The sequence below is a fragment of the Neomicrococcus lactis genome (genome assembly GCF_014200305.1).
Classification (GTDB): domain Bacteria; phylum Actinomycetota; class Actinomycetes; order Actinomycetales; family Micrococcaceae; genus Neomicrococcus; species Neomicrococcus lactis.
The window spans coordinates 1,955,736-2,012,593 of record NZ_JACHBL010000001.1; the positions used below are offsets into that span (position 1 = coordinate 1,955,736).

Sequence of the window (56,858 nt, forward strand, 5' to 3'; positions counted from 1 at the left end):
CTGCGACCGTTCGCGCAACCAACTCCGGCGGCGAACTCCAAACCCAAACGCCCGCGGATCCAGCACCGGACGGAGCGTCCGGCTGGCACCGACTGCAGTTCACCGTTGCGTGAGGGTGATCGCGTGACGCAAGCTGCGGCGTCGTCATCTATGCCGGACTCCAACGGTACTTTCGTTGCCCGCGGTTCAGCAGGAGAAGTTTCAGTTTTGCTCTTGTGACGGCTTCGCCGGTTCATCGCACGGCGATGACCGAAGCCATGCGAGCACTTCTTGCGAGTGTTGCCCGAGGGCCGGTGGCGCGGAGGCAGTGCGCGGCAAGGGCGGATCCCATGTGAGCGGATGGCGAAGCTGCCGGCCCACGGTCTCGCCATGTTCCCCCACCACTTCCACGGTGGGTTCGAGACCTAGCTTTTCCGCGAAGTCAATGCCACCAGCAATGTCCAGCACTTGCCCCACGGGGACTCCAGCTTCCGAGAGTCGTGTTTGCCATTCGTTGGCAGTGTCGGCTTTCAGGGCATCCTCCAAGAGGGACTCAAGCTCACTGCGATGCTTGACGCGCAAGGCATTGCTGGACAAGCGCGGATCCTCAGCGAGATGCGCCACGCCCAGAACCGCACACAGCTTGCCGAACTGCGCGTTGTTTCCGCAGGCCACCGCGATCGGCGCATCCTTGGTGGCCAGGAGCTGGTAGGGCGCAATGGAGGGGTGAACATTGCCCAACCTGCCCGGGACAACCCCGGCTCCCAAGAAGGCCTGACCCTGATTCGCGAGGGCCCCTTGGAGACTCGAGAGCAGGTTCGCCTTGATATGCGCCCCGCGGCCGTGCCGCGAGCGGGCCACCAGCGCCGCGAGAATTCCGGACGTCGCATCCTTGGAGGTGAGGACGTCCACGAGAGCAACCCCCACCTTGAGCGGACTTCCCTCAGCTTCGCCCGTGATGCTCATGAGGCCGCCGAGGGCCTGCACAATGAAGTCATATCCGGGCCGCTCAGCGCCCTGCTTGTCACCGAAACCGGAGATTGAGGCATAGACCAGCCTAGGGTTTTCGGCCTTGAGATCTTCATACCCCAAGCTGTACCTGGCCATGCCGCCCGGCTTGAGATTCTCCACCAGAACGTCCGCTCTCAGCGCTAGTTCCCGAGCAACCGCCTGATCCTCGGGATTGGTCAGGTCAAGAGTGATGGACTCCTTGTTGCGATTGACCGATTCAAAGTACGTGGCGCCCGTGGCCGAATAGGGCGGCCCCCAGGAACGGGTGTCATCGCCAGTATCCGGATGCTCCACCTTGATCACGCGCGCACCGAGGTCCGCAAGCGTCATGGTGGTCAGCGGCCCGGCGAGAACGCGCGAGAAGTCCGCAACCAACAGCCCAGCGAGCGGTCGCGAGAACTGCTCTTCGTCACGCGGTTCCTCGTGAGGCGACATTGCAACTCCTTGCGGAATGATGGGATTGAATTCCTGGTCTTACCCTAGCCACGATCCACCCCCAACACTTCGCGCAACGTCTCTTCCCACGGCGTCTCGCTCATCCCGAAGTACTCGCGCGCTTTGGAATCGTCCATGATGAATGGGTTTTCAAACTGGTGCTTGGTCTCTTCGAGCTCGCGCAAAATCGGCATAAAGAGGGACATCGCCTTGATCCCCGCTTGCGGCACTTCGCGCACACGCGGTGTGCGCTGACCAGCCAATTCCGCCACCTGATCTGCCACCTCGTGGAAGCTCAGTGCGGGCGCGCTCGGCGTATGCCAAGGGCGTCCCCACGCGGGGTCGCTATCCGGCAACTCCGCGATCCGAGCGATGAGACGGCCCGCATCCCGCACCGAGGTCCACGTGTGCGGCGCGTCCTTTCGGCCCACCGGCGGCCACGCGGTCTTGCCACGCGAGACCGGCCCGATCAGGAACTTGCCCAGGTAGCTTTGCTCGTCGATCCCCACGCCCACGTAGTCCGACGACCGCACCTCCGCCGCCCGCACATGCCCCGCGTGATGCGCCGAGAGTGCGTCCTGCCACATCTTCACGCGGACTTGGCCCTTGGTGCCGTTCGGGTTCAGCGGCGTGGATTCGGTCATTGGCTCGGTGACTTTGCCGTAGCCGTACAGGTTGCCCGTGATGACGAGCTTGAGCCCGTGCCGCGATGCCGCCTCAATCACCGACTTGTTGATCGGCGGCCATGTCTCCGCCCATTCGCCGTAGTTCTTGGGGTTCATCGCGTTGATGATGACGTCGAAACCAGTGCTGACATCGCTGAGGTAATTCGCGTCCGCCGCGTTCAGGACGTGCAGCTCGGCGTTCCGCAGGATCTCGTAGCGCGGGATGCTTGCGGCGCCCGGTATAGTCCTGTCCAGCTGCGCCACTTCTTGCGGAGAGTGCGCCGCGCCTTCTTGAGGTACGACGCCGCCCCGCCACCTTCCGGAGCGGGATCCTACGTGCACTTCGTGGTTGCGAGAGAGCAGTTCAACCGCGGTTTCGCGGGCAATTCCGCCCGCTCCGAGGATCAGAATTTTGGACATTTTGGGCTCCTAAGTTGTCCCGCTTTAAGTCTACTCTTGCCCGGAATTATGCGGATGTGAGCGGAAATGTGGCGAAGTTCGAGAATTATGTTTACTTTCGAGAACAGTGTTCTCTCTTTTGGTTTTTATGTCAACACGTGTCTCGCTTGTGAATACTGTTCCACTTTGAGAAGCTTGCCCACATGACTCCACGCCCGCGCGCCCCTAAAACTGCTCGAGGTCTTCGTGAGCGAAACCGCGCGGCTATTGAGTCGGAGATCCTGGCCATCGCCAAGCGTCAGCTCACCGAAGTGGGCGCACCAGCACTGTCCCTGAGGTCCATCGCTAAAGAACTCGAGATGACCCCCAGCGCGCTCTATCGCTACATCGAGAACCGGGACGAGCTGCTCACGCGATTGATCGTCGAGTCATTCACGTCCTTGTCCACGGCCGCCGCCGCTGCCGAAGCTCGCGTGGACCGCTCCAACTTCGAAGGCCGATTCCGAGCCCTCGCCACGGCCCTTCGCAAGTGGGCTATCGCGAAACCCCACGAGTACGGGCTGATCTACGGAACGCCGGTTCCGGGCTTCAAGGCATCCCCCACACGTACATCGGACGCGGGAACGCGCGTGTTCATGTTGCTCGCGAAACTGGGCGCTGACATGCAGACTCACGTGGACGACCACATGCACAAGACCGGCCGCTACATCGAAGCTGTTGACCTCTTAGACACCGCCGCCGTGGACGGTCTGTTCACCGACGACTTCGACTTCCTCCAAAACGTCTCCCCCGAGCTCATCATGAACGTTCTCGCCGCCTGGAACTTGATCATGGGCGGAGTCTCGGCGGAGATCTTCGGGCACTTGGGCCCAGATGTCTCGGGTGCCGACGCGATGTTCGACGCCTGGATGGACCGTGCTTGGCGAGTAGCGTCCGGTGTTGGCGGTGGTCTCGCCGGAGGCGAATCGTCATTCAGAGCGTAGGCACTTCGTCAGCCGCGCTTCGTCGTCGTAATTTAGAAGCCTGACCCGCACTCACCGCAAGGAGCCGCCGTGAAACGCCGCCTACCCCAAATCAGCGAACTGCGTCCACTCATGCAATTTGAGCGCTCCGCGTTTGACCGGGCTTCGCGGCTCGCGAAGGCGGCCGATGTGTGGGACCTGCGCGCGATGGCGAAACGACGCACGCCGCGGCCCGCGTTCGACTATGTGGACGGCGCGGCCCAGCGCGAACTCACCGTAGACCGCACGCGCGCGGCGTTTGATGCCGTGGAGCTACTGCCGCGAATCCTGCACGGCACGGAAAAGGTTGACCTGACGACGACGATCGCGGGCGGACACTCAGCCCTACCGTTTGGCATTGCGCCCACCGGGTTCACACGTTTCATGCATTCCGAGGGTGAGGACGGCGGTTCCGCGGCCGCGCGCGACGCCGGAATTCCGTTCACGCTGTCCACGATGGGCACGCGTTCGCCCGAGCAAGTGGCGGAGGCTTCGCCGGGTGGTCGGCACTGGTTCCAACTGTATTTGTGGAAGGACCGGGAGCGGTCGCGGGCGTTGCTGGACCGGGCGTGGGCGTCCGGGTTTGAGACGCTGCTGGTGACCGTGGATACGCCCGTGGCCGGGCAGCGACTGCGAGACACTCGCAACGGCATGACCATCCCGCCGCGGCTCACCTTGAAGACGGTGCTGGATGCGTCTTACCGGCCCGAGTGGTGGTTCAACTTCTTGACCACTGACCCACTGACGTTCGCGTCTTTGTCCGGGTCCAGCGCGGATTTGCCGTCCATTATCAACTCGATGTTTGACCCGACCCTGTCCATGGCGGACTTGGAATGGGTGCGTTCCGTATGGCCCGGGCAGTTGTTCGTGAAGGGCGTTCTGACGGCCGAAGATACGCGGCGTTCTTTGGATGTTGGCGCCGACGGACTGGTGGTGTCCAACCATGGCGGCCGTCAGTTGGACCGTGCGCCGGTGTCTTTGCGGGCGCTGCCTGAGGTACGTGCGGAAGCCGGGTCCTCGGTGGAGATTATCCTAGATTCTGGCATCATGTCCGGCGCGGATATTGTGGCTGCTTTGTGTTTGGGGGCCGACTTTGCACTCATTGGGCGGGCGTATTTGTACGGGCTCATGGCCGGTGGGCGCGAGGGCGTTTCACGGGTGATCGAGCTGCTAGCCAAGGAAATGGAAGTGACCATGCAGCTCATGGGAGCTGGGTCCGCGGCGGATCTCGGGCCGCATTTGGTGCGGGTCTAGGGGCTTTGCTCACCCGTCACTGAACGATTCGTTGCCATACTTGCGGAATCGTTGCTTGTTGACCAACGATTCCGCAAGTACACCGACGATCGCATTTCCATGGATGGCGTTCAGCTCATCGGCGACGACTTGAAAGAATGAGCCGACTCGAAACGAAGCGCCAGCGCGAGACCGTAGCGATTGTTGCGCAAACGTTGTCTCAGCGCCGACGATCGCGCAACATTACCTACGTTTGGTTCGGCGGACCAGGCCGGGCTTAGGATACGCGCTGATTGAAAACGTGCCGGCGGATCCACGCGTGCATCGCGATGGCCGCAGCTGACGCCGCATTAATGGAACGCGTAGAGCCGAACTGCTCAATAGACAGCGTGGCTTCCGCCGCCTCATGCACTTCTGCGCTGAGCCCCGGACCTTCTTGGCCAAAGACCAGCACGGACCTCTTCGGCAGGTCATAGGTCTCGAGAGGCACCGAGTCCGGGAAGATGTCGATGCCGATAATCGTGTAGCCCTCTGCCTGCGCCCACGCTACGAAGTCGTCCACTGTCGGATGGTGACGAATGTGTTGGTATTTGTCCGTGACCATGGCCCCGCGACGGTTCCAGCGTCGTCGTCCTATGATGTGAACTTCCTTCGCGAGGAACGCGTTCGCGGTGCGCACCACGGTCCCGATGTTGAGGTCGTGCTGCCAGTTTTCGATCGCGATGTGGAAGTCGTGGCGGCGCGAATCGAGTTCAGCAACGATCGCGTCGTGCTTCCAGTATCGGTACTGGTCCAAGACGTTTCGGCGGTCACCGTTCTGCAACAGCTCCGGATCCCAGTGCTCGCCTTCAGGCCACTCGCCTTCCCACGGGCCTACGCCCACTTCATGCAAAGGTTCCGGCGAGGGTTCAGCCGAAGGCTCGGACGTTTCCGTCACCGGGGAATCTGGAAGTTCTGAAGAAGCCACAATCTAGAATTCTCCCACGCAACGCCAGTACCCGCTAAAGCGTGCCAAAATTGCGCTATGCCCATTGTTGACCACGCGATCTATGTCCACGGAAAACGAATCCCGAGCCCCATTGATTTTCGGCAGACCCTGGAGACCATGCACGCCAACGGAGGCGTTGCGTGGCTAGGGCTGTACCGGCCTTCCGCAGAGGAGGTCAACGAGGTGGCCAACGAGTTTGGGCTTCACGAACTCGCGGTGGAAGACACCCTCGAAGAACACCAGCGCGCCAAGATGGATCAGTACGGCGAACACACGTTTGTGGTGCTTCGCCCAGCGCGTTACTTAGACGATGTGGAGAAAGTGGAGTTCGGGGAGCTCCACGTTTACGTAGGCCCGGACTTCCTAATCACGGTTCGCCGTTCTGAGGTGCCCGAGCTAGGGCCTGTTCGCCAGCGCATGGAAGAAGAATCTGACCTTTTGTCGATGGGTCCGCCCGCGATCTTGTACGCCATCATGGACCAGGTGGTCGATGAGTACGAGCCCGTGGCCGCAGGTCTCGAGAAGGACATCGAGGAAATTGAATCAGAGCTGTTCACGGGCAACCTGCAGGTTTCCCGCCGCATCTACGAGCTATTTCGCGAGGTAGTTGAGTTCCAACGTGCGACGGCGCCTCTCGAACGCGTGGTCGCGTCTTTGCGCCGTAGGCTCACCGGCGAGGCCAGCGACTCAAACCCGTTCTTGGAATTCCGCGAGGGTTACTTCACCGAAAAACCGAAGGACCTTACGGCGGATAGCGAAGAGGAAAAGATCGAGCGCGAACGGATCATCGAGCTGGACCGCCTCTACCGTGACGTCCATGACCACATCATGCGAATCAACGAACGCGTGATCTCCATGAAGTCGCTGCTGACCAATGCGCTGTCGCTTTCATCGACACTTTCCGCGCAGAACTCTGCCGAGGCCGGCGTGGAGCAGAACGAGCAAATGAAGCGCATCTCCTCATGGGCTGCCATCCTCTTCGCACCATCGCTGATTGGCAGCATCTACGGCATGAACTTTGAGAACATGCCGGAGCTCCAATGGGCCGCGGGCTACCCGCTTGCTCTGGGCCTCATGTTCGCCCTAAGTTTCGGCCTGTGGGTCATTTTCAAACGCAACAAGTGGCTCTAGCTGCCGGCTTTCCTTTAACTACGACGACGATGCTCTGATTTTCGGGGCCGATGTTCGTTGAATATGACGATTGTTCGAGACAAACGGAAACCCATCTTGAACTTTCGGGCTTTCCACATATGGTCAAATCATGCTCAAAGACGATGCACCTTTGCCCGATGATGTTCTTAGCCATCTATCAGGCTCGTCCGCTGTATTGAATCACGCGGTGATCGTGGATTCAGACCGTTGGAAGGAAGCTCTTGCTGAACGGGGCTTGCCGCCATTGCAAGGGATGCTGGCGGAAGGCGGACGAGTCTCCGTGAGCCGCAAAGACATTTTCGACTTGGGCGAAAAAACTCTGGACAGCGAAAACGCCTTACAGCTGCTGTATTACTCCCTCGCGTGGGGGCTTGGAACCCGCGCTTCGCGGCTCCACCAGCGGCTTGATGGACTGGCAAAGAACCCGCAAAAGGCGGAAAAACTTCTCGTGGATGCTTGGACATCAGTTAAGCGCGAAGCGCCTGTCAAAGAGGCCTACGGAACTTTGATATTCGACAGAGGCCGAGCCCGAATTTCGTGGCTTGGACCAGCCTTCGCCACCAAGTTCCTCTACTTCGCGCAAGGGAACGAAGCTGACGCCCGTCATTTGATCCTCGATCAGGTAGTAGCCAAGAACCTTCGCCCAGATGCGTGGCCGGGATCGCCTACGGCCGCTTGGTTTCCGGAGATTTACGAGCGGTACTGCAATCTGCTTTCGGCATGGGCCAAAGAGGCATCAGAGAAACTCTGCAATTCGCGGGAAGTTAGCGCTGATGAAATCGAAATGACACTCTTCAAACGTCACAAGTGGATGACTCAAGGCGAGCAGGTCTCGGCCGGCTAGCCCTACAGGCCGAATACACGTCTGAGGGCCGCGTTCCTGCCCTTCCGTTACAGGTTCGCGGCCCTCAATCTTGGGAAACTTTGACGCTAGTTAGCGCAGCGTCTTGGGTGCTCTGGTTTTCGAATACATCACGCTCCCGTGGTGGAAGAAGTGTCTGCCGAATTAGAGCCAAAGGAAGAATCCGTTGACGGGTTCGATGAGCCACTATCGTCCGAGTCAGTACCGTTTGAGTTGCTGTCGCTGGAATCGTCGTCGTCGTTCATGCCACCCATGCCGTGTCGCATGCGGTCGCCCTTCGCAGGGCGCTCGAGTTTTTCAACAGTGCCAAGATCAGAACTGACCTTAAACATCACTCGCTCGTCGTCCTTGGTTCCGGCAACCATGTAAGAACCGTCTTCATTCTTGAAGATCTTCTCTACGGTCACTGCAGAATCCTTGGCCTTCACAGCGTCGGAAACCTTCGTGGCATCGTCGCCGGTGACCTCTTCATGATTCATGCCGGGTCCACCACCCGGGCCGCCTCTGCCTGGGCCACCCTCACCCGGAACGTGCTCGTCCTTGGTGATGGTCTTCAGGTCAGAGCTGACCTCGTACTTCACGAAGGTATCGCCGCTCTTGCCGATGACATCGTAGGAGCCGTCTTCATCCTTGAGAACCTTCTCAGCGGTGAAGGAAGAGTCCTTGGCCTGCACCGCATCCGTGACCTTGGTGGCTTCGTCGCCGGTGACTTCGGTGTGGTTGTGCATCATTCCGCCTGCACCGCCAGGACCACCCAGTGCGTCCTTCTGCGAAGAATCGGTGGAGGAATCGGACGAAGAACCCGTGGAAGATTCCGCGGCAACGGCGTCAACAGACGTTCCGTTGAGCGAAGAAAATGCTGGATTCGAGGCCAAGCCTGTGGCTCCACCAGCAGCATTCGCCAGGCTGGAGCCAACTCCTCCAGCGACTGCCGCGGCAACCGTAGCCAGGCCTGCAGCGCCCAAAGCAATCTTTCTAGCATTCATGTTTGTACTCCGTCTCCGCCAACGCCTCTCGTTGGCCATGACTTAACACTGAGCGCCGAGCCTATGACTACGCTTTGAAACCCATTTCCCGCGCTTATGAGAATTCTGAGAAACGCTTTACTTCACACGGCCCCGCTACAACTAAACTCAGAGTCATGACTTTCGCCGAAGACCGCGCCCGCCTGCTTGAACTCATCAAAGAACTCGCCGTAGTCCACGGCAAGGTCATTCTTTCTTCCGGAAACGAAGCCGACTACTACGTAGACCTCCGCCGCATCACCCTGCACCACGAAGCCTCCATCTTGGTGGGCCGTGTGCTCTTGCACTTGCTGGACGAGAGGGGCATCGAGTTCGAAAGCGCCGGTGGCCTCACGATGGGTGCCGACCCAGTGGGCTCCGCCCTCATGAACGCTGGCCGCGAAGCTGGCCGCGCAATCGACGCCTTCGTCTGCCGCAAAGCTCAGAAGTCTTACGGCATGGGTCGCCAGGTTGAAGGCCCCAACGTGGATGGCCGCAGGGTGGTTGTTGTTGAAGACACCTCCACCACTGGCGGTTCCGCACTGACCGCCGTTGAAGGCGTCCGCAATGCGGGCGGTGACATCCAGGCCGTCGTGGTGATCGTGGATCGCAACACCGGCGCCAAGGAACGCATCGAAGAAGAAGCTGGCGTCCCATATATTTACGCCTACTCGAGCGACGAGCTCGGCCTGAGCTAACTCAAACGCTAAAACTCAATAAACGCACAAACAGGGCACTCTCAACCGGAGCGAAATCTCCGCGAGGGTGCCCTGCTAACGTAAGCTGCGGCGTCGTACTCCAAAGAATCCCAGCACCACCACAACCGCAGTCAGCAGCGTCAAAATCCAGACCCCCGCGGAGAGGCGACTGAATCTGCCAACGGGAGCCGACGCTAGGAGCTCGACGTGGCCATTGTCCTCGGGGCCTTTGACGTTTCTGGTCACGAGGTAAATGCACATGAACCCAGCGAAGATGCCGCCGCCGAGCAGATCGATGGTTTGGCCACCGGTCAGGCCCGGCCACAGGTTCACATCGCCTGGCACGTAAGCAAGGCGTCGATCAAGCCTGGCGGCGTCCGTCCACGGATCACCATCAAAGAGGCGAATGGTGCCGGCGTCCGCTGTGATGAGTTCCCGGATCACGCGAACCGTGGTGGATTTTCCGGCGCCGTTCGGCCCCAGAATGCCGTGCACCTCGCCCGGAAGAACGTCCAAGTCAAGCCCGTCTAATGCCCGGACCCACTAAAGCTATTGACCACTTCACGCAGCTCAATCGCTGGCTTCTTAAGAACAAATGTACGCCGGAACTACACACAAATAAGCCCCAGGTGACTAGGCTAACTACATGAGCGAACAACCGATTGGATATTGGGTCAAACTCGTCGATTCACTGATCACCGAGCGCTTCCAAGATGCCCTCGAAGAACACGGCGTCACGCGCCGTCAGTGGATGTTGTTGAATCATTTGCGCAGCGGCGCCGCGTCCGGCGGCGAACTCACCGAAGCACTCTCACCATTCTTTGGTGACCCGGTTCCGGAAGGTGAACCCCGTACGCCGTCGGAGCACCTCGCCGAACTCGTGGAGTCCGGCTGGGTTCTTGAAGACGGCCACATGTTCAGCCTGACTGAGCGCGGCAATTTGAGTCTAGAACGCCTCACGGAAATCGTGGACGGCATCCGCACCTCTGCCACGGAAAACATCGAACCGGTTGACTTCGCCACCACAGTCAACACGTTGCGCACCATGGCTGCCAACCTCGGCTACCGGGACGGCCAAGCCGCGCCTCCGCAGTAAGTGAGCTGCCCGCTTAAAGGGCGCGGCGTCGTCGTAATTTATTACTAGTACGACGACGCCGCTCGGGGACATTATTTTCTTGCTATCTCCCCACGGGAGCATTGCGCACAACCACCCACGTGGCCGCGCTCATGAGGATCATAATTGCCGCGACGATTGCGGCGGTTTTGAGGTAAGGATCCGCGCTCATCCAGCCGATAATGTCCAGCTTGGTGGTCACCGCGAGGGCGATGAAGCCTAGGAGGAGCACCACGGTGCCGATGATAGTGAACGTGACGCCAGCGGACTTCCAGCGCAGGTAGATGGCAGCGTAGAAATTGCCGGCCAGTAGCGAAATCCCGCTGATGACAAAGGACATGAGGAACGCGTTGAGGTAATCACCGTTGCCCAGAATATACGTGTCATACATCCGGGATCCGGTGAACCAACCGCGCGTGGCCTTTTCGGCGGCCAGTAGAACCGTGGAAAGGACCGCGAGTCCCAGGCTGGTGAGCATGAGGGTGAGCGTGGTACCAAGCCAATAGTCGCGCCGCGTGGAGCCGAGGGCCACCGCGAAGGGCAGCGATTTGGCGTACATGAGTGCGCCGAGCGAGACGAAGTAACCCGTCAGGATCCAGAGCGCCGCTTGGTTGTTACGCATGCCTTCGTAGACGGCTTCGGGTGGGGCGCCGGCGAGTTTGATGAGTTCGCCGATGATGATGGAAATGATGATGCCGGAGCCGATAATGAGCAACGGGACCAGGATCAGCTGTTTCTTGTCCAACAATTGGAGGCGGACCACTCGCATGATGCGTTCGCCGGCGCTAGGAGTTGTGGACTGGTTGGTGTGGGCAGGGCTGGTGGCGGTAGTGAGTGCTTGAGTGCTCATCGCGAATACTCCTTCACTGCGAGCGCTTCCGGTGATTGTTGTGATTGGGTGCTGAGCGGGTCAATGTCATCGTGATGGCCGAGTGCGGAGACGAGATCTTGCAGTGAGACGGGCGAGATCTCGAGGTTGCGCTGCGTCGCCGCTTGCGCGATTTCTTCGGTGACATGACCGGAAATCGTGGCCGACTTCAAGCCGCCGAGCGTGCGTACCTTGAGAACTTTGAGGTTCTTGGTGAGTTCATCGACGGCCAATGCGGGACCCGCGAGGTTGTACGCGGATTCGGTGGCTTCTTCGATGCTCTTATCAAGAACGATCTTGCCTTCATCCAGCACAATGACGCGTTCGAAGAGGTTGGCTGCCTCGTCGATGAGGTGGGTGGAGAAGACGATAGTGCGCGGGTATTCGCCGAAGTCTGAGATGAGGAGTTCGTAGAAGACGTCGCGAGCGGTGGGATCGAGGCCCAAGTAGGGTTCGTCCATAAAGGTGATGGGAGCTCTTGAGGCGAGGCCAACGACGATGGCCAGCGCGGAAAGCTGACCGCGTGAATACTTCTTGATTTGGGTCTTTTTAGGAAGCCGGAAACGCTTTTCAAGCTTGAGCGCGAAGTCTTGATCCCAGTTTGGGTAGAAATCCGCGGCGGCCTTGAGGACGTGAGCCAGCTTGGCTTCTTCCGGGTATTTCTGGTTTTCGCGAATGAAACAAATGCGGTTGGTGGCCTCTGGGTTTTCCCAAATGTTGTGGCCATAGACCTGCGCAGTGCCGCCGGTTGCTTGCTCTTGATTACTCAAGATGCTCATGAGCGTGGTTTTGCCAACGCCATTGCGGCCGAAGAGCCCGACGATCGTGTTCTCTTCAATTTCGACCGTGAGTCCCTTGAGGACGTGGGTGTCGCCGAAGTTCTTGGTGAGGTTCTTCAGTGAAATTGCGGGCTTGGAATTAGAGATGGTCATGACTGCGCTCCCTCCAGCGTGGTCTTTGACGTAGAAGTAGGTGCGGCGTTGATCATTTCGTGGAGCGAATCAACGTTGATGCCTAGGCGTTGAGCTTCGGCGACGAGTGGCTGAATGTAGGCCGCGGCGAAAGCATCGCGGCGTTCTTGGAGAAGCTGCTGGCGAGCGCCGGTGGCGACGAACATGCCGATACCTCGTTTCTTATACAGAATTCCTTGGTCTACAAGGCGATTAAGAGCTTTGCCGGCCGTCGCCGGGTTGATGCGCATGAAGCTTGCAAACTCATTTGTGGAGGGCACTTGTGATTCTTCTGGGTAGAGGCCGTCCAAAACGCCTTCTTCGATTGACTGGCTGAGCTGAATGAAGATCGGGGCAGATTCCGTCACGATGCACCACCCTCCTTCATTGGTTCATTACTCATGTAACTAACTAAAGCACCTTAAGAACCAGTCGTCAAGGTATTTGCTGAGCGGCGGCGTCGTAATGTCCTTGAAATGAGTGGGCGCTACGCTAGGGGCATGCGTGAACTGCAAGCGAAAATCATTGCTGAAATGGGCGTCAAGCCCTCCATCGACCCGGCTACCGAGGTAGCTCGGCGCGTCGAGTTCCTCGCGGACTACGCGCAAGCCACCCACACGAACGGCTTTGTGCTGGGCATTTCCGGCGGCATCGACTCCACGCTCGCGGGCCGCTTGGCCCAAATGGCCACGGAAGAACTCGCCACCCGCGGTGTAGACGCTGACTTCGTTGCCGTCCGCTTGCCGCACGGCGTGCAGTTCGACGAAGCAGACGCGCAAGCCGCGCTGGACTTCGTCGCAGCGAAGACAGAGTGGACGTTCAACATCCAGCCCGGCACGGACGGCATGATGAAAGAATTCCGTGCCACCACGGGCCGCGACATCTCAGACTTCAACAAGGGCAATATCAAGGCGCGCTTGCGCATGGTGGCCCAGTACGCACTGGCCGGCGAGCGGAACTTGTTGGTAATCGGCACGGATCACGGCGCCGAGTCCGTCACCGGATTCTTCACGAAGTTCGGCGACGGCGGTGCGGACATCCTGCCGCTCTTTGGACTCAACAAGCGCCAGAACCGCCAGCTGCTCGAATTCTTGGGCGCCCCGGAGCCGGTCTGGAAGAAGGTCCCTACCGCAGACTTGCTGGAAGGCAAGCCAGGACGCACGGATGAGGACGAACTCGGCATCTCTTACGATCACATCGATGATTATCTCGAAGGGCGCGAAGTTCCTACGGAGGTCGCCGAAGCGATTGAAACCAAGTACTTACGCACGCGCCACAAGCGCACCACCCCCGTCACTATCTTTGATGAGTGGTGGAAGGATCAGTCCTAAACACTGCTCGCGTTGCGCATATTGGTAAGTTAGACAGGTGAAGATTGCTACCTGGAATGTGAATTCGTTGCGCGCCCGCGCTGACCGCGTGGAGTCATGGCTTGAACGCTCTGACGTGGATGTCTTGGCTATCCAAGAAACCAAGTGTAAAGACGAAAACTTTCCGTGGGATCTCTTTGAGCGCATGGACTACGAGGTAGCGCACTTCGGCCTGAGCCAATGGAATGGCGTGGCCATTGCGTCCCGTGTGGGGCTCGACGACGTGCAGCGCACCTTTGTAGATCAGCCGGCGTTCGGTAAGGGCGGCGTGGATCCGATTCAGGAAGCGCGCGCCATCGGAGCTATGTGCGGCGGGGTGCAGATTTGGAGTCTCTACGTTCCTAACGGGCGCGCTCTGGAAGACGAGCACATGCCGTACAAGTTGCAGTGGCTGGATACGTTGAAGAACCACGCGAAGTCCTGGGTAGCTGAGGATCCTGCCGCGAAGATTGCGCTTATGGGCGACTTCAACATTGCCCCACAGGATGACGACGTGTGGGACATTGAGTACTTCCTTTCCGAAGGATTGACCCACGTCAGCAAGCCAGAGCGCGATGCGTTCTACGCTTTCATTGACGACGCCGGTTTCAAAGATGTGGTGCGACCGTTTACTCCTGGCCCAGGCGTTTACACGTACTGGGACTATAAGCAGCTGCGCTTCCCGAAGAAGGAAGGCATGCGCATCGACTTTGTGCTGGGCTCCCCCGCGCTGGCCGCGTCCGTGACGCACGCCGAGATTGACCGCGAAGAGCGAAAAGGCAAGGGCGCTTCTGACCACGCCCCGGTCATCGTGGAATTGAGCGAGTGATCGAATCCAGCCGTTCCTTCCAGCATGAATTCGCAGTCCCCGTAGCGAGCCTGCGTATTTACGAGCGCCTCGAAGCATTTCCCGCGGGCGAGCAAGCCAAAATTCTGGCGCGCCCGGATCTCACCAATCAGCAGATTGATGCGGCGGAGCGCGAAGAGGCCATGCAACGGTTGATTCAACCGGCCGTGGATCCGTTTCCGAAGAAACTGGACAGCCCGTACCGTGCCGTCAGTTACCCCACGGAAGAAGGCGGCTTCACGTCCTACTACTGTCCTTCGCAGTTGACGGAGCGCGTGGCTTTGGCGTGCGCGTATTTTGACGATGAGATGCGGCCATCCGTGCGCGAGGCCATCATTCCGGTGCCTGCACGCGAGAGTTTCTCGATGCGTGCGGCGGACTACTTTGGCCGAAGCTTGGACGATTTCTTGCGGGAACACTCGGCGTCCGCCCCAATCACGGATGAGACGTTGGGCGCGGAAACTCCGGCGGAAGAGGCTGAGCAAGATTCCGCCGCGTTCGGCGAAGGGTTGTACTCGCAGCAGTCCACGTGGGGCATACCCACCACATGGTTTTGGCTCATTGATCCAGTCGAAGACGTGACCGTGGTTGAAGCCACGCACGATCCCCAGCTCGGCCTCAACGGCGACATCACCGGCGCCCGCGTGTTGGTTCCGATGAGTCAGGCCCTCGCGCGGCTCACGTACACGGCCGCATCCATGGCGCTTCACGCACCGCAAGTGGACCTCTTTGACGACCTGACGGATTTGTCCCGGTGGCTTGGCCGGTTCTCCAGGGACTCCATTGTTGAAGTGGATTACGGCAAGCTCGCGCAGTACGTGTGGCCGGATGATTCGTCCCGCGACCTGCGCGATTGGCTAGAAGCCATCGAGGACAAGGATGTCACCACGGCCACGCTCGCGTACCGGCGGTATATGAGCCGGTGGCTCAGCGTACGCGGAATTGCGCGCAGTAACTAAGGGCTGAATGTAACTAAGCGTCCTTCACAATAATCACGCTCAATCGCCGCGGCCCGTGCACGCCTTCAACACGCTCCAGCTCAATATCGCTCGTGGCGCTCGGCCCGGAAATCCAGGTCTGCGGGTGGCTTGGTTCTAGGCGCGGCATGGCTTCCGGCAGGATTTCCACGATGGTGGATGCTGGCACCACGCACACGTGCTGATCGGGAACTAGGCTGATGGCGCGCCGGCCCTGGGTCGGCGTGCCGTCCAAAATGATGGTCCCAGATTCCGCCACGGAGACCGCACTCGAAGTCAGCACCGCATCCGTTGCATTCAGCTGGTCAACCGGAACGGGAGCCTCTGGCGAATCCGTCACGACGTCCGCGTCAGCAACCCCAGCAATCCACTCAGCGTCCAAACCATGCGGCACCACCACAGAACGGGCATTGGCCAAAAACTCCGCGATGGCCCCCTGAAGATCGGTTGCCAGAACAACTTTCACTTCTGCTTTGTAGTCCACCAAGCGATCCGTGAGATGGTCAATGAGTTGGTCCTGGTTCATGGTTCCGGACTGGCGGTACTCTCGCGGAATATCAGTAACTGGCGCATCGCCTTGCAAGGCCACCCGCACGCGACTCAAGATGTCTTCTTTTGCACCCACGATTGTCACTCCCCTTGCTTTCCGGTTGGCTTTTGAGACGCTTGAGACTGCTGAGATTGCTGAGACCCCTGCGACTTTTGGAACTTTTCGCGCTGCGCCCACTGATCCCGGAACGAGGATTGTGGCGGCGCTGGAATGTCGCGGCTACTCGTCCAGCCGCCCGCGATGCCCGGCAACCATGAAATCCTCTGGTCCTTGCCCGCCAGCAAACGTCCCGCCGGCAAACCCTTCTCCAAGAACTTGAGGCGCGTGCCGGAAGATAGCGCCCACGAGGCACCCTTCATCAACACATCCATCTCGGTAGGCGCCTTCCGTACCGAATGTTGCGCTTCAACATCTTGAGCGCGCAGATCAACCAGGATTTCCGGAATGTTGATCTTCACCGGGCAGGCATCAAAGCACGCACCACACAAGGACGAAGCGTACGGCAGTGAAGAATTCTCCTCCGCCGTGATGCCCGTGAGCAAAGGCGAGAGTATTGCACCGATCGGTCCCGGATACGTGGAACCGTACGCGTGACCACCCGTCCGCTCATACACCGGACACACGTTCATGCACGCGCTACAGCGAATGCAATGCAGCGCGGAGCGGCCGTTCTTATCCGCCAAAGCACGCGTTCGACCATTATCCAGCATCACCAAATGAATATTCTGCGGACCATCTGGGCCGTTCTTACCCGTCCACAAAGACGAGTACGGGTTCATTCGCTCGCCGGTCGAGGACCGTGGCAACAGCTGCATAAAGACGCCCAGGTCCTCCCAGCGAGGCAGAATCTTCTCGATTCCCATCACGGTAATCAGCGTTTCCGGTAGCGTCAGGCACATGCGCCCGTTGCCCTCAGATTCCACCACGCCCAAGGTCCCAGTCTCAGCAATTCCAAAGTTCGCTCCCGAAATCGCCACCTTTGCATTCAGGAACTTCTCGCGCAAGTAAGCACGCGCCGTCGCCGCGAGTTCTTTTGGATTATCCGTCAGGTCAGGGGAAGCGTTAGGAATTTCCGCACGGAAAATATCGCGAATCTGCGTGCGGTTCTTGTGAATCGCGGGCACAAGAATATGGCTGGGCCGATCATGCCCCAGTTGCACAATGAGCTCGGCAAGATCGGTTTCAATCGCGTTGATGCCCAGGCTTTCAAGGTGTTCGTTCAGCCCTATTTCCTGTGTAGCCATGGATTTCACCTTGACCACTTCCGTCTCACCGGTCGCACGAATCAACGAAGTCACAATCGCGTTCGCCTCGGTCGCATCATTCGCCCAGTGAATCACGCCGCCGCGCGCGGTAAACGCCGCCTCAAACTGCTCCAGCAGTTCCGGCAACCGCGCCATCACGTTTTCTTTGATCCGCGAACCCGATTCGCGCAGCTCTTCCCAATCCGGCAGCTCGGAAACCACGTTGAGGCGCTTGTCGCGAATCGTATGCGTGGCGTGCCGCAAATTCGCACGCAATTGCTCATTCTTCAGCTCGCGTTTGGCTGCCGACTGAAACTTCTCATGCGCAAACAAATTGCCTTCGCCGCTGCTTCGCACTGCTGGAATACCTAGGTTGACGCTCATCGGGTTCCTCCATTTAGTACGACGACGCCGCCTTGCGCTTCAGGAATGACCAGCGGCTTTTCGCGAGTGCTTGCGAGAATTTCCGCGAAGTGCACAGTGCGCGCCTGGCTGCCGCGGCGCGAGAGCCCGCCACCGATATGCATGAGGCACGAGGCATCGCCACCCGCGCACAGGCTGGCACCCGTTGCTTCGATCGCGTCCGCTTTGTCATTGAGCATCGCAGTGGAAACATCAGAATTCTTGATGGAGAACGTGCCGCCGAATCCGCAGCACTGGTCCGCTTCGGGAAGCGGTGCAAACTCCAGCCCGTCCACGGTTTGAAGCAAGTTTTGCTGCCGGTCCCCCAAGCGCAGGAGCCGCATGCCGTGACAAGACGGGTGATACGTCACCTTGTGCGGGAAGTAGGAACCAAGCTGTTCGGCGGCATTCGTCACGCCAAGTACATCGGTCAACAGCTGAGACAGCTCGTAAGTTTTGGCGCCCACCTCCTCAGCGTCCGCCGCGAGTCCATCGTCACCACAGCGATTAGCCAGCATCGGATGCTGATGTTTGACGGACGCAACACAAGAACCGGAAGGCGCCACGGCGGCGTCGTAATCCTCCTGCAAAAAAGCCGCAACATGATTACGCACTACCGGGAGCGCGTCTTTGAAGTAGCCGGAATTGACGTGCATCTGGCCACAGCAGGCCTGGCCCTTCGGGAAAATGACGGTGTGACCCAGGCGTTCAAGAATCTCGACAGTGGCGCGGGCGGTGGATGGATACATCGCATCCACGATGCACGTACTGAACAGTGCTATCCGCATAGTGACCCCTTCTGACGCTGCCCAGATCCCAGAGATCTCGGCGTTTCGATGTGGTCTGACCATACTATGGTGATCGCGCTCATACGTCTAGCTTTCCAAGTCAGCGGCTAATTTTGTGAAATGGCTCACACTTTTTCGGAAAAAGGGCTATATTTGTGGTCAGACCATAGTGGTCAGACCATTCCCCGTTCATCGCTAGAAAGTCCCCCACATGGAAACATTCACCCCCGCGACGAATCCCGTCGCTGGCAGCGTCTTCCTCTCGGCGCTCGTTGCAATCATCCCGCTTGTGACATTCTTCGTGTTGCTGGCTGTTGTCAAAACCCGCTCGCACGTGGCCGGCCTCATCTCGATGCTCGTCGCCATTGCCGTGGCCATCTTCGCTTTCCACATGCCCTGGCAGATGGCCGGCATGTCTGCCGTCATGGGCGGCGTTTTCGGTGCTTTCCCCGTGTTCTGGATTGTGGTGATGGCCGTGTGGCTCTATCAAGTCACCGTCCTGAGCGGTCGCTTTGAGGATCTGCGCCGCGTGTTCGACGTCATCGGCAAAGGCGACGTCCGCATTCAATCCATCTTGATCGCCTTTTGCTTCGGCGGCCTGCTGGAAGCTCTCGCCGGCTTCGGGGCCCCGGTTGCGATTACCGCCACCATGTTGTTGGCACTGGGTATTCCGCCGCTTCGCGCTGCAGTCGTTGTGCTGATTTCCAACACAGCCCCCGTTGCGTTTGGTGCCGTGGCAATTCCCATTACGACGGCGGGAGCCCTCACCGGCCTGCACGCCGATCACATTGGTGCCATTGTGGGCCGTCAATCACCTCTTTTGGCGTTCTTTGTGCCGTTGATCCTGCTATTCCTTCTCGACGGTAAGAAGGGCATTAAAGACTGCTGGCCAGCCGCTTTGGTCATTGGTGCATCCTTCGGCGTTGCGCAGTTCTTGTGCTCCAACTACTTCTCTTACGAACTCACGGACGTCGTGGCCGCCCTCGTTGGCATCGGTGCCGCCGTGGTGTTGCTGCGCTTCTGGACTCCCAAGAACCGCGACGAAGCGCGTGCGCGTATTTGCACCCACACCTCTTCTCTTGAATCCCAGAAGGTGGGCTCTGGTGTTTCCGGTTCTGCGGGTGCTTCTGATTCTTCCGCTTCCAGTTCTTCTTCCGGCACATCCACTTCGGCCGACGAGGACCGCCTCACCCCCATGCGCACCTGGCTCGCCTTGTTCCCGTACTTCTTGGTCATTGTGATCTTTGGCATCGCGAAGCTGTGGACGCTCGGCGTAAACGTTCCCAAGGCACTGGCCGCGACGGACATTGCAGTGCAGTGGCCGCTGCTTTATGGTCATGTGCTGGACGCGGCAGGAAAGCCCGTTTCCTCGACTATTTACAAGTTCCAGTGGCTGTCTAACCCAGGCACCTTGTTGCTGATCACCGGAATCATCGTGACTTTGGTGTACGCGAAGTACAACGGTGGCGGGCGCTACGCACTGAATGTAGGCAACGCATTCTCCGAAATTGGACAGACGTTCTACCGCATGCGCTGGGCTGGCCTGACCATCGTCTCCGTGCTGGCACTTGCATACGTCATGAACATTTCCGGTCAGACCGTCAGCATTGGTACGTGGCTTGCCGGCGCCGGCGCCTTCTTCGCGTTCCTCTCGCCGATTCTCGGCTGGTTGGGCACGGCCGTTACCGGTTCCGACACCTCCTCTAACGCCCTGTTTGCCAAACTTCAGCAGACCGCTGGCATGAATGCCCGCATCGATCCGAACTTGTTGGTTGCCGGTAACACATCAGGTGGCGTGGTGGGCAAGCTCATCAGCCCGCAAAACCTAGCTATCGCCGCAACCGCCGTACAGCTAGACGGCAAGGAAGCCGTGATTCTTCGCAAGGTGGTGGGCTGGAGCATCGCCATGTTGTTGGTCCTGTGCCTCTTGGTCTTCTTGCAGTCCACCCCGATCCTCGGGTGGATGATTCCGACTCCGTAAGCTCGTCCTCGGAGCAGTTTCTGCGTCGTAGAGTGCCGGACCGTGGCCTGCTTTGGCTTCGGTCCGGCACTCTCTGCGTGAAAGAATAATCAAATGGGAGAATCATCAAGCGAGAGTTCATCCTTTGCCTACGAAGTGGTTCTAGAGGCGATTGAGCAAAAGCTTCGGTCAGGCGAACTGAGCATTGGCGACCGTCTCCCGAGCGAACGCTCCATGGCGGCCGAGTTCAATTTGTCCCGAGCATCCGTGCGGGATGCCATCCGCATTCTTGGTGTCCTGGGACTGGTCCGTTCATCCACGGGTTCGGGCCCCAATTCTGGGACCATCATCATTTCCGAGCCCGTGGCGGGCCTGGCCGCCGCCCTCCGCCTGCATGTGGCTTCACGGGGACTATCCGTAAAGGAGATTGTCCGCACCCGCATCATTTTGGAAACCGGTGCCGCACTTGAAGCTGTCATCGATGACAGTCCAGAAACTCTCGCGAAGCTAGCTCAAGCTCATGAGCTGTTGGCGAGAATGGACGACCCCAAACTGGATAGAAACGTCTTCCACGAACTCGACACGCAATTCCACGTGCTGCTGACATCGCTCTCCAGGAATGCTGTGTTGGAAGCCATGATGGAATCCGTACGTCTGTCAGTTCGCGATTACGTGGCCAATTCCATCCCTACCGACGAAGCCTGGTTGCCCCTCGCCACCGAACTCCGCCATCAACACCACGGGATTCTCGACGCATTTGAGTCCAACCAATTGGACGACGCCGCGCGGCTACTTCGGTCTCACATTGAGTGGTTCTACGGCACCGCCACCGAGGACATGAAACAACGATAACGCTTCTCCAACGGTAGGACGTCCGTACGGGTGGAAACGTTTACACCTCATGGTTAGACTTGTCCGAAGGTTCATCTCTGCGGCGTTTCCCGCAGGAGATGGCCCCTCTTCTTACCGCCTCATCATCAGGGAGTTCTTGTGAGCCCAACGGAAAACAGCACGTCAACGCACACTTGGTGGAAAGATGCGGTCATTTATCAGGTGTATCCCCGCTCTTTCGCCGATTCCAACGGTGACGGCATGGGCGATCTCAATGGCGTGCGCTCCCGAATTCCGTACCTCAAGAACTTGGGCGTGGACGCCGTCTGGCTTTCTCCTTTTTATACGTCGCCACAGAATGATGCTGGCTACGATGTAGCCGATTACCGCAACGTGGATGAGCGCTTCGGTACTTTGGCCGACTTCGACACGATGCTTGCCACCGCTCACGAGACAGGCCTCAAGGTCATCGTTGATCTTGTACCCAACCACACCTCAGACCAGCACGTGTGGTTCCAGGAAGCGTTGGCCTCTGAGCCGGGATCGGCCGCCCGAGAGCGTTACATTTTCCGCGATGGCAAGGGCAAAAACGGTGACGAAGCACCAAATGACTGGCAGTCCGTTTTTGGCGGCGACGCATGGACTCGCGTCACCGAAGTTGCCGGACCCAATGCGGGTAAGCCGGGTCAGTGGTACTTGCACCTCTTCGACACCACGCAGCCTGACCTGAACTGGGACAACCCTGAGGTTCGCGCTGAGATGGAATCTGTGCTGGAATTCTGGCTGGATCGCGGCGTGGACGGCTTCCGCGTTGACGTGGCGCACGGCCTCATCAAGGACCCTGCCCTGCCGAATTTCCGCGACAAGGTAGCGATGGTTGCAGGCGAGGAGCACGACGCCGCAGCTTCTTCCGCGCAGGACGCCTCCGTTCCAGCTGACTCGGCTGTCGCTGAGAACCGCCACTTCAGCACAGTGAATGAGGACGTCTCTGACCTCGTCTCCGGCGACGCCGTGGATGACAGCGGAAACATGAAGACCGGCTCGCCGTACTTCGACCAAGAAGGCGTGCACCAGGTCTACCGCGAATGGCACAAGGTTCTCGACAAGTACGAAGGCGACCGCATGATGGTGGCCGAAGCTTGGGTAGAGCCGATGGAGCGCATCTTCCGCTACGTCCGCGAAGACGAAATGCAGCAGGCGTTCAACTTCGGCTTCTTGCTGGCCGGCTGGGATGCTCAGCGCATCTTCGACAACGTGGATGAGACCATCAAGGAAGCAGCCGTTGTTCAGGCGCCGGCCACTTGGGTACTTTCCAACCACGACACCGTGCGCCACTCCTCGCGATTCGGCTTGAGCGATCCCACCACGTACCCGAAGGGCATCGCAGCCGAGGACGAACAGCCAGATGAGAAGCTTGGTTGGGCTCGCGGCCGTGCCGCCGCCATGATCATGCTGGCGCTGCCCGGTTCTTCGTACGTGTACCAGGGCGACGAGCTGTCCTTGCCTGAGCACACCACGCTGGAACACGAGCTGCGCCAGGATCCTTCCTTCTTCCGCACCAAGGGTGAAGAGCGTGGCCGCGACGGCTGCCGCATCCCGATGCCATGGGATTCCACCCGTCCAGGCTTCGGCTTCGACGTGGTGGCTACGGCAAATGCCGATCTCGAAGCGGAAGGTGGGGCACCTGCTGAAGCTGCGGCGTCGTACTCGCCATGGCTACCTCAGCCGGAAAGCTACCGCCACTATGCAGCGGATCAGCAGGTCGGCGTGGAGGGTTCCACGTTTGAGCTGTACCGCGAGCTGATTGAGCTGCGTCGGGCCGAAGGTCTTGGCATGGGCACGCTCGAATGGGCGGAAATCAACGAACCTGAAAAGGGAATTCTCGCCTTCACAAATGGCCCCATCACGGTGCTCGCGAATACGTCTTCCGCTCCGGTGGATCTGCCCGAGGGCTATGCCGTGAAGTTCGCTTCGCAGGATGAGGCCGTGTACGAGGGACAGCTCGCGGCAGATTCTGCCGTGTGGCTCGAGCAAGCCTAGGAATTCGGGGCTTCTCCAATTAAAGACGAGTGTGCGCTCTCCGCATCGACATAGTTAGTCGCGGAGAGCGCACACTTATTTGACGGCTGGACTGCTACTTCATGCCAGCAAGCATCTGTTTCATGTGGTCAATTTCGGTTTGCTGGTCAGCTACTACAGACTTAGCCAAAGTGACCACTTCCTGATTCTGGCCGCCGGAAACTTCCGTAAGGGCCATATCGATGGCGCCCTGATGGTGCTGAATCATTTGCTCTAGGAAGAGCTTTGAGGCGTCGGTTGCGTTGGCGTCACGAAGTTTTTGCAAGTCAGCGTCGCTCATCATGCCGTCCATGCCCATGCCATTGCCATGGCCCACATGTCCAGAGTTGGACATCATTGCAGGTTGTCCCCACGCCTTGAGCCAGCCGTTCATTTTCTCAATTTCGGGGCCCTGAGCCTTCTTGATGTTGTTGAGCAGCGTGGTCATTTCTTGGCTCAGGCCGCTCTTGGCAAGCAGAATGTCACTCATTGCGACGGCTTGTTCGTGATGCGGGATCATCATCTGCGTGAACATGACGTCTTGCACGTTGTGAGCGCTGTTCTGCCCGAGCTGGCTGCTGGCGCTACTTGAGGCTGCTGTCGCAGGGCTGGAAGAAACCGAATAGCTTCCCGATCCGGAACTGCATGCCGCTAGGGCGAGCGAACCAGTTAGGGCAATTCCTGCGAGCGCTGTGAATCGCTTGGTGGTGGTTTTCATGTTGATCATTTCCAATCAAAAATCAGAGGTAAGTTTTGTGGGCTTTTTGCCGAATATATTTCGACGCAATGCAACTCACGTCCGACTGATACAGAGCTGATTTAAATCCGGTGGTGCTTGGGAAATTAGTGCACATCGCTGCTCAACGAATTGTTCAGACTGCCACAATGACCGGGTGGTCACGGGCGGCCGAACTTCTGCGGGAGTCCAGGGGAAAAGTTGCGGTGCATTCGATGCGGCCCTGAAATCTGCAACCGGCTTCATAGGGCAGTTGCTCGTCATGCACCCGTGGTCGCTATCGGTGCTATGAGGGGACGTTGCGATCGAAGAAAACTCTGCTGCCTGCACGGTGTGATGATGAGCGGAATGAGATGTAACGGTCACCGAAGAAAAGTCATGCGTGATAGCGCCCCACCCTACATAGTGGGCCATCAAGACGATGATGGTAAGAAGAGGCCTTAGCCAATTCACCACGTCGGGACACCGCAATTAGTCACAGTTAAAAGACTAGCACAATTACCCCCACGGGGTATATGTACCTCAGTGCCAAGCCAGCGAGTTTCCCGGTGGAAGCCCATAGTCATTGCGTAGATGGCTATATGTTTGCCCCATGACGCCCATATATCCACTATCGAGAGGCGAGGGTCCATAGTCGTCGCCGAAGAGGTACGGAATTTCATCGTCGCAGAGATACGCGAGCAAGCCGGCATACCAGCGCACGTAGTCCGGATCCGGAACAACGGCGCGCTTCCGTTGCTCTTCCGTCAGCGCCGTCCACAAACGGTTTGCTGCTTTCAAGTAGCTAATGGGTTGCGAAGTGGAACACCCGGGAAGCTCCCAGCCACCACCACTCGAATAATTCAGTTCTTTACTTGTTACCGAAAAAGGATCCACGCCGTCAATCACAATGGGGCAGCGCCAGTACATCCCCGAGGCGGCCATATGAGGAAAGATCTGAATGCGGTGAGCACCGCGCACATGCAAAGTTCGAACGGCGGCTAGCAACGTCCGCGCTGGCCCAAGTACCCCATCATCGTCTTCCCAGTTCATACTTAAAAAGTACCTAACCGCTATGACAGTTAGAGATGAGGGCTTCGAATGCCAGAGGGGTTATAGGTGCGGGGGACGGATTCCTGAAGAAGCATCAGGGAAGATTCTCAACCCGATCAGTTAAAAGTTGAACCCCCGCGATGTAGAAGCTACGCGGGGGTTCAGTGGCTCCGACCGGCGTCGATCCGGTGACCTTTCGATTTTCAGTCGAACGCTCTACCAACTGAGCTACAGAGCCAAATGGCCGGTTACCCGGCCATTTGTACTGTCTTCCGTCGCTCCGGAAGAAAGAGCGACCCTGACGGGACTTGAACCCGCGACCTCCGCCGTGACAGGGCGGCGCGCTAACCAACTGCGCTACAGGGCCATTTGAACGATTTTTCTTCGTTCACAAGACCAAAACTTTACCAGAGTTTTTACCTTTGGTGAAATCTGATCCTGCGTACCCCCAACGGGATTCGAACCCGTGCCGCCGCCGTGAAAGGGCGGTGTCCTAGGCCGCTAGACGATGGGGGCAAGGACACTCGTCAGAAGCAGATTTCTCGACTTCCTCTAAGTTGACCGTATCAACTATACGGGCATAAATGCCGATCCGCAAAACTGAAATCAAGCTCTTTCGTGCGATCTGCGCCACAATCCCCCTCGCGCCCCGCAGCTAGGCTCTTTTTATGGCCTTTCAGATGAGCGGTGACGAGTTCCAGCAGTGCGTCGAGCGAGCACTCGCGAGGATGCCGCAGTCAGTCATGACGAAATTGGAAAATGTTGCGGTCTTCATTGAGGATCGCTACGATCCCGCTATCCACGGAGTAGACGACGACGCCAGCTCGCCTTTCATGGTCGGCCATATTTTGGGGCTATACGAGGGAATCCCCATGACTGAGCGCACCTGGGGTTGGGATGCAGGGAAGTTGCCGGATCATATTTTTTTGTACCAAGAGTCGATCCTAGAAATCTGTGAATCTGCTCAACAGGTCGAGACCCAAATAGCTATCACGATTGTTCACGAAATTGCGCATCATTTCGGCATTGACGACGACCTTTTGCACGACCTGGGATGGGGCTAGAAACAGTCGTTTCACGTTTTTTCGGTTCCTGTGAGCCACGGAGGATCTTGCAAAGGCACCTGCCGTTGCCTAATCTTTATCAAACGGTGATCATTTCGTGATCTTCCCGAGGGACGTTCTCCTCGATGAAGAGCTAAATGATTCTCTGGCACACACCTTCCGTTGGTGATCGTGCCACCGAATTCAGAACCCGCATGGGCGAGTTGATTCACCGTGACCTTGTTCCCGAGAGTCAGGAAAGCCTATGCGGGCCCGTCAGACCTTCAGCACCCTTGCTAGCACACTTCTAGTGGGCAGCGCCGTCGTAGCCGGCTCGGCAGCACCAGCTGCTAACGCCGCCGAAACCACCACCCAGAGCGAAGCAACCGTCAGCGCCACCGTATCCGCTGCCGATATCAACGTTGCTTCTGTCAGCTCTCTTCCGTCCGAAGCGACGATCACTTCCGCTTCCGCCACGGACCGCGCAGCACTTGCCGCGAGGATCGATGCAGTCATCGACAGCAACAGCAAGGCACTTCAGCAGCTTGAAGCAGCCACCCTCGAGGGCTTGAACTCCGAGTCGAGCACTGCCGCTGCCGCCGAAAAGGCAAACAAGGACTACGAATCCAAGTCCGCTCAGGTCGAAAAGGTAAACAATGCCGCTTACGCCAAGCTCGCGCTGGCTAACGGCACCTCCGCCTCGGCGGAAAAGAAGCGCTCCGAGGCACGTCTCGCAGCAGCAGCTGATGCAGAGTTGGAAGCTGCCACTACGCAAGCACCTCTTGCCCTAGACAACTCCACGTCTCCGCTTGCCGATCCATTCGGCACGCAGACCACGCAGGCAGGCGCCCAGGGCGCATCAGTTGCCTCATTGGGATCCGCTGCAAACCTCGGAACCAGCGTTTCTACCGCTCTAGCCAAGACCTATGCAACCAGCTGGGCTACCAGGACGGCCAACAACAACTACTACCTCTACAAGTACGGTTACGTTGGCCCGCGCTACTTCGACTGCTCCGCCTTTACTAAGACCGCAATGGCGAAGTCCGCAATCACCATTCCACGTACTTCGTCTATGCAATACGCAGGCTCCCGCACCAAGGTGTCATTGAGCAACTTGCGCGTCGGCGATCTGATCTTCTGGACGTCTAACGGCGGCCGTAGTTTCTACCACGTGGCCATGTACATCGGTAACGGCAACATCGTTCACGCTCGTAACCCAACAGTTGGCATCTCCGTGACCAAGATGAACTACGCGGGTATGACCAACATCTACCGTTACGGCGTGCGCTACTAATAGCCGCATCACGGAGAGTCACACCAAGGGCGACCTCCAGTAGACACAACCTCTGAGATGCACCTCGATCGCGTGGAACCGGAATATTCCCGGTTCCAGGGTTATAGGACATAAATGTGTGTCTGGGTCGGGCGTGTCTTTTTAGGAGGCGCGGCCGGCCCATCCTTTTCGGTGCCAGAGTCCTTCGTTTGCGTTGAGTCCTGTTCCGAGTTCTGCGGGTCCGATGTGTTCCTCGATTTCTTGCGTGTAGGCGACGGGCTCGTAGTGTTCTTTTTTGATGAGTTGGTGGGCTGGTGCTGGGTTCTGGGAGTGCTTGTAGAGGAACCATTCCACGGCTCGTTTAGCGTGCTCAGGGGTCAGTCCGCGATGGTTGCGTAGAAGATTGCGTAGCTGCGCGTTGATGCCTCCTTCGATCCTGTTCGTTGTTGATGAGGCGTTCCGTGAGCGGTGCTCGTCTTTGAGATAGGTGAACAGGACTTCTTGTTGGCTGGCGCGCTCGAGGAGTTGGTAGGCCTTGCGTAGCCGGTCGTGTGTGAACCACCAGCGCTGGTGCGGCCTCACGCTTTGCGGCAGCGAACCACGGTGGTGCGAACGGTAGGTTTTCTCGTTCAGCATCTGGTGATGTTTTCCGTGCCACTGGTTGAGTGCAAGTAGCCATGCACGCGCTTGATCCTGGCTCGTGATCCGTGTCAGGGCAAGGGAAATAGCCCGTAGTTCGCGGCCCGCGGTCGTGCGGGGGCGCATCGTGATCAGCACGCGCACGTTGCGTTGAATATGCACCAGGCAGCGTTGAACAGGGGTCTCGGGCCAGCAATGTTTCAGCGCGGATGCCAGCCCGGAACCACCATCAATCACGACCAAATCTGGTGCGGGGAAACGAGTTAGGAGCTGTTCCCACGCCACGCGTTTTTCCGTGTCACACCATTGATAACCGATGACGTGTTCGCCAGCGATCGCGATCAAGCAACACCAGGAACCGAGATAGATGCCGTCGAGCTGGACTTCCGGATAGATCTCTCCGGTGACCTCGATCGCGGGAGTAATGTTCCAGCACCAGTGTGTGGAGCGACGAAACGAGCGTGGATCCACGCCCTGAGCGACTTGGGATTGAGTCTTGTTTCCCAGCAGCCATTCCAGGAATCGGGAGAGCTCGTGGCGTCGACGCACGTCGACGCGTTGTATCCGTTCAGAACTACTCGCGCCACACGATTTACAGCGATACCTGGTAGCTCCAGCACTCGTGGAACCGTTCCTTTTCAGCCCGCCACCACACAGGACGCATAAACGCTCGTTGTCAACCACGCTTCCCGAATAAACAACGAAAAGTATGCCAACACCCGTTTAGCCGCGCCGATAAAGGCAACCAAGCCCCATCAGACACACTTTAATGTCCTATAACCCCGGTTCCACGCGATCGTCTTTTAAGCGTGCTTCACGGCGTGTTGCATGTGAAAATGACATTCTTGTTATTTAAACTTGCGGTGGGAAATCCCTAACCTTGGGGTTGAACCTTGTCCTTTTAGCGCTTACATTGAAGACTGTAGTTATCAAGCTGTGACGTATAAGTGACCTCCCCGTTACTTGAAGTCCGTAACATCTGAACACTCGCACCGTTCATTGTTGAGGGTCATACCAACGGTCCTTTCGCTTGGAACTGCTGCCCCGTTCCTTGGCGTCAGGATGACCGTGATTCAACCTCAAGTGACTCGTATGCTCGCCCGTTCAGCGCATACTGCCACGCAAGTCAGCAGCACTTTGCTCTGCGGAGCCCTGTTGTGCGGAATGTTGATCTTCGCACCGGCCGCTTCTGCGGAAACCGCCAACCTGTCCTGGCAGCAGTCCCTCGTCGCGCTCCCTGCGCAGCCTCAGTCCCCCGCGCAACCAGCGGTTGAGCTCCCGAGCGCCACCGAAATCGCTCGCGCCAAGGCACTTGCAGCTGATCCTCAGAGCCGCAACACGTCGGCTCTCAAGGCGCTTGTATCCCGACTCGATCAGGCCCTTCTCCATTCCGAAACCCAGCTGGCCAAAGCCGAGGCCGACGCCCTTTCCACGCTGGATGCCCAAACGGCCGCTAATGAGGCCGCTTCCACGCGCACCAAGACCGCCCAAGAAGCGCGTCTTCACGCAGCCGAGGCGCAAGCGTCTTACGAAGCCCTCCAGAAATCCGTGGGCAAACTTGCCGGCGACCTCTACCGTCAGGGCGGAGTGAACCCAGCGCTTTCTGCGCTGTTCAACTCCTCGAACAACAATGACGTGATCTATAAGGCCTCGACGCTTGACGCTCTGACGGCCAACCGCGCGCAGACTTTGACAGCGTCCAAGGCAGCCGCCGACCTCGCCGCTTCCTGGCAGAACTACGCGAGCGGGCTTGAGTCCGTGGCCACGAAGGCGTCTGACATCCAGCATCGCATCACCACGGCCGCCCGCGAGAGCGCGGACCGTTACGAAGCTCAGCGTCGCGCTCAGGAAGAAACCCGCGCACAGATTCTTGCGTTGCTTGCGGAGGCCCGCGGCACCTCGGTGTCGGACGAGTCCAAGCGCGCGGATGAGCTCATTGCGGCGCACAACGAAGAAGCGCTGCAGGCGGCACTCGCGTCCACGCCTCATGGCGCCGCCCAGGACGGCGCTCTCTCCCCCGGCTCGGATGTCGCGAGCCAAACGCTGCGGGATTTGGCGGCGCTCGATTCAGAATCCAATACGACGACGCCGCTCACCCGCCCGGCCGAGGTTCCGGACGTTTCCCCCGTGGCTAACTCCTTGCGTCCTGTAGTTCGTTCTACTCCGGCGGCTCCAGCATTGAACGCCACACAGACAGCCACCCCGGTACGTCCTTCCACGCCTGCGCAGCCTTCGAACCCGACACAGCCGAGCGTTCCTGCTCAGCCAACCGTTCCTGCTCAGCCAAGTGTTCCGGCAATTCCGTCCGACCCGGCTGAGCCTACGCGCCCGACTCAAGCTGCGTCGTCGTCCTCGGCGCAAACTCCGCCAGCGCCAACTCAAGCTCCGGAGCCAACCCGGGCACCAGCGCCTACCGTCACGCCTCAACCGACTCGTGCGGCTACGCCGACCCCAACTCCAACCCGAACGGCTAGCCCAACGCCGACGCGCACTGCGACGCCGACTCCAACACCTACGCGGACCGCTACGCCAACTCCGTCTCCAACCCGAACAGCAATTCCAAAGCCGGCACCTGCACCAGCGCCGACGACCGGCTCCAAGGAAGCGGCGATTGCCTGGGCGATCGCGACGGCGAATAACAATTCAATTGGTTACAGCTACGGCGCCAACGGGCCTAACTACTACGACTGCTCGTCCTTCGCGAAGACGGCGTTCGCGCTATCCGGCGTGACGCTGCCGCGCACTTCGTCGAGCCAGTACTTCAATGCACCTACCAAAGTGCCACTTACCCAGCTGCGCCGCGGTGACTTGGTGTTCTGGAGCTCCAACGGTGGCGCGTCCATGTATCACGTTGCCATCTACCTAGGCGACGGCATGATTGTGCACGCGCGGAACCCGCAAATGGGTATATCCGTCACGCCGCTGAATTACGGCGGCATGTACAACGTGTACCCGTACGCGGGGCGCTACTAATTCGCTATTGAAGCCCTTTGCCTAGCTGAAGTTCTTTCGTTCTTCTAGGCGTGGATCTTCTCCGTCTGGAATGACCATGACGGGACCTTGTGCGTGGAAGAGCACGCCTTGGCTCGTGGAGCCGAGGAGCATGCCCGTGAATCCGCCGCGGCCGCGGGAGCCGGTAACCAGCAACTTGGCGGTGCGGGATTCATCGATGAGCACCTCAACTGGCGCGCCCTCAATGACATCGGACTCGAACTTGAGGTCCGGGTAGTAGCTCTTGAGCCAGCGTTCGCCGGCGCTCAGCTGCTCGCGCACTTCGCGGAAGACAGCTTCTTGATCCACCGTGGCTGGCACCCAAGCGAGGGAACCGCCGAGTGGAGGAATCGCGCAGACCACGCGCAGGGTCGCGTTTTCTGCGAGCGCACGTTCGGCGGCCTTCAAGACGGCAAGGCGTGCACGGTCGGAACCGTCGACGCCCACCACAATGACGTCCTTCGTGTTGGTGCGATCCTTCGCGGTCAGTGGCACAATGATGGTCGGGCACTTGGCGTGGGCCGGGATGGCGGTGGAAACGGAGCCGAGGAGACGGCCCATGAAGCCACCGCGACCGCGACGACCAACCACCATGAGGTCTGCTTCTTCTGCGAAGTCCAAGAGCACGCCCGCGGCGTCTCCCGACTCGACGAAGGTGCGGACGGTCAAGCCGTCGCCTATGAACTGCTTAATGTGGGACGCTGCGTCCTCGACGGTCTCGAGGGCGCTAGCGCGGAAGGCTTCGTCATCCATGCTTGCGTAGCCAGCGTCCATGCTGGAGGCTGCGAAAACGGGGATGCTGTATGCGGTGACGATATTGAGGGGAAGGTCATGGTTCGAAGCTTCTTGAGCCGCGAACTGCAGGGCATTCAGAGACTGCTCTGAACCATCCACGCCAACAGTCACGCCATTGGCCGTTGCTGCGTCTGATGATTCGCCGCGAGCGCGGCCAACATCGGAGTCGTTGGTAGTCGGGATCTCGGTCATGAGTGACTCCTCACTAAGTGGACTATTCGAGATACCTCTATTCAACACCCCCATTCGGCGCCCGGCTAGTGAAAAAGCGAATATTTTTTACACAGCGTAGAAAATGACGATCGCCACACTATTCTTAGGCGAGACCCCTAGCAGATTAAGCTTGAAACATGGACAATCGCACCGCACCTTCGAGGACATCGGCCTCGACCAACACCACGCTCGGAGCCGTGGACCGATACTTCAAGATCTCCGAACGAGGCTCCACCTACAGCCGCGAAATTCGCGGTGGCCTCGCTACCTTCTTCGCCATGAGCTACATCGTGGTCCTCAACCCGTTGGTGCTCTCCGGCGCTGACGGATCCGGCCAGGTTCTGGGCCTCAGCCGCGTCGCCGCCGCTACCGCTTTGGTGGCTGGCATCATGACCATCCTGATGGGCGCTTGGGGTAAGCACCCCTTCGCGATGGCAACGGCTCTTGGCGTCAACGCTTTCTGTGCCATCACGGTGGCAACCAACCCGCAGTTGAGCTGGCAATCCATGATGGGCTTGGTCCTCTTGGCCGGCCTCACCATGTTCGTGCTGGTGCTGACCGGCTTCCGAACCGCCGTCTTCAACGCGGTTCCCGCGTCCCTTAAGACCGCCATTGTGGTGGGCATCGGTATGTTCATCGCCCTCATCGGCTTCGTAAACTCCGGCTTTGTGCGCCGTCTTCCTGACGCCGCAGGCACCACGGTTCCCGTAGGCTTGGGCCACGGCGGCGAGCTCACCGGCTGGCCAACGCTCGTCTTCGTGGTGGGCTTGCTCGTGACCATCGCCCTCATGGTGCGCAACATCAAGGGCGCTATCCTCATCGGCATCGCCGTCGCCACGCTTCTTGCCAACATCCTCGAAGCCGTTTTCAAGATCGGCCCTTCGGTCAGCGCGGACGGCAAGGTCAACCCAGAAGGTTGGTCCTTGGTTGTTCCGCAGCTCAACGGCTGGTCCCTTCCGGACCTTTCCCTCATTGGCCACGTTGACGTCTTCGGCGCCTTTGGCCAGCTCGGCGTGACGGCAGCTGCGCTTCTCGCCTTCGTGATCCTGCTGTCCATCTTCTTCGACGCCATGGGAACCATCGTGGGCTTGGCTAACGAGGCAGGCACCACGGACAAGGACGGAAACGTCCCTAACGTTGACCGCGTCCTCATGGTGGATGCTCTCGGTGCCGTCGCTGGTGGCGCCTCCGGCATCTCCTCGAACCAGGTCTTCGTCGAGTCCGGCGCCGGTATCGGCGAAGGCGCTCGAACGGGCCTCGCTTCGATCGTCACTGGCGTGCTGTTCTTGCTCGCGATGTTCTTGACCCCGCTTATCAACTTGGTTCCGTTTGAAGCGGTTGCACCGGCTCTTGTAGCCGTGGGATTCTTGATGATCTCTCAGGTCACGAAGATCGACTGGTCTGACGTTGGACTGGCTATCCCAGCCTTCCTGACGTTCGTCATGATGCCGTTCACTTACTCGATCGCCAACGGCATCGGCGCTGGCTTCATCGCTTACGTCTTCATCCGCGCCGTACAGGGCCGCGGCAAGGAAATTCACCCGCTCATGTGGGCCGTTGCGGCCGCGTTCGTGCTGTTCTTCGGCATTGGCGTGATCGAGAACGCGCTGCACGTCTAGGCGTTCGTTCATTCATGAGTGATCGCATCGACGCATGGTTGTGGTCGGTCCGCGTCTACAAGACGCGATCGGCCGCAACCGCGGCGTGCCGCGCAGGCCATGTGCGGCTCAATGGGAACCCCGTCAAGGCGGCCCAAACAATCGTCCCCGGAGACACCATTCGCGTCCGTCAATCCGGGTGGGAGCGCACCTTCGAAGTCTTGAAGGTCATCCAAAAGCGCGTGGGCGCAGACGCTGCGCAAAGCGCGTACATCGACCACACTCCTCCGCGTCCCAAGCTCGCCATTCCGCAAGTTCCTGTGCGTGACCGCGGCGCCGGCCGTCCTACTAAGAAGGACCGCCGCGAGATGGACCGCCTCCGCACATCGTGGGTTGAGGACTAATTTCCGCCCTGCGCGAGTGACACCGCGTGGTTGCCCGTTTGCTCCGTATCCATCCGCGAGAGCACGCGCGACGTCCAGCCGGAATACACGAACGCGAAAACCACCCATCCCAGCACAAACGTCACGATGGACAGGTAATGCCTGCTCGCGATCCCATTCGCCGTAGCCGCGACGAACGCGAGCACCAGCGAAACCAGTACGCGCGGCAGGATGCGCTCGGCAAAACCGAGGGAATGTTTGGACGCCATGCTTCCCATTATTGAGCTGACCCCGTACCGGCGAAGGGTAGGCGCGCAACGCAAGCGGCGCCGTCGTACTCAAAAAATCCAGTACGACGACGCCGCTAGAGACGCGCTATTTACTTGCGTTAGGCAGTGACTGCGTCACCTTCACGAGCGGCGCGCTCTTCAGCGTCCACCTCGTGGAGGCTCTTGCCCTTGGTTTCACGCATGGTCAGCGCTGCGATCAAGGTGATGACGCAGGCGGCCAACAAGTACATGTTGATGCCGAAGTAGCCACCAGTGTTCTTGAGGATGGTGGTGGCGATGATCGGTGCGAGCGAGCCAGCGACGATCGAGGTCACCTGGTAGCCCAGCGAGACGCCCGAATAACGCATACGCGTTGGGAACATCTCAGCCATGATGGCAGGCTGACCTGCGTACATGAGGGCGTGGAAGGCCAAACCAATGATGATCGCAAGCAAGATGACGATCGGTTCCTTGGTGTCGAACATCGGGAAAGCGAAGAAGCCCCACGTGGCGCCGAGGACTGCACCGGCGATGTACAGCGGCTTGCGGCCCACCTTGTCAGCGAAGTAGCCGACGATCGGGACGAAGATGAAGTGGCAGACGTGAGCGATCGCGAGGAGACCCAGGATAGCCGCGGTGTCTACCTTGAGGGTGCCCAAGTACACAATCGAGAACGAGACCACGATGTAGTAGAGAATGTTCTCCGCGAAACGAAGACCCATGGCGGTCAAGATGCCGCGAGGGTACTTCTTGATCACTTCGCCAACGCCGTAGGAAATTGACTTGGTCTGCTCAACTTCGGCCTTTGCCTGCTCGAAGATTGGGGCTTCCTGAACGTGCTTACGGATCATGTAACCAACAACAACCACGACGGCGGAAAGCCAGAACGCTACGCGCCAACCCCATGCGAGGAAGGCTTCCTGACTCAACGTCGAGCGCATGATGAACAGGACCACGGTAGCGAGCAAGTTGCCAAGCGGAACGGCGGCCTGCGGCCACGATGACCAGAAGCCACGGCTCTCGTTTGGAGAGTGCTCAGCTACGAGGAGGACAGCGCCGCCCCATTCGCCGCCGAGGGCGAGGCCCTGGATGAAGCGAAGAATGACCAAGAGCGCCGGTGCCCAGTAGCCAATCTGGTGGATGGTTGGCAAGCAGCCCATGAGGACCGTGGCCACACCGATCATGATGATGGTCAGTTGAAGCGTGAACTTACGGCCCAGGCGGTCGCCGATCTGGCCAAAGACAATGCCGCCGAGCGGACGCGCGACGAAGCCAACTGCGTAGGTGACAAAGCCTGCAATGATGCCGTCCAGTGCGTTACCCGTCTGCGGGAAGAACTGGGTGCCAAAAACAAGGGCCGCCGCGGAGGCGTAGAGGAAAAAGTCATACCATTCAACGACGGTGCCAGCCATCGACGCGCTGACGATTCGCTTGAGACCCGTCTGATTGGTGTGGGCGCTCGAAGTTGCGCTCATGGAATCTCCTGAGGTGTAGTGATGAGAATCACAAAAGTGATCACGAAAACTATGCCCTGTATATTTGCGCACGGCAATGAGCAACACTGCACGCGATACCTGCAATTTTGCAGATAGAGTGGTCGGCGTGAAGTGAATTTTGCACATTTTCGTGCTGTTCTTCGTGCTGCTTGAGAGGCGGTGGCATTGCGTTGTCCCCTGTAGATCCGGGTTTTGAGTCCCCTGGCGGCTCTCCCAACGCTGATGACTTGTTGGTGCTGCGCGCCGTCGCGAAGACCGGCTATTTTTCTGAGGCCGCGCACGAATTGGGTTTGAACCACACCACGGTGTCCCGGCGGATCACGGCGCTCGAGAAGTCCTTGGGAGCCCACGTTCTAGTGCGGACCTCGAGCGGCTGGCGGCTCACTGACTTGGGACGCCGGGCCGTGGTGGCCGCGGATTCGGTGGCTTCTGCTGTCTCGGCGTTGACGAGTGAGACGCAAACCAGCCGCGGCATTTCCGGAGTGGTCCGCTTGTCCGCGACGGACGGCATCAGTGCGTACATCATTGCTCCCGCGGTGGCCAAGCTGCGCGAAACTAACCCGGATCTCAACGTAGAGATTGTGGCGACTACGCGCCGTGCTTCCCAAATCCGCACGGGCTTGGACATGGAAATTGTGGTGGGCGAGCCGCAGGTACAGCGGGCCGAAGTGATTGAGCTCGGCGAGTACGAGCTGGGGCTGTTTGCTTCTCGAGAGTGGGTTGCTGCCAATAAGGCGCCGACGTCCTTGGAGGAAGTCTTGCGGTCGCCGCTGGTCTATTTCATTGATTCGATGCTACAAGTGGATGACCTGGATACGCCGCGCAAGATCCTTCCGGGTATGCGGGATTCCGTGACGTCCACGAACGTTTTTGTGCACGTGTATGCCACGCGGGCCAGTGCGGGTATTGGGTTCTTGCCGGTGTTCATGGCGGCGGAGCATGCTGATTTGGTGCGGCTGCTGCCCTCGACTCGGCAGCGGCTGACGTATTGGCTGGTAGTGCGGCCTGAGAATCTGCAGCAGCCTGCCGTGGCGGCCGTGGTTCGCGCCATTCGTGATGCAGTCAGTTTGGCGCAACCGTTCTTGGTGGGCGAAGGGCCGAATCCGTTCTTGGGGGCGCCTTCCGAGGGCCTCTCCTAGCTGGGCCAATCGCCTAACCGGGGCATCGTCGTCGCAATCAAGGAAGGACGCCGCGAGCGTTGGCTCGAAGCGTCCTTCGTTGTCTTTATGTGGGATTGCTGAACTAGGCCTAGGCGATCTTGGCGATTTCCCGGCAAATGTGGCTGCGTGCGTGCACGATTGCCGCATCGAGGTCGGCTACCAAGTGGTTTTCGTGCCGCAGGGCCGAGATCACGCCGATGCGAGTGAACAGCTCAAGGTGTTGCTCGCGCAGGCCCTTGATGATCACGGTGATTCCGCGCGCTTCGAGTCGCTGCACAATTTCTACGAGGCTGTTGGCGCCGGTGGCGTCCACGGTGTCGAGGCGGGACAAGCGCAGGATCACCACGGAAACGTCCTTGGTCTTCACGATCTCGTCCAGAACGCGGTCAGCACTACCAAAGAAGAGCGGTCCGTCGATCACGATCAGCGCGATGCGTTCGTCGCCAGGCTCGGCGTCGCCGGGAAGATGATCTTCGCGGTGCACGCCGGCCGCCGAAGCATAGCTGCGGATAGCGAAGACGCCCGCGAGCAGCATGCCCACGACGACGGCAACGATGAGGTCAAAGGAGACCGTCACGATCGCCGTGACGACGAAGGCGAGGGCGTCCGCGCGAGTGGAACGCAGAATGGAACCTGCGATCGCGACGTTCACCATGCGAGCGGCCGTGACCATGAGGACGCCAGAGAGGGCGGCCAGCGGGATGAATCCCACCGGCTGAGCAAACAGCGTGACAATCAGCAACAGGACTACCGCGTGGAACACTGCGGCAACGCGGGTGCGTCCGCCGCTTCTTACGTTCACTGCGGTGCGGGCGATGGCGCCGGTTGCCGGCATGCCACCGAAGAGGCCCGCACCGATTGACGCGAGGCCTTGGCCCACGAGTTCGCGGTCAGGATCGTAAGGTCCAGTGTCCGCCATGGAAGCGGCAACGCGTGCGGACAAGAGTGACTCGATCGCCGCCAGCGCCGCGACGGCAACCGCCGGAACCATCAAAGACTGGGTGAGTTCCCAATTCAGTGCGGGAACGGTCGGCGCGGGGAAGGTGCTGGGGAGGGCGCCGATATTCGCAAGAGGGTTAGGTATGAGGACTGCGAGAAGACTGACCACGATCACAGCAACGAGCGAACCCGGGATCGCCTTGTGCAAGCGCGGAAGGCCCACCATGCAAGCCACCACAATCAGCACGGCGGCCACGGCCCACATGAGGTAGACCGGATCCGCATGAATGAGGCTCAAGAACGCGGACACGGCCACGTTCGTATGACCCGTGAGGTTTCCGCCGGGACCCGTCAGTGCGGGAATCTGCTGCAAGAAGATGATGACGCCAATGCCGAGCGTGAAGCCCTCGATCACCGGCCACGGGATGAAGGAGACGGCCTTACCGAGGCGCAGGAATCCGGCAGCCACCACAATGATGCCGGCCATGAGCGTCACGAGGATTACGGCGGGGACGCCATGCGAGGCAACGATCGGCGCGAGCACCACCACCATGGCCCCGGTGGGTCCGGAGACCTGAACATTGGAACCGCCGAAGACCGCTGCGATGATGCCCGCGACGATCGCGGTAATCAGGCCAGCTTCAGCGCCAGCGCCTGAGGAGATACCGAATCCCAAGGCGAGCGGTAGGGCAACGATGCCCACCGTGATGCCCGCGAGGAGATCGCCGCGCCAGGTGCGCTTGACCAGCGCATAGTCCGACTTTGAGGGGAAGAGAGAAGTTCTCGTATCCATTTAGCTGACCTGGCTTCCGTGCTGGCTGACGGCCGGCAGTTGAGCAACGTGTTCCCGTTGTTCGGACGAATCATCGAGGATCTGCTCGAGCAGTTCTCGTGCAAGCTGCAAAATATTCGCCACTTGCGGGTAGGCGAGGCGGTAGTAGACATGGTTGGCGCGGCGTTGCGACGTCACCAGTTGGTAGCGGCGAATGACCGCAAGATGCTGTGACAAGTGCGACGCCTCAAGCGCCGTGTCAGCCTGCAGTTCAGCGACGGTATGTTCCTCGCCGTCGGCCAGCAGTTCGAGGATTCTGATGCGAAGTGGATGGGACAAACCCTTGAATAGTCCGGCCTTCACTTCGTAAAGCGGACGGGAGTGATCAGTTAGTGACATGATGACTTCATCATATCGCTTTATGGACGGATTCCGTACCTAAATTACGACGGCGGAGCCCTGCTTCTGCACACACTGTGGATAACCGAACATCTCATCTATAACTGTGGGTGAAGGAAAAATACTTATCCACAAATTAGCGTATTTCATGGTGCTTCGTTTGTATCTTCGATAGGATGGAGTTATCGATTCGATCCGGAGCCTACGGGGGCTGATCGCATGACCACCACGCCACTACTCCAACGAATGCTCACCCACTCAGACTCATTGCGGACTGAGTTCGACTCCCTCAGTGACACCCAGCTGACCCGACTCAGCGATGACCAGTGGGCTGATTATGCCGACGCTGTCGAGGCCATATCCCGGTTTCTCACGCGATTTCAGGTTCATGCCGCTGCGGCGTTTGTTCGTGCGGTGCAGGACGCTGAAGCTGCTGGTGTGGGTACGCGATTGCGCACGAAAACCCCCGAAGAGCGTTTGGCTGAGCGGCTTGGCGTGACGAAGTCCGAGATCCGACGACGCGTGGCCCTGGCCGATGCGCTCCTATCCGGCACGGACGAATATGGTCAGGAAGTTGCTCCGAAGTATCCGGCCGTAGCCGAGCTATTCAACAGTGGTGGCACCAGCCTGTCCGTGGCGTCAACCATGATTCGTGAGCTTGATAAGGCTACAGTCCTCGCTAATGCCACACCTGACTCAGATACAGCTCAGGTGCGGCGGGACATGGAAGCAGCCCTCGTCCAGGCCCAGCATCAAGGCGGAGCAGCTCTGGTGACGACCGTGGGTAAGAACTGGTTGAACCGCCTCAACACCAAGAACGTGCAGCCAACCTCGGAACTGGCTAAACAGTTTCAAGGACTCCACCTGATTGGCCGGAAGTACGGGTTGAACCATGGCGAGTTTTATCTTGATGATGAGCAGTGGGCGACCCTCGTCGCGGGCTCCTCGTTCGAAGCGAATCCACGCATCAAGACCACCAATGGCGGCAACGGTGGATCGGGCACGGCATCCGAAACGCTCTTCGACGACGCCGTTTCGAGCCCATCAAACGAAGATGCCGTCGCGAAGGAACTGAAAGACACCCGCACGCGTCCACAGAAGCTTGCCGATGGGCTCATGCGAACCATTCAAGCCGGGCTGTCCACGAACAAGCTGCCACAGAATGGTGGCTTACGTCCGCAGGTCATGGTGACGATCGACTCGGAGACGCTGCAGGGTCGGATTGCTTCGCACAAGACGTTCCAATCACACTCGGCGCAGGTCGGACCGATCGATCCAGGCTTGATTCGACGGATCGCTTGCAACGCGGATCTTTTGCCAATAGTTCTGAATGGTGAAGGACGAGTCCTCGACGTCGGCGCACCGCAAAGACTCTTCACGACGGAGCAGCGGAAGATTCTCTACGCGAGGGATCTTGGGTGTTCGGCACCTGGCTGCACTGTTCCGGCGGATGGTTGCGAAGCCCACCATGTCCAGGAATGGAGTAAAGGCGGACCAACCACCATCGAAAACGGTGTCCTCGTCTGCCACTTCCACCACAAGTTAGTGCATGACACCCCATGGAAGATCGACATGAGTAGAGGTGTGCCCTATTGGGTTCCGCCGAAAGCCGTCGACCCCGATCAGAAACCACGACGCAACTACCACTTCCACCCCGAACTGGTCGGAGCTGACGCCGGCCAAAGCGCAGATACAGGCACGGCTGACGATGAGCCCCGCCACGAATTGAACTAGCCGCATCACCAAGAGATTTGTCCGGAAAACCACAGCAACCGAGGAGTCGTATCCCGCGCACAAGCAACGCTTCCGTGCGCACGAAGAGGGCCGCCGAATGGGGTCCATCCTGCCCGCGACAACAACCCGCACACCGCAACCAGTGTGAGTGCGAAGTTCATGTTGCCTTGAAAACCAAATAGAAGGGCCCAACGCTAAGCAACAGCGTTGGGCCAGAAATCAGACGCCACTAGAGTTCGAATCAGACAATGCTCAGTGGCACTCAACCGCAGCTCGGGCAGAGAGCTGAGTTGCGGCGTCGTAATTCCGTCTGAGGGGTTAGGAATTCTCGCTATCTGCGAGCGCGCGCTCGAGTCGCTCAATCTTGCCGTCGAGTTCCCCGGTGTGGCCGGGGCGGATGTCCGCTTTGAGTACCAGGGAAACGCGGCCGGAGAACTGGCCTACCGCCTCCGTGGCTCGTTTGACGACGTCCATAACCTCGTCCCATTCGCCTTCGATTTCGGTAAACATGCTCGAGGTGCGGTTGGGGAGGCCGGATTCGCGAACAACGCGAACCGCAGCGGCGACGGCATCGTGCACGGAACCGGCGGCATCTGAGGTGCTAGGGGCAACAGAAAAGGCAACAATCATGCCTTCAGCATGGCACTTTCTTGGCGAAAAGTGGCGTACGCGACAACTTAGTGGAAAAATCGCTACGGCTCATGGGACAACCCCAAGAGCACCTATGATTCGCTTATCATCAGTGCTTGCCAAAGACGGCCGGCACGGAAATCGGGCCCATGACTACCCCAACATCCGAAGACCACCTTCAACGGCGCCTCAAGCTTCGCCATATTCGATTCATTGCCCTCGGAACCGCTATCGGTACGGGCCTTTTTTATGGTTCATCGGAAACCATTCAGGCAGCCGGCCCCGCGGTTCTAATCTCCTACATCATCGCTGGCCTCGCCGTGTGGGCCGTGATGCGCGCGCTCGGCGAAATGGCCGTGCGGCACCCGGTTGCTGGTTCCTTCGCGAACTACGCAGACCGCTTTATTGGCCCTTACTGGGGCTTCATCACTGGCTGGACCTTCGCGTTCGAAATGATGATTGTGGCCATCGCGGATATGACCGCGGTCAGCAAATACATGGGTTTCTGGTACCCAGATACGCCCGGATGGGTGTGGATGGTGGCTGCGATGCTCATCATTGGCGCACTGAACCTTCTGCGCGTGAGCGTTTTTGGTGAGCTTGAATTCTGGTTCACTTCCATCAAGATCACGGCAATTGTGGCCCTAATTATTGGTGGCTTGTACTTGATTATCTTTGGAATCAGCGTTGGCGGACACCAAACCGGTGTGATGAACCTTGTTGATCACGGTGGCTTTGCACCGCTTGGCGCTTGGGGCATCATCATGAGCCTCGGCATTGTGGTCTTCTCCTTCGGCGGCACGGAATCACTCGGTATGACCGCTGGTGAAGCCGAGAACCCAGAGAAGGCAATTCCGAAAGCCGTAAACACCGTTCCTTTCCGAATCTTGGTGTTCTACGTTCTGTCCATCGGTGTCATGCTCTGCTTGATCCCGTGGAACCAGATCGGTGCAGAAGGTTCGCCGTTTGTGCAGGTATTCGGTCAGCTGGGCCTTCCAGCCGCTGAGCACGTCATGAATGCTGTGGTACTCACCGCCGCGCTTTCCGCGATGAACGCAATCTTCTATGCCGGAACTCGCACGATGTACGGCTTGGCAGAACAGGGACAGGCGCCACGGTCGTTCTTGCACACCAACCGCGATGGCATTCCGCTGTTCCCCGTTTTCATCATCGGGGCTGTCATGATCCTTGGCCTGTTTGCCTACCTGTTGATTCCGGACGCCTTGTTCTTGGTAGTGGCATCCATCGCAACCTTCGCGACCGTCACCACCTGGGTCATGATTCTCGTGGCACACCACCGCATGCGTCTGGAAATGAAGGCAAATGGCGACGAGCCAAGCGCCTTCCACTTCCCGATGTGGCCAACCTTGACCTACATCACCCTCGCGTTCATGGCTTTGGTCATGGTGATTCTTGCATTCACCCCAAGCGGCCGCACCGCTTTGATCGTGGGCGTCCTCTGGCTCGTGCTGTTGACCATCGCATACAACGTGTGGATTCCTAAATCTGGACATCAGCGAGTCGAATTGGAATCGCTGGAGTGGGAAGATAAAGGAGGAACGCGCAACCGCTAAGAAGCGCTTCCCGAATATCGTCTAACTCAGACTGCGCAGGAGTTGATCCGTTCTGAATTGATTCCTGCACCGTCTTGAGCCAATTCAGGACTCAATCCATTCAGTAAGGATTCGCATGGCTCGCGGGATTTATATCAGTGCAACAACTTCCTCTTCCGGCAAGTCTCTAATTTCCCTAGGGTTGGCGGATCTCTTGCACCGTCATGCGGATCGCATCGGCTTCTTCCGTCCTATTACTGAAGCCGCGGACGTCGCGGACGATCCGATCGTTCGGATGGTGGCTTCCGCTTTTGAACTTCCTGCAAGCCGCGCCCGCGCAGGCCTAACTCGTACCGCAAGCCGCGAGCTCATCGTGTCCGGTCAAACGGAAGAGATCTACTCGCGCTCCGTGGAAGTCTTCGAATCCATCGCTGCCGAGTGCGACATCGTGATTGTCGAAGGCACGGACCTCACCGGCCACGATTTCGCCGTGGAGTTCGACCTCAACGCGCGTCTCGCCAACCACCTCGGTTGCCACGTCGTGGGCGTCGTGAACGCACACGGTCTCACCGTCGACGAAGCAGTGGACGCTATTGACGTAGCGCGCTCGTCCTTCTACGACGAGAAGGTCTCGCTGCTGTCCATGATCGTGAACCGCGCGAACGCCGCTGAGGCTACTGAGCTTCAGAGCAAAGCGCGTCCCGGTCTTCACAACCGCAAGGTCTACGTGATCCCGGAAATCGAAGAGATCGTGAACCCCACGGTCGGCGAAATCACCTCCGCACTGGGCGCGCAGCTCATCGCCGGAACCCCGATGCTGGACCGCGAGGTCAAGCACGTCCTGGTAGCCGCCATGAACGTGGGCTACTTCTTGGAACGCTTGGTGGATGAGTCCTTCATCATCACCCCGGCGGACCGTTCAGATATTTTGACGACGGCGATCGCGACTTCTCGCACGCCAACCTTCCCCACGACCTCAGGTGTTCTGCTCACCGGTCCGCGTCCGGTTGAAGATACTGTCTTGCCGTTGCTCGCCGAGGCCCCGTTCCCCGTCTTCACTTCCCCCGACGACACCTACACGAGCGCCCACAAGGTGTGGGAAGTGCGCGGCGAGCTCTCGAGCGGCCAGCCACGCAAGATCGCCGCGGCGTTGGGCCAGTGGTACAAATCCATCGACGAAGCAGAGCTGCTGGAGCGCATGCATTTGCCGGCGCCTACCACCATGACTCCCCTGCGTTTCCTGCATGGCCTGATTGAGCGAGCACGCACGGCGCAGCGCCGCATTGTTCTCCCGGAAGGCGAGGACGTCCGCATCCTCGAAGCCGCGGAAATCATTCACCGCCGCGGCATTTGCGAGCTCGTCATTTTGGGCGATCTCAAGGAGGTTCGCGAACTCTCCAACCAGCACGGTTTTGATCTGTCCGGCATCGAGATCATCGATCCGGCCAAGAGCGAATACCTAGAGGACTTCGCGCAGGAATACACCAAACTGCGTGCTCACAAGGGCATCACCATTGAGCAGGCCCGCGAGCGCATGGTGGAGCGTTCCTACTTCGGCACCATGATGGTTCACAAGGGCCTCGTGGACGGCATGGTTTCCGGCGCCGCTCACACCACCGCCAACACCATTCGCCCGTCGCTCGAGTTCATCAAGACCCGACCCGGCGTGAAAATCGTGTCCTCGGTGTTCCTCATGCTCCTCGCGGATCGCGTGCTGGTCTACGGCGACTGCGCCGTGAACCCGGAGCCGAACGCCGAGCAGCTTGCCGACATCGCCGTAGCCTCCGCGCAGACCGCGCAGCAGTTCGGCGTGGAGCCTCGCGTCGCGATGCTCTCCTACTCCACGGGTACCTCCGGTTCCGGCGGTGCCGTGGATGACGTCCGCCAGGCCACGGAGCTAGTTCGCGAGTTGGTTCCTGACTTGGCCGTGGATGGTCCTATCCAGTACGACGCCGCTGTGGATGCGTCCATCGGCGCCTCGAAGTTGCCCGGTTCTTCCGTTGCGGGACAAGCCACCGTGTTTATCTTCCCGGACCTCAATACCGGTAACAACACGTATAAAGCAGTGCAGCAATCCGCTGGCGCTGTGGCCGTGGGTCCGATCTTGCAGGGCCTCAACAAGGCCGTCAACGACCTCTCGCGCGGTTGCACCGTCGAAGACATCGTCAACACCGTAGCCATCACGGCGATCCAAGCTCAGGAGTCCTAATGCTCATTCTGGTCATCAACTCAGGCTCATCGTCGCTGAAGTACCAGGTGCGGGACACAGAGACTGAAGAAGTGCTGACGTCCGACCTCATTGAGCGCATCGGCATTTCCGAGATCAAGGATCACGGACAAGCGCTAGACATCGTTGCGGCAAGCATCGAGGAAGTCTTGGGCGATCGCGAGATCGAAGGCGTGGGTCACCGCGTAGTGCATGGCGGCGAGCGCTTCTCCGAGCCGGTGCTCATCAACAACGAGATCACTCGTGCCATCGAACGTCTTGCGCCGCTGGCACCACTGCACAACCCGGCAGCCGTCTTGGGCATCCGCGCGATCACCGCGAAGTGGCCCAACCTGCCGCAGGTCGCAGTATTCGACACCGCTTTCCACCGCACGCTTCCCGAGCACGTCTGGCGTTACGCAGTTCCCGACGAGCTGTACTCGAAGTTCGGCGTCCGACGCTACGGCTTCCACGGCACTAGCCACGACCTCGTGACCGGTCTGGCCGCGGACTACCTGGACGTGGAACGAGAGAACTTCAACGCCGTCATCTGCCATCTCGGCAACGGCGCCTCCGTGACTGCCATCAAGGGCGGCGTTTCCGTTGATACGTCCATGGGCTACACACCGCTCGAAGGCTTGGTCATGGGCACTCGTTCGGGCGACCTCGACGCGTCGATCGTCACGCAGCTCATCATGCGCGAAGAGTTCACGGCCGAGGAAATGGACACTCTCCTCAATAAGAAGTCGGGACTGTTGGCGCTGGCTGGGGACTCAGACATGCGCGCCGTGACTGATCGCGTAGGGCAGGGCGACGAGCAAGCCGAGCTCGCCCTGACGGCAGCCGCCTACCGACTCTCCAAGTACATCGCTGGATACCACGTGGCCGTCGGCGGCGCTCAGGCCATCGTCTTCACTGCAGGCATTGGTGAAAACTCGATCGTCTTCCGCGAGCGCGTGTGCAAGCCGCTTGAGGTACTCGGCGCGAAGCTCGATCCCGAACTGAACGCCATCCGCTCCCCCGAGGTTCGCCGCATCTCCACTGAGGACTCCGCCATCACCATCCTGGTGGCGCCGACCAACGAAGAGGCCGCCATCGCCGGAGCTACAGCGGAGCTCATCGCGTAGATCGCGTAAGTCGCGTAAGTCGCAGGACACTCGCCGGGTGAGCTACGTCACGAACAAATGAATTTTCAGGCAGAATGGACGAATGACCCAGTCGTCCAATCATTTTTCGCACGATTCCTACGGATCCAACGACTCGGCTCTTCAAGCCCCAACGTTGCTTGAGATCCGCGACCTCGACGTGAGTTTCTCGACGACTTACGGCGAAGTGAAAGCTGTCCAGGGCGCGTCCCTGACGGTGAAGAAGGGTCAGACGGTAGCAATCGTCGGCGAATCAGGATCCGGTAAGTCGACAACAGCGATGGCGGCCATTGGCTTACTCGCCGGCTCAGGTCGCATCACTGGCGGCTCGATCACTCTCGACGGTCAAGAGCTCACTTCGCTCCCTGAGGCCAAGATGCGTGCCATTCGTGGCCGCGACATCGGCATGGTCCCGCAGGACCCCATGTCCAACCTGAATCCGGTCACGAAGATCGGCAGCCAGATCGCCGAAACGCTCTTGGTCCACAAACTTGCGACCCCGAAAAACGTCAAGGAAAAGGTCTTCGAAACCCTGCGTTCGGCCGGTATCCCGAACCCTGAGAAGCGTGCGGACCAGTACCCTCACGAACTTTCCGGCGGTCTGCGCCAGCGTGCGCTCATCGCGATTGGCCTGGCATGCAACCCGCGCTTACTCATTGCCGACGAACCCACGTCCGCGCTTGACGTGACGGTTCAGCAGACCATCCTCGACCAGATCCAGTCCATGACCAAAGAGCTTGGAACCTCGGTCCTGCTCATCACCCACGACCTCGGCCTCGCCGCAGAGCGTGCTTCTGAGCTCGTGGTGATGCACCGCGGCAAGGTCGTCGAGACCGGCCCAGCGCAGAAGATTTTGAGCGACCCTCAGCATCCCTACACGCAGTCGCTCGTCGCAGCGGCACCGTCGGTCGCAGCAGCGCGTATGCAGCCGGGAGCTTTCTCCCCGAATCAAGGTGAGACCGCCGAGCCTGGCAGCGAGAGCCGAGCTGCGTCGTCGTCCTCCGTGTCTGAAACCGACGCACCGAACCTCGTGGAAGTGCGCAACCTGACCAAGGTGTACCCGGTCCGCGGCGCGAAGGAGGATTTTTACGCCGCGAAGGACGTCAGTTTCGATGTGCCGAAGGGCTCGACGGTTGCGATTGTGGGTGAATCCGGTTCCGGGAAGACGACGACGGCGCGCATGCTGTTGAAGCTCATTGAGCCGACCTCGGGCACCATGACTTTTGATGGTCAGGACATTGCGACGCTCTCGAAGGAGCAGCTGCGCGAATTCCGGCAGCGCGTACAGCCGGTGTTCCAGGACCCGTACTCATCGCTGAACCCGATGTTCACGGTGGGACGCATCATTCAGGAACCGCTCGATACCTATAGGCGAGGCAACGCCAAGGAACGCCGGGCGCGCGTGGGCGAGCTGTTGAAGGAAGTGTCCCTCACCCCCGAGATGGCGCATCGTTACCCGTCTGAGCTTTCGGGTGGACAGAGGCAGCGTGTGGCGATTGCGCGCGCGTTGGCGCTGCAGCCGGACCTGATTGTGTGTGACGAGCCGGTGTCCGCGCTCGACGTGCTGGTGCAGTCGCAGATCCTGAAACTGCTTGGCAAGCTCCAGCAGGAATTCGGGCTGTCCTACCTGTTCATCTCGCACGACCTTGCCGTGGTGCGGCTCATTTCCGATTACGTGTGCGTGATGAAGGACGGCGAGCTCGTGGAGGCGGCGACCTCGGAGGAGATCTTCACGAATCCGCGGCATCCCTACACGCGGAAGCTGCTGGCCTCGATCCCGGGCAATGAACTGAAGATCGAAGTCGATCCGGACGCGGCCTAAGGACTAGCTGAGCAGGGCTGAGGCGCCCGAGGCTGGGTCGCCCAGCATAACGCCACCCAACACGAAGGGGTGCGGCCAGAGAATCAACTCTGACCGCACCCCTCGCTAGTAGTTTGGATGCGACGATGCTTAGCGGCGGCGCGACTTCGGATCGAGAGCCTCACGCAACGATTCACCCAGGAGAGTGAAGCCAAGCGCGGTGACGGCGATGCAGATACCCGGCAAGAACGCGAGCTGCGGGGCGATACCCAGCTCGGTCTGCGCGTAGGTGAGCATGCGGCCCCATTCGGCAGTTTGCGGGAGTCCGCCACCTAGTCCCAGGAAGGACAGTGCGGCGGCGTCGATCACGGCGGTAGCGAGCGTCAGCGTGGCTTGCACGATGACGGGACCGATCGAGTTCGGCAGCAAGTGCGTCATGGTGATGGTGCTGCGGCTCAGACCCAAGGTTTGGGCGGCCAAGATGTAATCAGCGCCACGTTGCTGGAGCATGCTCGAACGGAGCAAGCGCGCGAAGATGGGCACCTGAGAGACACCGATTGCGATCATGACCGCGTATTGTCCCTGGCCAAGTACGGCTGCGATAGACACAGCCAAGAGCAGGTTCGGTACGGAGAGCAAGATGTCTACGAGTCGCATGATCACGGAGTCCACCCAGCCACCGAAGCCGCCCGCGAGCAGACCTAAGATCATGCCGCCCACGAGGCCCATGGCTGTGGAGACGATGCCGATGGTCAGCGAGGCTTGAGCACCCCACAACAGCTTGGAGACGACATCGCCACCGAAGCGGTCGAGGCCCAGTGGATAGGCGGCAATCTCGCCGGGTCCAGGGATGTGAGTTGGGGTAATCTCGCGGCGTCCAGGAAGCTCGTCTCCGCCGTAAGGCGCGAGCACTGGAGCGAGGACAGCAACGAGGATGAAGGCCAGCACAATGACGGCACCCGCGATGGCCGCAGGGTTGCGGCGCAAACGATGGAAAGCGTCTTTCCAGACGCTGCCACTGATGGCGCCGGGCTCCATGGTGGTCTCAACTACTGGTTCGTTGATGCTCATTGCACACGCACCCTTGGATCGATGAACCCGTACGAGACATCAACGAGCAAGTTGATGAGCGAGTACAGGATCGCAATGAAGATGATAAATCCTTGCAAGACGGGATAGTCCAGATTGAAGATGGCATCTCGCAAGAACCGTCCGATGCCGTTGAACGCGAAGACAGTCTCCGTTAGCACGGCACCAGAGATGAGCAAACCAGTCTGGAGACCAATGGTCGTGGAAACCGGGAGCATCGCGTTGCGCAGCACAAAGCGGTTTCGGATCAGCCGTGGGGTCAGGCCCTTGGCTTTCGCGGTCCGCACGAAGTCAGCGTTCTGGACTTCCAGCACGGATGCACGGGTGATGCGCACGATGATCGCCAACGGGATAGTTCCCAAGGCAATGCCGGGAAGTATCAAGTGCATGAACGCATCCCATGCGGCGTCCCACTCTGCGGTCAAAATGCCATCAAGGACATAGAAGTCCGTGACATGCGTGGCGTCGATACGGGGGTTTTGCCGGCCGTCAGTGGGGAAGATCGGGAGCTTGATGGCGAAGAGCCACTTGAAAATAAAGGCGAGGAAGAAGACAGGGATGACAACGCCGAAGAGCGAGAGCACCACGGAGAGGTTGTCCTGCCACTTGTTCACGTGCGTCGCGGCCCAGTAACCCAACGGGATACCGATGCCGATCGCGAAGATCAGCGCCACGACGGTCAGCTCGACCGTTGCCGGGAAACGCGTGGCGAATTCTTCAAGAACGGGACGGTTAGTTTGGAGCGAGGTCCCGAAGTCGCCGCTGAGCATCTTCCCGATGTAGGTGAAGTACTGCTCGATGATGGGTTTGTTGAAGCCGTACGCTTCGTTGATGCGGTCAACGGCTTCAGGGGTGGCCTTGTCGCCCAGCAGCGCCGTTGCCGGACCGCCGGGTAGGGAACGCACCCACAAAAACAGCAAAATGGAGAGGCCCACGAGCGTGGGAATCAGTAGCGCGATTCGCTTACCGATAACTCTGAGCATGGTTTCCTTCCGCTCAAGTGAAGGTGCGGCGCCACCAGAAAGCTAGCGCCGCACCTTCACTCAAGAAACACGAGATCTTACTTAGTGAGCTTGATCAGATTGAAGGTCTCGTCATTGACCGGGCTAGCAGGGTAGGACTCCACACGCTCGGCGAACGCCAAGGAGGGAGCTGGGTGCGCAAGCGGAACTGCTGGCACGGTTTCCGAAACCTGCTTGTTGATGGCCTCGTAAAGCGGAGTCTGCTTCTCAAGCACTGGCTCCTGGCGAGCTTCTTCCAACTTCTTGAAGAGGTCTTCGTCCTTGAAACCGAATTCCGGCTTCTCCTTACCGAAGAACACGCCTACGAAGTTGTCCGTGTCGTTGTAGTCACCCGTCCAACCGAGCAAGTGAATGCCGTGGTCCTTCGAGGACTGAATGCGGTCCAAGTAGTCCGGCGACCACTTGTTTGGCTGTGCCTCGACCTTGATGCCAACTTCTTCCAGCTGAGCGGAGATGTTGGTGAACACCTGCTCTGGCGTTGGCATGTACGGACGAGAAACACCGGTTGGGTAATTGAACTTCACGGTGAAGCCGTTCGGGTAGCCAGCCTCTGCGAGAAGCTGCTTTGCCTTGGCAGGATCGTAGTCGTAGGTTTCGACGTCTTCCGTGTAGCCGTTGACGACCTCAGGTATGAACTCGATAGCCTTCTTGGTGCCTTCAGGAAGCGTCTGCTTGATGAGCGCATCCTTGTCGATGGCGTAAGAGATAGCCTGGCGAACCTTGACGTCCTGGAGTTCCTTGACGGTCTGGTTGATACCCAAGTAGAGGATCGTGAATGGCTCGCGTGCCACCACGTTGAAGCCTGCATCCTTGAGCGCCTGCGTATCAGCTGGCGACACGAGGTCGTAGCCATCGATCGTGCCAGCTTCGAGTGCCTGACGACGTGCGGTTGGCTCATCGATGACGCGGAAGATGATCTTCTGGATCTGGCCCTTTTCGCCCCAGTAGTCAGGGTTTGCGGAAAGGTTGAGCTCCTGGCCTGGGCTCCACGAATCAAACTTGAATGGACCCGTACCAACTGGGTGGCCCTTAGCGTACTCAGAGAGCACTGGAGACTCAGCGGAGCCGGAAATCTCGTCAGCCTTGAACTCGTCAAGAGCCTTCGGCGACTGCATGGCGAAAGCAGGCAAAGACAGCGCTGCGATGAAGCCAGCGAATGGCTTAGCCAGCGTCACCTTTGCTTCGCTCTCAGAGGTTGCTTCGCAAGACTTGTAAACAGCATTCTCAGGCTTGTCTGCAAAGCCCTTGAAGAGGGAACCGTAGTAGTACGCCACGGACTCAGCCTGCTGGAGGCCCTTGAAGTTGTACCAACGATCGAAGTTGAAGCACACGGCCTTGGCATCGAACGTGGTGCCATCGTGGAACTTCACGCCAGACTTGAGCTTGAAGTCGTAGGTGAGGCCATCTTCGGATGCCGTCCAAGACTCCGCCAAGAGCGGTTCTGGGTCAGCTGATCCGGCCTTGACTCCTACGAGTCCTTCAAAGATCTGACGCGAGACACGGAATGATTCGCCGTCAGAAGCGTACGCAGGATCCAAGGACTTTGGATCCGAGGACGCAGCGAACACGAACGTGGAATTCACAGAACCGCTAGCGGCTCCGGAAGAGCTACTTGCATTGTTGTCACGTTGAGATTGAACGCAACCGCTCAGTACCAGAGCGCCGGCGGCCAGCACGGCTGCCGTGGAGAGAGCGCCCTTCTTGAACTGCAGAGACATAAGTCATCCCCTCAATGGTCGAGTGACACGAAAAGGGCTAATTGCCCACTTCGCTTGGGGGAAGCCTACCCGATATGTGTGAAACATCACGTTTACACTCTTGTTGCCAAAAGGTTTCGTGCGTTCTTCCGAAGATCCACGGGCCGATGAATTTGTGACCACGTCAGAAGCAACGCAAAAAGAAGCGCAGCCCCTCCCTCTAAATCCACGGGAGAGGCTGCGCCTTGGGTGACGTTACAGTCAGCGTCGAAATATCGTCAGAACCTAGACAAGGTCGTCTTCGGGGGCCCGAACCGTTGCGGAAGAACCACGAACGTCACCGTCTTTCCATTCCTGCCAGCCTGGGCGGCCAGCCATGAATGATTCGACCTCTTCCTTCGTGGCGACAAGCTTTGGATCATGCTTCAAGTAGTGGCGCGTTTCGCGTGCCACCAAACCGGACAGCAAGAGCAAGCCAATGAGGTTCGGGAACGCCATCAGACCGTTCATAACGTCTGAGAAGTTCCAGACGACACCCAACTGAACCGTGCAGCCTACGAAGACCACGGCAGAGAAGAGCACGCGGAAAGGCATCACAGCTCCACGGCCGAACAGTCGCTCAATGTTTCGCTCGCCGTAGTATGCCCAGCCAAGAATGGTGGAGTAGGCAAACATGACCAAGCCGATCGTGACAATCCAGTGCCCCCAGGTTCCCGGCAAGCCGTGCGTGAAGGCTTCGCCGGTCATGATGGCAGCGGAGATCTGCTCGCCGGATTCATCCGTCTGCTTCCACACGCCGGTCGTGATGATCACCAGGCCGGTGCAGGAAACCACGATGATCGTGTCAATGAAGGTCTGCGTCATGGAGACGAGGCCCTGACGAACTGGGTGCGAGGTCTGAGCGGCGGCGGCTGCGATAGCTGCCGAGCCCATGCCGGATTCGTTAGAGAAGATACCGCGAGCCACACCGTATTGAACGGCGATGATGATCGCGGATCCTGCGAAACCACCTACTGCGGAGGTGCCGGTGAAGGCTTCCGTGAAGATCTGTGCAAAAGCCGCAGGAACCTGACCAATGTTGGCGATCAAGATGTACAGCGCGCCCAGCACGTAGAAGATGATCATGATGGGCACGAAGCCAGCCGTGACCTTACCGATGGACTTGATGCCACCCACCAGAACAATCATGGTGGCGATCGTCAGGATCAAACCGGTTACCCATGTTGGAATGCTGAAAGAGTGATCAAGGTTCTGGGCAATCGAGTTGCCCTGAGTCATGTTGCCGATGCCGAAGCAGGCAAGCACAGCGAATATCGCGAAGGACAGACCCAAGATTTTTCCGAGAGGTCCCTTGATACCGCGCTGCAAGTAGAACTGCGGTCCACCGGATTTTTCGCCGGCTTCATCGGTGGTGCGGAAACGCACGCCCAAGTAGGCCTCGGTGTACTTGGATGCCATACCCAAGACGCCGGTAACCCACATCCAGAACAGTGCGCCCGGTCCACCAATACCGATAGCCGTGGCAACACCCACGATATTACCGGTACCGACGGTTGCAGCGAGCGCGGTAGTCAAAGCTTGAAACTGCGAGATGTCGCCTTCGGATCCTGCGTCTTTACGCCGCAAAATGCCCAGATCGAGTCCAGCCCACAAACGAATGAACTGAATGCCGCCCAGACGAATGGTGAGGTAAATGCCGGTTCCCAGGAGAAGCGGAATGAGGAAGAAAGGTCCCCAGATAAAGCTACCGATGTCTCCTAGGAATGTTTCGACTGCTTCCCAGTCCATAAAAATTCCTTTGCTCAAAAATTGCGAATGTTTCGGCCATGATGAGTGATGTGACTCACGACCTCATACTCATGGTACTGAATCTTCGACATATGCAGAGGCGACTTGCGCAAGTGATCTGTTTGAAGGAAAGGACGGATTCTCTAGGGCAACCCGGCTAGACGTAGGAGCGCAGCGGTGACCGCTCCCAGAATGACCACTACCAAGAATGATGCTTTGAAGTACAAAGCGATGCCCGCAACAATGAGCGCGCCAATGCGTGAATCGGCGGTCAACGTCTGACCTGTGGCAACGGTATTCACGATGGTCAACGAGGCCAGCAGGCCAATAGTCATCATCCCGGCGACGCGCAAAATACGCTCATCCTGCAAAAACCTCGCCGGAACCAAATATCCCGCGAACTTTAGAGCAAAGGCCGCGGCGCAAGCCGCCAGAATCCATACCCACATATCCATTTAGCGAGCCTCTTCAGCGGAACCGGGCCCAGCGGCGTCGTACGGGTTAACTTCTGGCTCGAGTCCTTGGCCGCGCTTGCCCTGGCCGAACCAACCCCATAGCCCGGCGATGAGGGCCGCGATCAGGATGGGGATTCCAGGCGGCACCGCGGGCACGGCCAGCACGGTAGCGAGGGCGCATACGACGGCGATGGCCACCGGCTGACGCGCCGTCAATCTTGGCCAGAGCAAGCCGAGGAACGCGGCTACCGCAGCGCCGTCCAGACCCCAGCGTTTGGGATCGCCAAGCGCATCACCCAAGAGGGCGCCAACGACAATGAAGGCGTTCCACAAAACGAAAACACCCACGCCGGCAACCCAGAAGCCACGGCGCATTTCTGAATTGCTGGTTTGGCCGGACGCGGTGGCCACGGATTCGTCGATGGTCACGTGCGCCATGAGCGCTTTGGCTAGCCCGCGCGGACGCATGAGCGCGTTCATTTGCATGCCGTAGACCAGGTTGCGCAAGCCCAGCAGCGTCGCGGCGCCGAAAGCACTGACCCCGGAACCGCCGCCCGCAATGACGCCGACAAACGCGAATTGGGAGCCGCCCGTGAACATGAGCAGGCCCAGAGCCATGGTTTGCCAGAAAGTGAGGCCCGCGGCGATGGAGAGGGCCCCGAAAGAAATGCCGTACAGCCCCGTAGCGAGCGAGACGGACAGGCCGATCTTCGTCGCGGGAGTCAGGAAACGAGGCACCAAGTCAGCCTAACAAGGCTTCGCGGAAGAGCCTTATTTGTGGAGAAGTTCGCGGCGCAACGGTGCGGGACGGTTGCTCGTGAGCTGCTGGACGCCCAGACCCACCAAGTATCCGGCGTCTGCGAGCGCATCCACGGTCCAGACGCGCAACATTCGGCCCGAGGCCACCCATGAGCGCACGAGGTCTTCGTGGGCTCGCACAAATTCCACGCCGGGACCGGCGATGCCAGCGACTCCGGCGTCAATGTTCTCGAGGCCGCGGTTCAAAGCTCCCGTCAGCACGTTCGTCACGGCAGTACGGCCCAACTGGCCGAACGCTAGTACTTCTTCCACGGCTTCATCAGTCACGTCGGAGACCAGCTGGCACAAGAATTCGCGGCCCACGCTTTCGTTCATGTAGGTGATGGAATCGGGATCAAAGCTCATGAGGCTCACGCGGACGTCGCCAATGCGGGAGGATTCCGGATCCCAGCCGTGCTGCATGAGGACCTCCAGCACGCGCTCTTCAAGGCGGCGACCGTACGGCGAAGGGTGTTTGAGCTCAATGGCCAGCCCCAGCTTCCGCCCGGCGGCAACGCACAGTTCAATGAGTTCGCCGAGCGTCACGAGCTGCGAGGACTTAGACCCGAACTCGTCCGGGATGCGCTTGCCCTTCCAGGAGGAGAAGTCGAACTCGCGCAGCTGAGCCAAGGTCAGCGAAGAAACACTGCCCGTTCCATCCGAGGTCCGTCCCAACTCAAAGTCATGGTGGCAGACCACTTCAAAGTCTTCGGTCAGGTGGACGTCGCACTCCACACCGTCTGCGCCCTCAGCGATAGCTTGCAGGTATGAAGCGCGGGTATTTTCGGCGAAAGTGGCCGATGAGCCTCGGTGCGCAAAGAACTGTATCCGCATGGGTTAAACGTAATTGATCTATCGTGTTAACTCGGTGCCAAGGTGAGGACAAGGAACCTATTGTGGACGAGATCACACGAGCGGTAGCGCTGCGAAAGATGAAGCGGGTAGCCACGGGGCTGTTGATCCTGCTCGCCGTGATTTTTTGTGTGGCTTTCGCACTCCAAGAGCAGTACCCATGGCTCGCTTACGTGCGCGCCGCGGCCGAAGGCGGTATGGTCGGCGCTCTCGCTGACTGGTTCGCCGTCACGGCGCTCTTCAAACACCCTTTGGGCCTCAAGATCCCGCACACCGCCATCATTCCGCGCAAGAAGGATCAGATCGGCGAAACCCTGGGCGGGTTCGTGGAAGAGAACTTCCTCTCGGACGAGGTGCTCAAGGACAAGCTCGGAAACCTGACGGTCGCAGTTCCCGCTGGCGCGTGGCTCGCAGGCAAGGAGAACAGCGAGCGCGTGGCCAAAGAAGGCGCCACCATCATCCGAGCCACCCTCGACGTGGTGGAGGATGAAGACGTCCTCAAGCTCGTCGAGTCCCTTGCACGCAAGCACATGCTGGCCCCCGAATGGTCCTCCACGCTGGGCCGAATCTTAGAGACCGTGGTCAAGGACAACCATCACGCACAAGTGGTGGACTTGCTCGTCACCAAGGCCTACGAATGGGTGCAGGCCAACCCCAAGCGCCTCACGGACATGGTGACCTCCCGCTCCCCTGGCTGGGTTCCGCGCTCTGTGGACGTTTTCGTGGGCGAGAAGGTCTATCTCGAGATCGTGAAGTTGCTCGCTGACGTGCACCGAGACAAGAACCACTTGGTTCGTCGCAGCATCACCGAATGGCTACACAACTTCGCTCGGGACATGCAGAACGATCCCGCAACTATCGCCAAGGTCGAGCGCCTCAAGCACTCCCTGTTGGGCGATCCGCAATTGCGCGAGCTGACCGCGACCAGCTGGTCTTCCGTGAAAGCTGCCCTGTTGGACGCAGTAGAAAACCCAGACTCAGAACT

General features: G+C 59.1%; 52 protein-coding genes, 3 tRNA genes and 1 pseudogene (2 of these 56 cut by a window edge). 26 read left to right on the forward strand and 30 right to left on the reverse strand.

The genetic code is table 11. From position 1 onward, the window contains the following. On the forward strand, positions 1-113 hold the 3' portion of the coding sequence (locus tag BKA12_RS08790) for a molybdopterin-dependent oxidoreductase (RefSeq protein ID WP_183642721.1). Its footprint begins 1,459 nt before the window's first position; only the last 113 of its 1,572 coding nucleotides appear in the window; the start codon falls outside the window, past its left edge; its stop codon occupies positions 111-113. An 88-nt stretch (positions 114-201) separates the two neighbouring features. Here BKA12_RS08790 and BKA12_RS08795 read toward each other — a convergent pair whose 3' ends face one another. Beyond that, on the reverse strand, positions 202-1,425 hold the full coding sequence (locus BKA12_RS08795; RefSeq protein ID WP_183642724.1) for a CaiB/BaiF CoA transferase family protein: 1,224 nt from the start codon (positions 1,423-1,425) through the stop codon (positions 202-204). 44 nt (positions 1,426-1,469) lie between these two features. Further along, entirely contained in the window at positions 1,470-2,510 is a 1,041-nt protein-coding gene (locus BKA12_RS08800; protein WP_183642727.1) for an NAD-dependent epimerase/dehydratase family protein, read from the reverse strand. 182 nt (positions 2,511-2,692) lie between these two features. Here BKA12_RS08800 and BKA12_RS08805 point away from each other — a divergent pair, with 182 nt between their 5' ends. The 3 genes from BKA12_RS08805 (at position 2,693) to BKA12_RS12535 (ending at position 5,004) form a co-directional block, all read left to right on the forward strand. After that, positions 2,693-3,472 (forward strand): TetR/AcrR family transcriptional regulator, encoded by a 780-nt coding sequence (locus BKA12_RS08805; RefSeq protein WP_183642730.1) that lies wholly within the window; start codon positions 2,693-2,695, stop codon positions 3,470-3,472. Positions 3,473-3,541: 69 nt separating this feature from the next. Continuing rightward, positions 3,542-4,744 carry an alpha-hydroxy acid oxidase gene (locus BKA12_RS08810; RefSeq protein ID WP_338087479.1) on the forward strand — a complete coding sequence of 401 codons (1,203 nt, stop codon included), beginning with the start codon at positions 3,542-3,544 and terminating at the stop codon, positions 4,742-4,744. A 137-nt stretch (positions 4,745-4,881) separates the two neighbouring features. Then, the gene (locus BKA12_RS12535) at positions 4,882-5,004 is read left to right on the forward strand and encodes a hypothetical protein (RefSeq protein WP_276510685.1); all 123 of its coding nucleotides are present in this window, start codon (positions 4,882-4,884) and stop codon (positions 5,002-5,004) included. On the opposite strand, the gene BKA12_RS08815 is transcribed toward BKA12_RS12535, so the two are convergent. Further along, positions 5,001-5,660, reverse strand: coding sequence for a TrmH family RNA methyltransferase (locus BKA12_RS08815; protein WP_183644861.1), 660 nt, complete (start codon positions 5,658-5,660; stop codon positions 5,001-5,003). The genes BKA12_RS12535 and BKA12_RS08815 overlap by 4 nt on opposite strands. Before the next feature lie 87 nt (positions 5,661-5,747). Here BKA12_RS08815 and BKA12_RS08820 point away from each other — a divergent pair, with 87 nt between their 5' ends. Both BKA12_RS08820 and BKA12_RS08825 read left to right on the forward strand, forming a co-directional pair. Next, positions 5,748-6,842, forward strand: coding sequence for a magnesium and cobalt transport protein CorA (locus BKA12_RS08820; RefSeq protein ID WP_183642733.1), 1,095 nt, complete (start codon positions 5,748-5,750; stop codon positions 6,840-6,842). Positions 6,843-6,972: 130 nt separating this feature from the next. After that, positions 6,973-7,707, forward strand: coding sequence for an 8-oxoguanine DNA glycosylase OGG fold protein (locus tag BKA12_RS08825; RefSeq protein WP_338087480.1), 735 nt, complete (start codon positions 6,973-6,975; stop codon positions 7,705-7,707). 128 nt (positions 7,708-7,835) lie between these two features. Here the strand turns inward: BKA12_RS08825 and BKA12_RS08830 are convergent, their stop codons facing one another. Continuing rightward, the gene (locus BKA12_RS08830; protein WP_183642739.1) at positions 7,836-8,711 is read right to left on the reverse strand and encodes a hypothetical protein; all 876 of its coding nucleotides are present in this window, start codon (positions 8,709-8,711) and stop codon (positions 7,836-7,838) included. Positions 8,712-8,866: 155 nt separating this feature from the next. Here BKA12_RS08830 and pyrE point away from each other — a divergent pair, with 155 nt between their 5' ends. Continuing rightward, entirely contained in the window at positions 8,867-9,427 is a 561-nt protein-coding gene (pyrE, locus tag BKA12_RS08835; protein WP_183642742.1) for an orotate phosphoribosyltransferase, read from the forward strand. Positions 9,428-9,709: 282 nt separating this feature from the next. On the opposite strand, the pseudogene BKA12_RS12435 reads toward pyrE, so the two are convergent. After that, a pseudogene (locus tag BKA12_RS12435) lies at positions 9,710-10,002 on the reverse strand (ATP-binding cassette domain-containing protein); the annotation flags it as partial. A 71-nt stretch (positions 10,003-10,073) separates the two neighbouring features. Between BKA12_RS12435 and BKA12_RS08845 the strand changes: the two are divergent. After that, positions 10,074-10,523, forward strand: a complete 450-nt coding sequence (locus BKA12_RS08845; RefSeq protein ID WP_183642747.1) for a MarR family winged helix-turn-helix transcriptional regulator — start codon at positions 10,074-10,076, stop codon at positions 10,521-10,523. Positions 10,524-10,605: 82 nt separating this feature from the next. Here the strand turns inward: BKA12_RS08845 and BKA12_RS08850 are convergent, their stop codons facing one another. The 3 genes from BKA12_RS08850 to BKA12_RS08860 are packed head-to-tail and all read right to left on the reverse strand — an operon-like array spanning position 10,606 to position 12,730. After that, on the reverse strand, positions 10,606-11,391 hold the full coding sequence (locus BKA12_RS08850; protein WP_183642751.1) for a hypothetical protein: 786 nt from the start codon (positions 11,389-11,391) through the stop codon (positions 10,606-10,608). Further along, positions 11,388-12,341: an ABC transporter ATP-binding protein gene (locus BKA12_RS08855; protein ID WP_183642754.1), complete on the reverse strand. Its 954-nt coding sequence runs from the start codon at positions 12,339-12,341 to the stop codon at positions 11,388-11,390. Before BKA12_RS08855 ends, BKA12_RS08850 begins: the two co-directional genes overlap by 4 nt. Then, positions 12,338-12,730 carry a GntR family transcriptional regulator gene (locus BKA12_RS08860; RefSeq protein ID WP_183644864.1) on the reverse strand — a complete coding sequence of 131 codons (393 nt, stop codon included), beginning with the start codon at positions 12,728-12,730 and terminating at the stop codon, positions 12,338-12,340. The genes BKA12_RS08855 and BKA12_RS08860 overlap by 4 nt, the downstream gene beginning before the upstream one ends. Positions 12,731-12,859: 129 nt before the next feature. Between BKA12_RS08860 and nadE the strand changes: the two genes are divergently transcribed. The 3 genes from nadE to BKA12_RS08875 are packed head-to-tail and all read left to right on the forward strand — an operon-like array spanning position 12,860 to position 15,514. After that, positions 12,860-13,690, forward strand: a complete 831-nt coding sequence (gene nadE / locus BKA12_RS08865) for an ammonia-dependent NAD(+) synthetase (protein WP_183642757.1) — start codon at positions 12,860-12,862, stop codon at positions 13,688-13,690. A gap of 37 nt (positions 13,691-13,727) precedes the next feature. Next, a complete protein-coding gene (locus BKA12_RS08870; protein ID WP_183642760.1) occupies positions 13,728-14,537 on the forward strand; it encodes an exodeoxyribonuclease III in 810 nt (269 codons plus the stop codon). Further along, positions 14,534-15,514, forward strand: coding sequence for a DUF8083 family protein (locus BKA12_RS08875; protein ID WP_183642763.1), 981 nt, complete (start codon positions 14,534-14,536; stop codon positions 15,512-15,514). The genes BKA12_RS08870 and BKA12_RS08875 overlap by 4 nt, the downstream gene beginning before the upstream one ends. A 13-nt stretch (positions 15,515-15,527) precedes the next feature. Here BKA12_RS08875 and BKA12_RS08880 read toward each other — a convergent pair whose 3' ends face one another. Genes BKA12_RS08880 through BKA12_RS08890 form a run of 3 tightly spaced genes read right to left on the reverse strand, consistent with a single transcriptional unit; the run spans position 15,528 to position 18,516 of the window. Then, on the reverse strand, positions 15,528-16,157 hold the full coding sequence (locus tag BKA12_RS08880) for a LutC/YkgG family protein (RefSeq protein ID WP_183642765.1): 630 nt from the start codon (positions 16,155-16,157) through the stop codon (positions 15,528-15,530). Between the two features lie 5 nt (positions 16,158-16,162). After that, entirely contained in the window at positions 16,163-17,710 is a 1,548-nt protein-coding gene (locus BKA12_RS08885) for a lactate utilization protein B (protein ID WP_183642768.1), read from the reverse strand. Beyond that, on the reverse strand, positions 17,707-18,516 hold the full coding sequence (locus BKA12_RS08890; protein WP_183642771.1) for a (Fe-S)-binding protein: 810 nt from the start codon (positions 18,514-18,516) through the stop codon (positions 17,707-17,709). The genes BKA12_RS08885 and BKA12_RS08890 overlap by 4 nt, the downstream gene beginning before the upstream one ends. 211 nt (positions 18,517-18,727) lie before the next feature. Here BKA12_RS08890 and BKA12_RS08895 point away from each other — a divergent pair, with 211 nt between their 5' ends. From BKA12_RS08895 to BKA12_RS08905, 3 genes are all read left to right on the forward strand, one after another. Further along, positions 18,728-20,497: an L-lactate permease gene (locus BKA12_RS08895; RefSeq protein WP_183642774.1), complete on the forward strand. Its 1,770-nt coding sequence runs from the start codon at positions 18,728-18,730 to the stop codon at positions 20,495-20,497. A 93-nt stretch (positions 20,498-20,590) separates the two neighbouring features. After that, entirely contained in the window at positions 20,591-21,328 is a 738-nt protein-coding gene (locus BKA12_RS08900) for a FadR/GntR family transcriptional regulator (protein ID WP_183642776.1), read from the forward strand. A 138-nt stretch (positions 21,329-21,466) separates the two neighbouring features. Then, complete coding sequence (locus BKA12_RS08905; protein ID WP_338087482.1) at positions 21,467-23,347, forward strand: glycoside hydrolase family 13 protein; 1,881 nt, start codon at positions 21,467-21,469, stop codon at positions 23,345-23,347. 94 nt (positions 23,348-23,441) lie between these two features. Here the strand turns inward: BKA12_RS08905 and BKA12_RS08910 are convergent, their stop codons facing one another. The 5 genes from BKA12_RS08910 to BKA12_RS08930 all read right to left on the reverse strand — a co-directional run bounded on the left by BKA12_RS08910 (position 23,442) and on the right by BKA12_RS08930 (position 25,649). After that, a complete protein-coding gene (locus BKA12_RS08910) occupies positions 23,442-24,083 on the reverse strand; it encodes a DUF305 domain-containing protein (protein WP_183642779.1) in 642 nt (213 codons plus the stop codon). A gap of 540 nt (positions 24,084-24,623) precedes the next feature. Next, positions 24,624-25,133: a hypothetical protein gene (locus BKA12_RS08915; protein ID WP_183642782.1), complete on the reverse strand. Its 510-nt coding sequence runs from the start codon at positions 25,131-25,133 to the stop codon at positions 24,624-24,626. 165 nt (positions 25,134-25,298) lie between these two features. After that, a tRNA-Phe gene (locus tag BKA12_RS08920) sits at positions 25,299-25,371 on the reverse strand. Positions 25,372-25,426: 55 nt separating this feature from the next. Then, positions 25,427-25,500, reverse strand: a tRNA-Asp gene (locus BKA12_RS08925). 76 nt (positions 25,501-25,576) lie between these two features. Then, a tRNA-Glu gene (locus tag BKA12_RS08930) sits at positions 25,577-25,649 on the reverse strand. Between the two features lie 152 nt (positions 25,650-25,801). Between BKA12_RS08930 and BKA12_RS08935 the strand changes: the two genes are divergently transcribed. Next, positions 25,802-26,197 carry a metallopeptidase family protein gene (locus BKA12_RS08935; RefSeq protein WP_183642785.1) on the forward strand — a complete coding sequence of 132 codons (396 nt, stop codon included), beginning with the start codon at positions 25,802-25,804 and terminating at the stop codon, positions 26,195-26,197. A 244-nt stretch (positions 26,198-26,441) separates the two neighbouring features. Further along, the gene (locus tag BKA12_RS08940; RefSeq protein WP_183642789.1) at positions 26,442-27,470 is read left to right on the forward strand and encodes a C40 family peptidase; all 1,029 of its coding nucleotides are present in this window, start codon (positions 26,442-26,444) and stop codon (positions 27,468-27,470) included. 141 nt (positions 27,471-27,611) lie between these two features. Here BKA12_RS08940 and BKA12_RS08945 read toward each other — a convergent pair whose 3' ends face one another. Then, positions 27,612-28,772, reverse strand: a complete 1,161-nt coding sequence (locus BKA12_RS08945) for an IS1249 family transposase (RefSeq protein ID WP_183639812.1) — start codon at positions 28,770-28,772, stop codon at positions 27,612-27,614. A gap of 384 nt (positions 28,773-29,156) precedes the next feature. On the opposite strand from BKA12_RS08945, the gene BKA12_RS08950 reads away from it, so the two are divergent. After that, positions 29,157-31,061 (forward strand): NlpC/P60 family protein, encoded by a 1,905-nt coding sequence (locus tag BKA12_RS08950; RefSeq protein WP_183642792.1) that lies wholly within the window; start codon positions 29,157-29,159, stop codon positions 31,059-31,061. Positions 31,062-31,082: 21 nt separating this feature from the next. On the opposite strand, the gene BKA12_RS08955 is transcribed toward BKA12_RS08950, so the two are convergent. Continuing rightward, the gene (locus tag BKA12_RS08955) at positions 31,083-32,066 is read right to left on the reverse strand and encodes a universal stress protein (RefSeq protein ID WP_183642795.1); all 984 of its coding nucleotides are present in this window, start codon (positions 32,064-32,066) and stop codon (positions 31,083-31,085) included. 158 nt (positions 32,067-32,224) lie between these two features. Between BKA12_RS08955 and BKA12_RS08960 the strand changes: the two genes are divergently transcribed. Together BKA12_RS08960 and BKA12_RS08965 are read left to right on the forward strand one after the other, a co-directional pair. Continuing rightward, positions 32,225-33,706 carry an NCS2 family permease gene (locus tag BKA12_RS08960; protein ID WP_183642799.1) on the forward strand — a complete coding sequence of 494 codons (1,482 nt, stop codon included), beginning with the start codon at positions 32,225-32,227 and terminating at the stop codon, positions 33,704-33,706. Positions 33,707-33,720: 14 nt separating this feature from the next. Next, positions 33,721-34,089 carry an RNA-binding S4 domain-containing protein gene (locus BKA12_RS08965; protein ID WP_183642801.1) on the forward strand — a complete coding sequence of 123 codons (369 nt, stop codon included), beginning with the start codon at positions 33,721-33,723 and terminating at the stop codon, positions 34,087-34,089. Here BKA12_RS08965 and BKA12_RS08970 read toward each other — a convergent pair. Continuing rightward, positions 34,086-34,337, reverse strand: a complete 252-nt coding sequence (locus BKA12_RS08970) for a hypothetical protein (RefSeq protein ID WP_183642804.1) — start codon at positions 34,335-34,337, stop codon at positions 34,086-34,088. The two genes, BKA12_RS08965 and BKA12_RS08970, sit on opposite strands and share 4 nt — an antisense overlap. 119 nt (positions 34,338-34,456) lie before the next feature. Beyond that, complete coding sequence (locus BKA12_RS08975; protein ID WP_183642807.1) at positions 34,457-35,812, reverse strand: MFS transporter; 1,356 nt, start codon at positions 35,810-35,812, stop codon at positions 34,457-34,459. A 191-nt stretch (positions 35,813-36,003) separates the two neighbouring features. Between BKA12_RS08975 and BKA12_RS08980 the strand changes: the two genes are divergently transcribed. Next, on the forward strand, positions 36,004-36,972 hold the full coding sequence (locus BKA12_RS08980) for a LysR family transcriptional regulator (RefSeq protein WP_183642810.1): 969 nt from the start codon (positions 36,004-36,006) through the stop codon (positions 36,970-36,972). Between the two features lie 109 nt (positions 36,973-37,081). On the opposite strand, the gene BKA12_RS08985 is transcribed toward BKA12_RS08980, so the two are convergent. Next, complete coding sequence (locus tag BKA12_RS08985; RefSeq protein ID WP_183642812.1) at positions 37,082-38,725, reverse strand: SulP family inorganic anion transporter; 1,644 nt, start codon at positions 38,723-38,725, stop codon at positions 37,082-37,084. Next, positions 38,726-39,103 carry an ArsR/SmtB family transcription factor gene (locus tag BKA12_RS08990; protein ID WP_183642815.1) on the reverse strand — a complete coding sequence of 126 codons (378 nt, stop codon included), beginning with the start codon at positions 39,101-39,103 and terminating at the stop codon, positions 38,726-38,728. 219 nt (positions 39,104-39,322) lie between these two features. Between BKA12_RS08990 and BKA12_RS08995 the strand changes: the two genes are divergently transcribed. Continuing rightward, on the forward strand, positions 39,323-40,837 hold the full coding sequence (locus tag BKA12_RS08995) for an HNH endonuclease signature motif containing protein (RefSeq protein ID WP_183642818.1): 1,515 nt from the start codon (positions 39,323-39,325) through the stop codon (positions 40,835-40,837). A gap of 318 nt (positions 40,838-41,155) precedes the next feature. Here the strand turns inward: BKA12_RS08995 and BKA12_RS09000 are convergent, their stop codons facing one another. After that, entirely contained in the window at positions 41,156-41,467 is a 312-nt protein-coding gene (locus tag BKA12_RS09000; protein ID WP_183642821.1) for a thiamine-binding protein, read from the reverse strand. Positions 41,468-41,616: 149 nt separating this feature from the next. On the opposite strand from BKA12_RS09000, the gene BKA12_RS09005 reads away from it, so the two are divergent. From BKA12_RS09005 to BKA12_RS09020, 4 genes are all read left to right on the forward strand, one after another. After that, positions 41,617-43,041 carry an amino acid permease gene (locus BKA12_RS09005; protein WP_183642825.1) on the forward strand — a complete coding sequence of 475 codons (1,425 nt, stop codon included), beginning with the start codon at positions 41,617-41,619 and terminating at the stop codon, positions 43,039-43,041. 115 nt (positions 43,042-43,156) lie between these two features. Then, positions 43,157-45,229 (forward strand): phosphate acetyltransferase, encoded by a 2,073-nt coding sequence (gene pta / locus BKA12_RS09010; protein WP_183642828.1) that lies wholly within the window; start codon positions 43,157-43,159, stop codon positions 45,227-45,229. Then, entirely contained in the window at positions 45,229-46,353 is a 1,125-nt protein-coding gene (locus BKA12_RS09015; protein WP_183642831.1) for an acetate/propionate family kinase, read from the forward strand. Before pta ends, BKA12_RS09015 begins: the two co-directional genes overlap by 1 nt. Positions 46,354-46,435: 82 nt before the next feature. Beyond that, positions 46,436-48,193, forward strand: coding sequence for an ABC transporter ATP-binding protein (locus BKA12_RS09020; protein WP_183642834.1), 1,758 nt, complete (start codon positions 46,436-46,438; stop codon positions 48,191-48,193). Between the two features lie 129 nt (positions 48,194-48,322). Here the strand turns inward: BKA12_RS09020 and BKA12_RS09025 are convergent, their stop codons facing one another. The 7 genes from BKA12_RS09025 to BKA12_RS09055 all read right to left on the reverse strand — a co-directional run bounded on the left by BKA12_RS09025 (position 48,323) and on the right by BKA12_RS09055 (position 55,855). Beyond that, positions 48,323-49,243, reverse strand: coding sequence for an ABC transporter permease (locus BKA12_RS09025; protein WP_183642837.1), 921 nt, complete (start codon positions 49,241-49,243; stop codon positions 48,323-48,325). Next, the gene (locus BKA12_RS09030; protein ID WP_183642840.1) at positions 49,240-50,244 is read right to left on the reverse strand and encodes an ABC transporter permease; all 1,005 of its coding nucleotides are present in this window, start codon (positions 50,242-50,244) and stop codon (positions 49,240-49,242) included. The genes BKA12_RS09025 and BKA12_RS09030 overlap by 4 nt, the downstream gene beginning before the upstream one ends. 77 nt (positions 50,245-50,321) lie before the next feature. Next, the gene (locus tag BKA12_RS09035) at positions 50,322-52,001 is read right to left on the reverse strand and encodes an ABC transporter substrate-binding protein (RefSeq protein WP_183642844.1); all 1,680 of its coding nucleotides are present in this window, start codon (positions 51,999-52,001) and stop codon (positions 50,322-50,324) included. A 264-nt stretch (positions 52,002-52,265) separates the two neighbouring features. Further along, a complete protein-coding gene (locus tag BKA12_RS09040) occupies positions 52,266-53,768 on the reverse strand; it encodes an alanine/glycine:cation symporter family protein (RefSeq protein ID WP_183642847.1) in 1,503 nt (500 codons plus the stop codon). Positions 53,769-53,911: 143 nt separating this feature from the next. Beyond that, positions 53,912-54,223 (reverse strand): AzlD domain-containing protein, encoded by a 312-nt coding sequence (locus BKA12_RS09045; protein WP_183642850.1) that lies wholly within the window; start codon positions 54,221-54,223, stop codon positions 53,912-53,914. After that, positions 54,224-54,961, reverse strand: coding sequence for an AzlC family ABC transporter permease (locus tag BKA12_RS09050; protein ID WP_338087483.1), 738 nt, complete (start codon positions 54,959-54,961; stop codon positions 54,224-54,226). Between the two features lie 33 nt (positions 54,962-54,994). Then, positions 54,995-55,855, reverse strand: coding sequence for a glycerophosphodiester phosphodiesterase (locus BKA12_RS09055; protein WP_183642853.1), 861 nt, complete (start codon positions 55,853-55,855; stop codon positions 54,995-54,997). A 62-nt stretch (positions 55,856-55,917) separates the two neighbouring features. On the opposite strand from BKA12_RS09055, the gene BKA12_RS09060 reads away from it, so the two are divergent. After that, positions 55,918-56,858 carry the 5' portion of a DUF445 domain-containing protein gene (locus BKA12_RS09060; RefSeq protein ID WP_338087484.1) on the forward strand. 301 nt of this gene lie beyond the right edge of the window, so only the first 941 of its 1,242 coding nucleotides appear in the window; the start codon lies at positions 55,918-55,920; its stop codon lies beyond the right edge, outside the window.

Excerpts from the sequence above, each read along its gene's own strand:
- BKA12_RS08795 (WP_183642724.1), bottom strand. The coding sequence starts at position 1,425 with ATGTCGCCTCACGAGGAACCGCGTGACGAAGAGCAGTTCTCGCGACCG.
- BKA12_RS08800 (WP_183642727.1), bottom strand. The coding sequence starts at position 2,510 with ATGTCCAAAATTCTGATCCTCGGAGCGGGCGGAATTGCCCGCGAAACC.
- BKA12_RS08805 (WP_183642730.1), top strand. The coding sequence starts at position 2,693 with ATGACTCCACGCCCGCGCGCCCCTAAAACTGCTCGAGGTCTTCGTGAG.
- BKA12_RS12535 (WP_276510685.1), top strand. The coding sequence starts at position 4,882 with ATGAGCCGACTCGAAACGAAGCGCCAGCGCGAGACCGTAGCGATTGTT.
- BKA12_RS08820 (WP_183642733.1), top strand. The coding sequence starts at position 5,748 with ATGCCCATTGTTGACCACGCGATCTATGTCCACGGAAAACGAATCCCG.
- BKA12_RS08825 (WP_338087480.1), top strand. The coding sequence starts at position 6,973 with ATGCTCAAAGACGATGCACCTTTGCCCGATGATGTTCTTAGCCATCTA.
- BKA12_RS08830 (WP_183642739.1), bottom strand. The coding sequence starts at position 8,711 with ATGAATGCTAGAAAGATTGCTTTGGGCGCTGCAGGCCTGGCTACGGTT.
- pyrE (WP_183642742.1), top strand. The coding sequence starts at position 8,867 with ATGACTTTCGCCGAAGACCGCGCCCGCCTGCTTGAACTCATCAAAGAA.
- BKA12_RS08845 (WP_183642747.1), top strand. The coding sequence starts at position 10,074 with ATGAGCGAACAACCGATTGGATATTGGGTCAAACTCGTCGATTCACTG.
- BKA12_RS08850 (WP_183642751.1), bottom strand. The coding sequence starts at position 11,391 with ATGAGCACTCAAGCACTCACTACCGCCACCAGCCCTGCCCACACCAAC.
- BKA12_RS08855 (WP_183642754.1), bottom strand. The coding sequence starts at position 12,341 with ATGACCATCTCTAATTCCAAGCCCGCAATTTCACTGAAGAACCTCACC.
- nadE (WP_183642757.1), top strand. The coding sequence starts at position 12,860 with ATGCGTGAACTGCAAGCGAAAATCATTGCTGAAATGGGCGTCAAGCCC.
- BKA12_RS08885 (WP_183642768.1), bottom strand. The coding sequence starts at position 17,710 with ATGAGCGTCAACCTAGGTATTCCAGCAGTGCGAAGCAGCGGCGAAGGC.
- BKA12_RS08890 (WP_183642771.1), bottom strand. The coding sequence starts at position 18,516 with ATGCGGATAGCACTGTTCAGTACGTGCATCGTGGATGCGATGTATCCA.
- BKA12_RS08895 (WP_183642774.1), top strand. The coding sequence starts at position 18,728 with ATGGAAACATTCACCCCCGCGACGAATCCCGTCGCTGGCAGCGTCTTC.
- BKA12_RS08900 (WP_183642776.1), top strand. The coding sequence starts at position 20,591 with ATGGGAGAATCATCAAGCGAGAGTTCATCCTTTGCCTACGAAGTGGTT.
- BKA12_RS08910 (WP_183642779.1), bottom strand. The coding sequence starts at position 24,083 with ATGAAAACCACCACCAAGCGATTCACAGCGCTCGCAGGAATTGCCCTA.
- BKA12_RS08915 (WP_183642782.1), bottom strand. The coding sequence starts at position 25,133 with ATGAACTGGGAAGACGATGATGGGGTACTTGGGCCAGCGCGGACGTTG.
- BKA12_RS08935 (WP_183642785.1), top strand. The coding sequence starts at position 25,802 with ATGGCCTTTCAGATGAGCGGTGACGAGTTCCAGCAGTGCGTCGAGCGA.
- BKA12_RS08940 (WP_183642789.1), top strand. The coding sequence starts at position 26,442 with ATGCGGGCCCGTCAGACCTTCAGCACCCTTGCTAGCACACTTCTAGTG.
- BKA12_RS08955 (WP_183642795.1), bottom strand. The coding sequence starts at position 32,066 with ATGACCGAGATCCCGACTACCAACGACTCCGATGTTGGCCGCGCTCGC.
- BKA12_RS08960 (WP_183642799.1), top strand. The coding sequence starts at position 32,225 with ATGGACAATCGCACCGCACCTTCGAGGACATCGGCCTCGACCAACACC.
- BKA12_RS08965 (WP_183642801.1), top strand. The coding sequence starts at position 33,721 with ATGAGTGATCGCATCGACGCATGGTTGTGGTCGGTCCGCGTCTACAAG.
- BKA12_RS08970 (WP_183642804.1), bottom strand. The coding sequence starts at position 34,337 with ATGGCGTCCAAACATTCCCTCGGTTTTGCCGAGCGCATCCTGCCGCGC.
- BKA12_RS08975 (WP_183642807.1), bottom strand. The coding sequence starts at position 35,812 with ATGAGCGCAACTTCGAGCGCCCACACCAATCAGACGGGTCTCAAGCGA.
- BKA12_RS08985 (WP_183642812.1), bottom strand. The coding sequence starts at position 38,725 with ATGGATACGAGAACTTCTCTCTTCCCCTCAAAGTCGGACTATGCGCTG.
- BKA12_RS08990 (WP_183642815.1), bottom strand. The coding sequence starts at position 39,103 with ATGTCACTAACTGATCACTCCCGTCCGCTTTACGAAGTGAAGGCCGGA.
- BKA12_RS08995 (WP_183642818.1), top strand. The coding sequence starts at position 39,323 with ATGACCACCACGCCACTACTCCAACGAATGCTCACCCACTCAGACTCA.
- BKA12_RS09000 (WP_183642821.1), bottom strand. The coding sequence starts at position 41,467 with ATGATTGTTGCCTTTTCTGTTGCCCCTAGCACCTCAGATGCCGCCGGT.
- BKA12_RS09005 (WP_183642825.1), top strand. The coding sequence starts at position 41,617 with ATGACTACCCCAACATCCGAAGACCACCTTCAACGGCGCCTCAAGCTT.
- pta (WP_183642828.1), top strand. The coding sequence starts at position 43,157 with ATGGCTCGCGGGATTTATATCAGTGCAACAACTTCCTCTTCCGGCAAG.
- BKA12_RS09015 (WP_183642831.1), top strand. The coding sequence starts at position 45,229 with ATGCTCATTCTGGTCATCAACTCAGGCTCATCGTCGCTGAAGTACCAG.
- BKA12_RS09020 (WP_183642834.1), top strand. The coding sequence starts at position 46,436 with ATGACCCAGTCGTCCAATCATTTTTCGCACGATTCCTACGGATCCAAC.
- BKA12_RS09025 (WP_183642837.1), bottom strand. The coding sequence starts at position 49,243 with ATGAGCATCAACGAACCAGTAGTTGAGACCACCATGGAGCCCGGCGCC.
- BKA12_RS09030 (WP_183642840.1), bottom strand. The coding sequence starts at position 50,244 with ATGCTCAGAGTTATCGGTAAGCGAATCGCGCTACTGATTCCCACGCTC.
- BKA12_RS09035 (WP_183642844.1), bottom strand. The coding sequence starts at position 52,001 with ATGTCTCTGCAGTTCAAGAAGGGCGCTCTCTCCACGGCAGCCGTGCTG.
- BKA12_RS09040 (WP_183642847.1), bottom strand. The coding sequence starts at position 53,768 with ATGGACTGGGAAGCAGTCGAAACATTCCTAGGAGACATCGGTAGCTTT.
- BKA12_RS09045 (WP_183642850.1), bottom strand. The coding sequence starts at position 54,223 with ATGGATATGTGGGTATGGATTCTGGCGGCTTGCGCCGCGGCCTTTGCT.
- BKA12_RS09055 (WP_183642853.1), bottom strand. The coding sequence starts at position 55,855 with ATGCGGATACAGTTCTTTGCGCACCGAGGCTCATCGGCCACTTTCGCC.